General features: G+C 70.4%; 57 protein-coding genes and 2 pseudogenes. 30 read left to right on the forward strand and 29 right to left on the reverse strand.

Going from position 1 to position 54,545, the window contains the following annotated elements; all coding sequences use genetic code 11:
* Positions 1-147 precede the first annotated feature (147 nt).
* The 8 genes from V3T34_RS03185 to V3T34_RS03220 all read right to left on the reverse strand — a co-directional run bounded on the left by V3T34_RS03185 (position 148) and on the right by V3T34_RS03220 (position 4,808).
* Positions 148-552: a hypothetical protein gene (locus tag V3T34_RS03185; protein WP_305078807.1), complete on the reverse strand. Its 405-nt coding sequence runs from the start codon at positions 550-552 to the stop codon at positions 148-150.
* Positions 545-793 carry a hypothetical protein gene (locus V3T34_RS03190; protein ID WP_305078806.1) on the reverse strand — a complete coding sequence of 83 codons (249 nt, stop codon included), beginning with the start codon at positions 791-793 and terminating at the stop codon, positions 545-547. Before V3T34_RS03190 ends, V3T34_RS03185 begins: the two co-directional genes overlap by 8 nt.
* On the reverse strand, positions 793-1,689 hold the full coding sequence (locus V3T34_RS03195) for a hypothetical protein (RefSeq protein WP_305078805.1): 897 nt from the start codon (positions 1,687-1,689) through the stop codon (positions 793-795). The genes V3T34_RS03190 and V3T34_RS03195 overlap by 1 nt, the downstream gene beginning before the upstream one ends.
* A gap of 77 nt (positions 1,690-1,766) precedes the next feature.
* Positions 1,767-3,578 carry a ParB/RepB/Spo0J family partition protein gene (locus tag V3T34_RS03200; RefSeq protein WP_305078804.1) on the reverse strand — a complete coding sequence of 604 codons (1,812 nt, stop codon included), beginning with the start codon at positions 3,576-3,578 and terminating at the stop codon, positions 1,767-1,769.
* Positions 3,579-3,636: 58 nt separating this feature from the next.
* Positions 3,637-3,888 carry a hypothetical protein gene (locus tag V3T34_RS03205; RefSeq protein ID WP_305078803.1) on the reverse strand — a complete coding sequence of 84 codons (252 nt, stop codon included), beginning with the start codon at positions 3,886-3,888 and terminating at the stop codon, positions 3,637-3,639.
* Complete coding sequence (locus tag V3T34_RS03210) at positions 3,885-4,208, reverse strand: hypothetical protein (protein ID WP_305078802.1); 324 nt, start codon at positions 4,206-4,208, stop codon at positions 3,885-3,887. Before V3T34_RS03210 ends, V3T34_RS03205 begins: the two co-directional genes overlap by 4 nt.
* Positions 4,205-4,606 (reverse strand): hypothetical protein, encoded by a 402-nt coding sequence (locus V3T34_RS03215; RefSeq protein WP_305078801.1) that lies wholly within the window; start codon positions 4,604-4,606, stop codon positions 4,205-4,207. The genes V3T34_RS03210 and V3T34_RS03215 overlap by 4 nt, the downstream gene beginning before the upstream one ends.
* Positions 4,599-4,808 (reverse strand): helix-turn-helix domain-containing protein, encoded by a 210-nt coding sequence (locus V3T34_RS03220; protein WP_305078800.1) that lies wholly within the window; start codon positions 4,806-4,808, stop codon positions 4,599-4,601. The genes V3T34_RS03215 and V3T34_RS03220 overlap by 8 nt, the downstream gene beginning before the upstream one ends.
* Positions 4,809-4,993: 185 nt before the next feature.
* On the opposite strand from V3T34_RS03220, the gene V3T34_RS03225 reads away from it, so the two are divergent.
* Positions 4,994-5,497 (forward strand): hypothetical protein, encoded by a 504-nt coding sequence (locus tag V3T34_RS03225; protein WP_305078799.1) that lies wholly within the window; start codon positions 4,994-4,996, stop codon positions 5,495-5,497.
* Between the two features lie 69 nt (positions 5,498-5,566).
* The gene (locus V3T34_RS03230) at positions 5,567-6,115 is read left to right on the forward strand and encodes a hypothetical protein (RefSeq protein ID WP_305078798.1); all 549 of its coding nucleotides are present in this window, start codon (positions 5,567-5,569) and stop codon (positions 6,113-6,115) included.
* 171 nt (positions 6,116-6,286) lie between these two features.
* Here V3T34_RS03230 and V3T34_RS03235 read toward each other — a convergent pair whose 3' ends face one another.
* A complete protein-coding gene (locus V3T34_RS03235) occupies positions 6,287-6,562 on the reverse strand; it encodes a hypothetical protein (protein WP_305078797.1) in 276 nt (91 codons plus the stop codon).
* 895 nt (positions 6,563-7,457) lie between these two features.
* On the opposite strand from V3T34_RS03235, the gene nikR reads away from it, so the two are divergent.
* The 3 genes from nikR to V3T34_RS03250 all read left to right on the forward strand — a co-directional run bounded on the left by nikR (position 7,458) and on the right by V3T34_RS03250 (position 10,397).
* Entirely contained in the window at positions 7,458-7,907 is a 450-nt protein-coding gene (nikR, locus tag V3T34_RS03240) for a nickel-responsive transcriptional regulator NikR (RefSeq protein ID WP_305078796.1), read from the forward strand.
* A 201-nt stretch (positions 7,908-8,108) separates the two neighbouring features.
* Entirely contained in the window at positions 8,109-10,172 is a 2,064-nt protein-coding gene (locus V3T34_RS03245; RefSeq protein WP_407942662.1) for a TonB-dependent receptor, read from the forward strand.
* A gap of 33 nt (positions 10,173-10,205) precedes the next feature.
* Positions 10,206-10,397, forward strand: a complete 192-nt coding sequence (locus V3T34_RS03250) for a hypothetical protein (RefSeq protein WP_048427058.1) — start codon at positions 10,206-10,208, stop codon at positions 10,395-10,397.
* Between the two features lie 244 nt (positions 10,398-10,641).
* On the opposite strand, the gene V3T34_RS03255 is transcribed toward V3T34_RS03250, so the two are convergent.
* The gene (locus V3T34_RS03255) at positions 10,642-11,388 is read right to left on the reverse strand and encodes a glutaredoxin (RefSeq protein WP_305078795.1); all 747 of its coding nucleotides are present in this window, start codon (positions 11,386-11,388) and stop codon (positions 10,642-10,644) included.
* A 69-nt stretch (positions 11,389-11,457) separates the two neighbouring features.
* Positions 11,458-11,850, reverse strand: coding sequence for a CopM family metallochaperone (copM, locus tag V3T34_RS03260; protein WP_305078794.1), 393 nt, complete (start codon positions 11,848-11,850; stop codon positions 11,458-11,460).
* Between the two features lie 928 nt (positions 11,851-12,778).
* Between copM (V3T34_RS03260) and V3T34_RS03265 the strand changes: the two genes are divergently transcribed.
* The 4 genes from V3T34_RS03265 (at position 12,779) to V3T34_RS03280 (ending at position 16,797) form a co-directional block, all read left to right on the forward strand.
* The gene (locus V3T34_RS03265) at positions 12,779-13,861 is read left to right on the forward strand and encodes a YeiH family protein (RefSeq protein WP_305078793.1); all 1,083 of its coding nucleotides are present in this window, start codon (positions 12,779-12,781) and stop codon (positions 13,859-13,861) included.
* Positions 13,862-14,058: 197 nt separating this feature from the next.
* Positions 14,059-15,246 carry a molybdopterin-dependent oxidoreductase gene (locus tag V3T34_RS03270; RefSeq protein WP_305078811.1) on the forward strand — a complete coding sequence of 396 codons (1,188 nt, stop codon included), beginning with the start codon at positions 14,059-14,061 and terminating at the stop codon, positions 15,244-15,246.
* An 11-nt stretch (positions 15,247-15,257) separates the two neighbouring features.
* A complete protein-coding gene (locus V3T34_RS03275) occupies positions 15,258-15,611 on the forward strand; it encodes a c-type cytochrome (RefSeq protein ID WP_305078792.1) in 354 nt (117 codons plus the stop codon).
* A 106-nt stretch (positions 15,612-15,717) separates the two neighbouring features.
* Positions 15,718-16,797 (forward strand): molybdopterin-dependent oxidoreductase, encoded by a 1,080-nt coding sequence (locus V3T34_RS03280; protein ID WP_305078791.1) that lies wholly within the window; start codon positions 15,718-15,720, stop codon positions 16,795-16,797.
* 14 nt (positions 16,798-16,811) lie between these two features.
* Here V3T34_RS03280 and V3T34_RS03285 read toward each other — a convergent pair whose 3' ends face one another.
* The 5 genes from V3T34_RS03285 to V3T34_RS03305 form a co-directional block, all read right to left on the reverse strand.
* Complete coding sequence (locus tag V3T34_RS03285; protein WP_279360064.1) at positions 16,812-17,171, reverse strand: YidH family protein; 360 nt, start codon at positions 17,169-17,171, stop codon at positions 16,812-16,814.
* On the reverse strand, positions 17,168-18,055 hold the full coding sequence (locus V3T34_RS03290; protein ID WP_232388833.1) for a LysR family transcriptional regulator: 888 nt from the start codon (positions 18,053-18,055) through the stop codon (positions 17,168-17,170). The genes V3T34_RS03285 and V3T34_RS03290 overlap by 4 nt, the downstream gene beginning before the upstream one ends.
* Complete coding sequence (locus V3T34_RS03295) at positions 18,052-18,834, reverse strand: SGNH/GDSL hydrolase family protein (RefSeq protein ID WP_305078790.1); 783 nt, start codon at positions 18,832-18,834, stop codon at positions 18,052-18,054. The genes V3T34_RS03290 and V3T34_RS03295 overlap by 4 nt, the downstream gene beginning before the upstream one ends.
* A gap of 210 nt (positions 18,835-19,044) precedes the next feature.
* A complete protein-coding gene (locus tag V3T34_RS03300) occupies positions 19,045-19,842 on the reverse strand; it encodes an anti-sigma factor family protein (RefSeq protein ID WP_305078789.1) in 798 nt (265 codons plus the stop codon).
* Entirely contained in the window at positions 19,839-20,351 is a 513-nt protein-coding gene (locus V3T34_RS03305; protein ID WP_305078788.1) for a sigma-70 family RNA polymerase sigma factor, read from the reverse strand. Before V3T34_RS03305 ends, V3T34_RS03300 begins: the two co-directional genes overlap by 4 nt.
* Before the next feature lie 211 nt (positions 20,352-20,562).
* Between V3T34_RS03305 and copM (V3T34_RS03310) the strand changes: the two genes are divergently transcribed.
* The 3 genes from copM (V3T34_RS03310) to ltrA all read left to right on the forward strand — a co-directional run bounded on the left by copM (V3T34_RS03310) (position 20,563) and on the right by ltrA (position 24,229).
* Positions 20,563-20,964, forward strand: a complete 402-nt coding sequence (gene copM / locus V3T34_RS03310) for a CopM family metallochaperone (RefSeq protein WP_305078787.1) — start codon at positions 20,563-20,565, stop codon at positions 20,962-20,964.
* Between the two features lie 36 nt (positions 20,965-21,000).
* Positions 21,001-22,440 (forward strand): YncE family protein, encoded by a 1,440-nt coding sequence (locus V3T34_RS03315; RefSeq protein ID WP_305078786.1) that lies wholly within the window; start codon positions 21,001-21,003, stop codon positions 22,438-22,440.
* A 427-nt stretch (positions 22,441-22,867) separates the two neighbouring features.
* Entirely contained in the window at positions 22,868-24,229 is a 1,362-nt protein-coding gene (gene ltrA, locus V3T34_RS03320) for a group II intron reverse transcriptase/maturase (protein ID WP_305078810.1), read from the forward strand.
* Positions 24,230-24,330: 101 nt separating this feature from the next.
* Here ltrA and V3T34_RS03325 read toward each other — a convergent pair.
* Positions 24,331-24,432, reverse strand: a pseudogene (locus tag V3T34_RS03325) (EamA family transporter); the annotation flags it as partial.
* A 724-nt stretch (positions 24,433-25,156) separates the two neighbouring features.
* Here V3T34_RS03325 and V3T34_RS03330 point away from each other — a divergent pair.
* From V3T34_RS03330 to V3T34_RS03355, 6 genes and pseudogenes are all read left to right on the forward strand, one after another.
* The gene (locus tag V3T34_RS03330; RefSeq protein ID WP_305078785.1) at positions 25,157-25,966 is read left to right on the forward strand and encodes a Crp/Fnr family transcriptional regulator; all 810 of its coding nucleotides are present in this window, start codon (positions 25,157-25,159) and stop codon (positions 25,964-25,966) included.
* Positions 25,963-29,541 carry a PAS domain S-box protein gene (locus V3T34_RS03335; protein WP_407942660.1) on the forward strand — a complete coding sequence of 1,193 codons (3,579 nt, stop codon included), beginning with the start codon at positions 25,963-25,965 and terminating at the stop codon, positions 29,539-29,541. Before V3T34_RS03330 ends, V3T34_RS03335 begins: the two co-directional genes overlap by 4 nt.
* Complete coding sequence (locus V3T34_RS03340) at positions 29,538-29,969, forward strand: response regulator (protein ID WP_060846161.1); 432 nt, start codon at positions 29,538-29,540, stop codon at positions 29,967-29,969. The genes V3T34_RS03335 and V3T34_RS03340 overlap by 4 nt, the downstream gene beginning before the upstream one ends.
* 127 nt (positions 29,970-30,096) lie before the next feature.
* The gene (locus tag V3T34_RS03345) at positions 30,097-32,538 is read left to right on the forward strand and encodes a PAS domain S-box protein (protein WP_305078784.1); all 2,442 of its coding nucleotides are present in this window, start codon (positions 30,097-30,099) and stop codon (positions 32,536-32,538) included.
* A 623-nt stretch (positions 32,539-33,161) separates the two neighbouring features.
* A pseudogene (locus V3T34_RS03350) lies at positions 33,162-34,802 on the forward strand (PAS domain-containing protein); the annotation flags it as partial.
* Positions 34,803-34,874: 72 nt separating this feature from the next.
* A complete protein-coding gene (locus V3T34_RS03355) occupies positions 34,875-37,247 on the forward strand; it encodes a PAS domain-containing protein (RefSeq protein ID WP_331369098.1) in 2,373 nt (790 codons plus the stop codon).
* Between the two features lie 39 nt (positions 37,248-37,286).
* On the opposite strand, the gene V3T34_RS03360 is transcribed toward V3T34_RS03355, so the two are convergent.
* Positions 37,287-38,192 carry an SDR family oxidoreductase gene (locus V3T34_RS03360; RefSeq protein WP_305078783.1) on the reverse strand — a complete coding sequence of 302 codons (906 nt, stop codon included), beginning with the start codon at positions 38,190-38,192 and terminating at the stop codon, positions 37,287-37,289.
* 334 nt (positions 38,193-38,526) lie between these two features.
* Complete coding sequence (locus tag V3T34_RS03365) at positions 38,527-38,754, reverse strand: hypothetical protein (protein WP_305078782.1); 228 nt, start codon at positions 38,752-38,754, stop codon at positions 38,527-38,529.
* Positions 38,755-38,914: 160 nt separating this feature from the next.
* On the opposite strand from V3T34_RS03365, the gene V3T34_RS03370 reads away from it, so the two are divergent.
* On the forward strand, positions 38,915-39,160 hold the full coding sequence (locus V3T34_RS03370) for a hypothetical protein (protein WP_305078781.1): 246 nt from the start codon (positions 38,915-38,917) through the stop codon (positions 39,158-39,160).
* A 35-nt stretch (positions 39,161-39,195) separates the two neighbouring features.
* On the opposite strand, the gene V3T34_RS03375 is transcribed toward V3T34_RS03370, so the two are convergent.
* Positions 39,196-39,333, reverse strand: a complete 138-nt coding sequence (locus V3T34_RS03375; protein ID WP_244533468.1) for a hypothetical protein — start codon at positions 39,331-39,333, stop codon at positions 39,196-39,198.
* Between the two features lie 350 nt (positions 39,334-39,683).
* Positions 39,684-40,121, reverse strand: coding sequence for a hypothetical protein (locus V3T34_RS03380; RefSeq protein WP_305078780.1), 438 nt, complete (start codon positions 40,119-40,121; stop codon positions 39,684-39,686).
* A gap of 500 nt (positions 40,122-40,621) precedes the next feature.
* On the opposite strand from V3T34_RS03380, the gene V3T34_RS03385 reads away from it, so the two are divergent.
* The 5 genes from V3T34_RS03385 (at position 40,622) to V3T34_RS03405 (ending at position 44,047) form a co-directional block, all read left to right on the forward strand.
* The gene (locus tag V3T34_RS03385; protein ID WP_305078779.1) at positions 40,622-42,397 is read left to right on the forward strand and encodes a hypothetical protein; all 1,776 of its coding nucleotides are present in this window, start codon (positions 40,622-40,624) and stop codon (positions 42,395-42,397) included.
* A 320-nt stretch (positions 42,398-42,717) separates the two neighbouring features.
* Positions 42,718-42,888: a hypothetical protein gene (locus V3T34_RS03390; protein WP_305078778.1), complete on the forward strand. Its 171-nt coding sequence runs from the start codon at positions 42,718-42,720 to the stop codon at positions 42,886-42,888.
* Positions 42,889-43,076: 188 nt separating this feature from the next.
* Positions 43,077-43,376, forward strand: a complete 300-nt coding sequence (locus V3T34_RS03395; RefSeq protein ID WP_305078777.1) for a hypothetical protein — start codon at positions 43,077-43,079, stop codon at positions 43,374-43,376.
* The gene (locus tag V3T34_RS03400; protein ID WP_305078776.1) at positions 43,376-43,567 is read left to right on the forward strand and encodes a hypothetical protein; all 192 of its coding nucleotides are present in this window, start codon (positions 43,376-43,378) and stop codon (positions 43,565-43,567) included. The genes V3T34_RS03395 and V3T34_RS03400 overlap by 1 nt, the downstream gene beginning before the upstream one ends.
* A 117-nt stretch (positions 43,568-43,684) precedes the next feature.
* Positions 43,685-44,047, forward strand: a complete 363-nt coding sequence (locus tag V3T34_RS03405) for a dATP/dGTP diphosphohydrolase domain-containing protein (protein ID WP_305078775.1) — start codon at positions 43,685-43,687, stop codon at positions 44,045-44,047.
* 340 nt (positions 44,048-44,387) lie between these two features.
* On the opposite strand, the gene V3T34_RS03410 is transcribed toward V3T34_RS03405, so the two are convergent.
* The 6 genes from V3T34_RS03410 to V3T34_RS03435 form a co-directional block, all read right to left on the reverse strand.
* Positions 44,388-44,825, reverse strand: coding sequence for a hypothetical protein (locus V3T34_RS03410; protein WP_305078774.1), 438 nt, complete (start codon positions 44,823-44,825; stop codon positions 44,388-44,390).
* Positions 44,822-45,193, reverse strand: a complete 372-nt coding sequence (locus V3T34_RS03415) for a hypothetical protein (RefSeq protein WP_111473800.1) — start codon at positions 45,191-45,193, stop codon at positions 44,822-44,824. Before V3T34_RS03415 ends, V3T34_RS03410 begins: the two co-directional genes overlap by 4 nt.
* A 138-nt stretch (positions 45,194-45,331) precedes the next feature.
* Positions 45,332-45,754 carry a hypothetical protein gene (locus V3T34_RS03420; RefSeq protein WP_305078773.1) on the reverse strand — a complete coding sequence of 141 codons (423 nt, stop codon included), beginning with the start codon at positions 45,752-45,754 and terminating at the stop codon, positions 45,332-45,334.
* Positions 45,729-45,983 carry a hypothetical protein gene (locus V3T34_RS03425; RefSeq protein ID WP_305078772.1) on the reverse strand — a complete coding sequence of 85 codons (255 nt, stop codon included), beginning with the start codon at positions 45,981-45,983 and terminating at the stop codon, positions 45,729-45,731. The genes V3T34_RS03420 and V3T34_RS03425 overlap by 26 nt, the downstream gene beginning before the upstream one ends.
* 16 nt (positions 45,984-45,999) lie before the next feature.
* A complete protein-coding gene (locus V3T34_RS03430) occupies positions 46,000-47,643 on the reverse strand; it encodes an AAA family ATPase (protein ID WP_305078771.1) in 1,644 nt (547 codons plus the stop codon).
* Between the two features lie 98 nt (positions 47,644-47,741).
* Positions 47,742-48,260: a hypothetical protein gene (locus V3T34_RS03435; protein WP_305078770.1), complete on the reverse strand. Its 519-nt coding sequence runs from the start codon at positions 48,258-48,260 to the stop codon at positions 47,742-47,744.
* 103 nt (positions 48,261-48,363) lie between these two features.
* Here V3T34_RS03435 and V3T34_RS03440 point away from each other — a divergent pair, with 103 nt between their 5' ends.
* From V3T34_RS03440 to V3T34_RS03460, 5 genes are all read left to right on the forward strand, one after another.
* The gene (locus V3T34_RS03440; protein ID WP_305078769.1) at positions 48,364-48,933 is read left to right on the forward strand and encodes a hypothetical protein; all 570 of its coding nucleotides are present in this window, start codon (positions 48,364-48,366) and stop codon (positions 48,931-48,933) included.
* A gap of 2 nt (positions 48,934-48,935) precedes the next feature.
* A complete protein-coding gene (locus tag V3T34_RS03445) occupies positions 48,936-49,556 on the forward strand; it encodes a Thoeris anti-defense Tad2 family protein (RefSeq protein WP_305078768.1) in 621 nt (206 codons plus the stop codon).
* On the forward strand, positions 49,549-49,848 hold the full coding sequence (locus V3T34_RS03450; RefSeq protein ID WP_305078767.1) for a hypothetical protein: 300 nt from the start codon (positions 49,549-49,551) through the stop codon (positions 49,846-49,848). Before V3T34_RS03445 ends, V3T34_RS03450 begins: the two co-directional genes overlap by 8 nt.
* Positions 49,841-50,224, forward strand: a complete 384-nt coding sequence (locus V3T34_RS03455; RefSeq protein WP_305078766.1) for an adenine nucleotide alpha hydrolase family protein — start codon at positions 49,841-49,843, stop codon at positions 50,222-50,224. The genes V3T34_RS03450 and V3T34_RS03455 overlap by 8 nt, the downstream gene beginning before the upstream one ends.
* Before the next feature lie 200 nt (positions 50,225-50,424).
* Positions 50,425-51,489: a hypothetical protein gene (locus V3T34_RS03460; protein WP_305078765.1), complete on the forward strand. Its 1,065-nt coding sequence runs from the start codon at positions 50,425-50,427 to the stop codon at positions 51,487-51,489.
* Between the two features lie 236 nt (positions 51,490-51,725).
* On the opposite strand, the gene V3T34_RS03465 is transcribed toward V3T34_RS03460, so the two are convergent.
* A complete protein-coding gene (locus tag V3T34_RS03465) occupies positions 51,726-53,294 on the reverse strand; it encodes an integrase arm-type DNA-binding domain-containing protein (RefSeq protein ID WP_305078764.1) in 1,569 nt (522 codons plus the stop codon).
* Between the two features lie 478 nt (positions 53,295-53,772).
* Between V3T34_RS03465 and V3T34_RS03470 the strand changes: the two genes are divergently transcribed.
* The gene (locus tag V3T34_RS03470) at positions 53,773-54,303 is read left to right on the forward strand and encodes a hypothetical protein (RefSeq protein ID WP_305078763.1); all 531 of its coding nucleotides are present in this window, start codon (positions 53,773-53,775) and stop codon (positions 54,301-54,303) included.
* 95 nt (positions 54,304-54,398) lie between these two features.
* On the opposite strand, the gene V3T34_RS03475 is transcribed toward V3T34_RS03470, so the two are convergent.
* Positions 54,399-54,545 (reverse strand): ATP-binding protein (locus V3T34_RS03475; protein WP_331369099.1); only part of this gene is annotated, 147 nt, incomplete at its 5' end.

A 54,545-nucleotide genomic window follows, 5' to 3' on the forward strand; every position in this document is an offset into this window, starting at 1 on the left:
CGACCAACATCCTCCGCGAGCCTCCCGTTCCGAATGCGGGAGGCAGTCTGGATGAAGTATCCTGGGGGTCCCGTTTGGACGCCGATCACCCCGGAAACGGGGTCCTTATTCCACGCCTAATCACAGATCGTCGGCTGGTCGGTCGCGTCAGCCATGGGCGGCCTCCCCGGAACCGGCGCAGGCGGTGCACGTCATGGCGTCGTGCCAGCCGCAGCCCTCCTCGCAGGGGTCCTCCTGGCTGCAGCCACAGGTCAGGCAGACGCGGCCGACCAGGGAAGGGATGCGGATACGCGGCTTTCCGCCCACAACGTCGACCCATTTCCGGTCGATGCCGTCAGCGTTCAGCGCAGCGCTTTCCAGGGCTTTGAGCGCTAGACGCTGGGCCTCGGCGCCAGCCCGCTCGGCCGGTCCCGGGAGATACTCGGCGATGGCGCCTGCGACGGCGAGCTCCAGGGCCACCGCCCCGATGCGTGCCTGCTCCTCGGGAGAAAGCGTTGCCCAGACCGTCGCGCCGTCGAAGGGGGTGGGCGAGATGTTGCTGGCGTCAGCCATGGTCGGCCTCCTTGGGCGCCGGGGCGGCCGCCTCGCCGTCGGCGACGCCGGCGGCGTTCCCGACGATGCCGAGGACGGCCCAGACGAAGACGAAGCCGGAGGCAAACAGGCTGGCGTGCCACGCTGCGGCGAGGAGGTCCCAGCCATGCCCGGCCAGGACGAAGATGATGGCCACGATGGCGGCGGCCGAGACGGAGACCCTCCCGGGGCCTCCGGCGATGAGGGCGAGGACGGCGCGCATCAGGCGGCCGCCTTCGCCGGCTTGGCCGGCAGGTCGAGCGGAGTGTACTCGCAGCCGATGGTCGTGATGTAGTGGTTGAAGCGGACCTCTACCTCATAGGTCACCACGCCGTCCTCGGAATGAAGCCCCCGCACCCCCGGTGACACGCCGACGACGCCCCTCAAGGCGCGGATCATGTCGAGCCTACGTCCGAGGTCCTCTTCCTGCTCGCGGCTCGGCCTGCCCCGCACGGAAGCCGCCAGCACCATCCGCTTCGGAAGCAGGCGGACCTCGCACCACTCGACCGCATCCCCCAGGCTGCGGACCCACGTCGCGATCAGGAAGTCGGTATGGCTTGCGGCGGCAGGCGGGTTCCTGTCGAGGTCCTCGAACGCCATCCGGCCGCGGTCGCGCTTAAGCCGCGCCAGGGCATCCTTCGCGGCCGCGTCTACGCCCGCCTCGGCCTGGCGGGCGGAGCCGTCCTCCAGGACCTGCGCGATCAGCACCGACGCCCAGCGGGCGGCCTTCTCCGTCTCGGTGGGCTCCAGTCGGCCGGGTTCGAGGCGAACCGGATGACCGCGGTAAAGCCCCTCGACGGAAGCGGACCAGGCCTCCTTGTTCTCGGTCGTCAGCTCCTCGACGGTCCGGATGACGAATGCGCCCGGCACGAGCGACCGCGCCCAGGCCATGTAGTCCTTGTCGCTGACGCCGTCCCAGCAGCCGGTGCGGCGCGCGAACTCCACGCGATCATGGGCGGTCGAGCCCGGCAGGGGCTTCGGCACAATCTCGAAGCCACGTCCTGCGAGGCATTCGATGACCTCGACAGCGCGCTCAACGGGTGCCTTGTCCGAATGCAGTTCAGCGTCCCGGTCGAGGGCAATCGTGACGGCCGGGATTGTCTGGGGGTGCTGGCGCACGTTGGCGCTCCTGGGGAAACCGGGGTGGAGGGGGAGGAATCGGGTGCGCCACTGCCGCCTGGCGCGCGACGAAGCCGTCAGGCCGCGGCGGCGAGGGGCTGCTCCGCGGGTCGCGCCGATCCCGGGCCGTCGTAGCCGGGGTGCCGGAGCTCGACCGGGAGCCAGCCCGTCGGCAGGACCGAGGCGACCGCGTAGGCCACCAGGTCGCCCTTCTTCATGCCGGCGGCGCGCCGCCCCTCGGCCTCGCCGAGGACCTCGCCCACGATGGCGACCGCCACCGCCTTGGGCGCGCTCTTGAAGAAGGCCTCCCCGTCGAACCGCTCGCGAAGCTCGGCCTGGAGAACGGACGGGTCAGGCAGTCCCATCAGCGCCTGGACGGACGGACGCTCCGAGGGCGCGCGGGGCTTGGAGCCGTGCTCGCGGTAGAGCGTCTGGACGCCCCGGGCGGCGACGCCGGCCGCGACGACCAGAAGCTCGTCGACCGACATGGCCGCCAGGCGGGCGACCAGGGACGCGAAGGCCTCCTTGTCCCGCAGCGCGGCCTGCGCGCCGCCGACGCCTTCGAGGCGGAGCTTCATGGGCGCCGCGTAGGCGTCCGCCGTCAGGGCCCCGGCCAGAAGCGCGACGAGGCCGGCGGTCGGTGACGAGCCCAGCGTGGCCTGGACGGCCGCGGTCGCGGTATCGCACAGCCTTTCGACCAGGGCGTTGGGAAGGCCGCTGCCCTCGGGCTCGGCCGGCGCGGTCGGGGCGGCCGGCTCGGGCTTCGCCGGGGCGTCCTCGGGGCGGACGACGTACGGCTCGACGGCGACCTTGCCGTCGTAGCCCAGCGTCACGACGAACCCGGACCGGGCACGATCCTCCGCGCCGAGGGGGATGCGGGCGGCGGCCTCGATGGCGGCGACCTCGGCGTGCGCGGCCGCGATGGCCTCGTCCGTCGCGTCGTCGTCGTCGGCATCGAGATAGGCCTGGAGCTCGTCGTATCGGGCCTGCTCCTCAACCGAGAACGCGCGCTGGCCGTCCTTCAGGCGCGGCCAGCTCCAGCGCCATCCAGGATCGAGGTCGCTGCCCTTGGCGACCCAGCCCCAGCCCTCCTTGGCGCGGCGCTCGCACTCGGCGTCCAGACGCTCGTCGACGAGGCGCTGCAGCAGCGCGCGGTCGCTGACGACGTCGCTGCCGCCGAACAGATCCTCGACGACCGTCCCGCCCGCGGCCCTGTAGGCCTTGGCGCCGACGTACGAGAGCATGTGCGCGACGTGGCCGTCGAGGCCGAGGCGCTCCTTGATCTTCCACGCCGAGCCGTCCTTCAGGACCGATCCGAGAACGCGATCCTGGTCGGCGTGGGACGGGGCCAGCGTGAACGTACGGACGCTCTCGACGCTGATCTTGCCGGCGCGCCAGGCGTCGAGCACCGCAGGGCTGACGCCGCCCAGGGCCAGCAGCTTCCGGACCTGCGCAACCGGCTGGCCGAACCTCGCCGAGATCTCCTTCTCCTTCAGGCCGGCGCGCCGGAGCTCGGCGTAGGCCTCGACCTGGTCGGCCTCGTGCATCGGCGACTGGTTGACGTTGGCGGCGAGCCCGGCCTCCCGGGCGGTTTCGACGTCACGCGCGGTCACCGGCACCTCGCTATTCGGGGCGAGCTTCCCGGCGACCACGAGGCTCTCCAGGGCGGCGTGGCGGCGATTGCCGTCCACGACGTAATGGAACCCGTCGCCGCCCGGGACGACGACGAGGGGCTGGATCAGCCCCAAGGCGTCGATGGACGCCGCAAGGGCTTCGAGCCCGGCGTCGCGTCCGGTCTTGCGGACGTTGACGACGCCGGCCGGGGCGTCGGGATGATGGCCGGGACGGAGGGAGGACAGGGCGATCTGCACGGCGGGCACCTGCTGCATTGGAGGGATGGGACCGGGAGGGCTGCGCCACCGTCGCCTGGCGCGTCGACGGAGGCCCTCAGAACGGCATCTCGTCGGGGTCGTCCGAGGTGAAACGGGCCCTGACTTCGGGCACGGGCGTCTCGGCCGGCGGGCGACCGAGGAACTGCGCGAGCTCGGCATGCCACCGCTCCTCGCCGAGCCACCGCTGCAGGTCGGCGGCCTCGACGTAGGCGAAGTGGGGGCCGTCGACGGGGCTTCCGCCGCAGTCGTAAGTCCCGCGCTCGTAGCCGAGGCGGTAAGCCTCGCGGATGGCGTCGATGTCGCTCACGAATCCCTCCCAAGGGCGGCGGCGGCGAGGGCGACCGCCGCGGCCACGCCGGCCTCGCCGGAGGCCTGGACGGCGAGGAACTGGAAGCTGGAAGTCGGCGTGGCGTCGTCGCGGATGACGCCCGTGTGCGGGTCCCGGCGCAGGCCGAGGTAGGCCAGGACGGTGTGGTGGACGGGCCCCCGCCCGAGGAGGCTCCTGCTGACGGCGGTCTGGGCCGCCGATGCCTTGAGCGGCAGCGTGCTCGCGATGGCCTTCTGCGAGCCTGCCGCCTCGATGGCCTTGGCAAGCCGGGCGCGGGCTTGGCGTTCGGTGAGCGTCACGAGGGCCTCCCGGGCAGGACGCGGGGAAGGCGAGCGCCGCGGACCGGCAAGGTCGGGCGGGTCGACGCAGCCGGGGCGGGCTCCGGTTCCGCCGCGGGCAAGTCCTCGGCGGCCTTGGCGGCGGCGCGCTCCCTCGCCGCGGCGTAGGGGTCGTACGGCGGGGGCGCCGGCGGCGGGCCCGAGCGGAACTCGGCCAGCATCCCCGCGAGGCGCTCGATCTCCGACTTCACGACCTTGAGGATCGCGCGCTCGGTCTGCGAGGCCTGATCGCGCAGGCCCTGCCCCTGGTAGAACTCCAGGCCCTGGGACACGAACCGGCATTCGGCGAGGAGGTCGGCGAGGCGCTTGCGCGTCTGCACCGCGTCGAGGTCCTTAAGACCCGCGGTCCACTTATCCATGTGCCGCCTCCTTGAACCGGTAGGTCGCGTCCGCCTTCTCGACGCCGAGCGCCTCCAGGATCGCCGGACCCGGCCCGCGGCGCCCCGCCAGGGCATCCAGGACGTATGCCGTGCTGACGCCGTGGCGGCGCGACCACGCCAGCGCGCTCCCCTCCGTATCCACGCGCTGCCGTAGCAGCGCCCGCACTTCCTCGGCCGTCACCGGCGCCTCCGTTGGCTATTGACGCTTTATAGCGTTCCAGCTTCTATTTGAGTCGTCAAGGCCAATTCGGCATTGGGAACAATCTGCACGCACGATGCCCTTCTGCGTGCAAATCGTTCCCGGGGTAGATGCTTCGAGTTTCGAAGGATTACACCATGAATTCTTGGTGGCGATCGAAGGACGGAATGGCCAGTCCTTCAAGGACAGCGACGCCAGTCCTTGCCATCCCGGCCTGGGAGCAGGCCTACGAGGCCGTCCTGACCAAGGATTGCCTCGCGCTGGGTGCGCGCTTTTGTCCTGTGGAGAAGGCCGCCGGCGACGACCGGGCCCGCTACGAGCTGGCGCCCGGGACGGTCGTCGCCGTCGCGTCGGCGCGGTCCAGCAGCCCGAGCCGGGCCTACGTCGCGAGGGCGGACGGCAACGTCGAGGAGATCAGCGCCGCGGCGGCCGAGGACCGAATCGATCCCGCGGGGGCGGCCCGGCGCGCATGGCGGAGACGCTGCTCCCGCTGCGGGCTGACGGAGACGCCCTGCCGTTTCCCCGTCCCCGCCGGCCACGGCTACGAGGCCGACGTCGTCTACGACTGGGCCGGGGAGGAGCATGTGGCCGCCTGCGTGAGGGCGACCGCCAAGTGCGTCTGGCTCCGTGCCGTGACGTACGAGGAGGCCGTCGAGCTCGGTCTAGCGTGACGTACCGAGGGCGGCGCGTGTCGTATGCGTCGCCCCGCTGCAGGATGTTTGGGTCAGTCCACGGAGGGGATGATGAGGGGAATAGTTCTAGCCATCGCCAGGGCGCTCGCCGCTGCCGGGCGCCTCAGTTGGGTCACGGTCTGGGAGGGCGGCAAGCTCGTCTCCCGCCTCGTCCGCACGGCCCTGACGCCGCCCGATCCCGTCGGCGAGGCCGAGGCCGAGCTCGCTCACGAGCTGACGGCGCCGGTCGAACAGGAGCCGTCCCCGGCCGAGGCCTGGGGCCGCGCCGCGATGCATTATATGGCCGGCGAACCCGCCTCCGCCGGTGACCTCGACGACGCGGCGCGGGCCTATCTCGACGGCCTGACAGTCGATCAGCAAGTGGCGCTGTCGCAGAACGACCCCGCCGTGATCGGCAAGCACCTCCTCGGCGAGCGTCTGCTGCCCTCCCTGCCGCGGCCCCCGACGCCTGCGGAGTTCCGCGCCATCGAGGCTGCCCGCGCCGCCGCCGCGGCCGCCGAGGCGCACCAGCGTCTCGTGGGCGACGAGTTCAAGCTGTCTCACTTCCGCGAGGTTCTCGACGACTTGATCGACGAGTCGCTCCCCATGGCCGCCTGACCGCGCCATCGCCGGAACAACGAAGCCCGCCCCGGGCGACCAGGGCGGGCTTTTTCGTGCCTGAAATAAACCCGCGAGACTGTCGTCTTTCTTGCTTGAAGGCCTTGCTTCTTGCTGCGTGCGCACAAAAAAGCATGCCGTGCGCCCGCGATGGCATTTCGTGCGCCCTTCTCAGCCCCGCGTGCGCTTCGCCAGGATGGCCTTCCTGAGGATCGCGTCCCGGAGGCGGTCGTCACCAGCGCGGACCTCGGCGATGGCGACGGCGGCCGCGACCCGCCGGGCCCGAACGACCGCAGCCTGCCGACGGATGCTGGCGGCCTCGCGGTAGGCCGCGTCGCGGTCGAGCTTCTGCGAGATCAGGACCGACCCGAGGCCCAGGGCGCCCGTCGTCAGGACGTTGTCGAAGCTCTCGGCCACGTCGCGGGCGGAGGTATGGTAAGACGGCATCGGGGCGACCTCCTCGTTTCGGGCGCGTCCAGGAGATCGGGATCCCGGAATCGATGTCCAGAGCCCGCGTTCGGTCGTGGTTACCGAACCGCCTGGGCCCTGTGGATGGCTCCGTTTCCCCGCCGTGTTCGTACGCCCCCGAAGACAGCGCCTTTGGAGCCTAGCGTTCGTTCGCGTGGTCTAGGCCCCCGTTACCTCCGCACCGCGTAACGCCGAAGCGTCAGACTGTAACGGAAGATCAAACCGATTTTGGCCGTCCCGGCGAGATTTCCGGGACGGCGCGACCGCCCTCACTGGAGGGCGATGTAGCCGATCTGATCGGCCAGGGCGGCGTCCTACGTCGAGGGGGCCACGAGGGTGACGACGTCGCCCTGATTGACGAGGAAGGACTGCCCGCCGGTCGTCGTGAACGTGGTCACCGGCTTGCCGGCGCCGTAGACGACCGTGCCGACCGTCGACGGCCAGCGTCAGGACGGTCTGCGCGGCGACCTCGGTGCTCGCCTTGCCGGCCGAACCCAGGCGCGCCGAGAGACCGCCGGACTGGTTCAGGCCGAGGTAGCCAGCTGGGCTCCCTCTGCAATCGATGTACGAGCTTTTGACCCAAAGCGGCTCCTCGCAAGCTCTGTCGGGAATGTCCGGTCGCGAGTATTTACCAGACATTTGATTTCATGACACGGCTTCCTGACATTCGCTGCGTCGCCGGGCTCTCACGCCAACTGCGTCACCGCCGAAGGATTTTCTGGCTGTCAGGAACGGGTCGTTTTTCTTACATGCCAGTTCATGTGGTGGAATGATCGCTGGGGGGAATGAGCCGTACGAAGGCCCGCCATTCCCTTAGCTGTTCACGCGCTCACTATGCTCCTACCAAAGCCATCAAGCAGTTGACGGAGCGGGCATGCAGCGCATCACGATCACCATCGACGACGAACTGCTGGCGGCGGTGGATCGTCTCTGTACCGAACGCGGCTATGGTAGCCGCTCGGAGGCCGTGCGTGACCTCGTCCGCGATGCGGTCGCCCCATCCCAGGGCGATCAGGCGGGCGCTGCGTCCTACTACGGGACGCTGAGCTACGTCTACAATCATGGCACCCGCGACCTGGCGCGCCGTCTCACCGATGAAGGTCACCACCACGGGGTGTCCATCGCCAGCATGCATGTGCATCTGACCAGAGACGATTGCCTGGAAGTTGCAGTGCTGCATGGATCTGTGCCGGCCATGCAGGCTTACGCCGATCGCATCATCACTCAGCGGGGTGTGCGCTACGGCCACCTGCACCTCATTCCCGAGAACAGCGCCGAGCCGGCCAACCACCCGCACCCGCACGATGACAACGCTGGCTCCTGAGGACCGCCGGCCACAGCCTTCGGTGTGAACTTTGCGTAGATTTCTCATACGCGGGACGTGCGAGGGGCACGCCTCGATGCCGCTTTTGGAACGCCGTTGGTCCGCTCTACCTTGTCATCTGCCCTCGGGGTACGTCGATACAGCCTGTTCAGCTCCGCCAGCGTCCTGCTGGTCGCCTCCCACGCCTGGGCCGCGCCGGCGGTGACCGAGACCGCAGATACCATCGCGCTCTCCGAGATCACGGTCGCACCGGAAGCACCGGCCGCCACGTCATCGGGCACACCTAACGCCAGCGCCGGCTATGTCGGCGGCGTCACCGGCATCGGCGGCGCGCTTCGACCGTTTGATGCTGCAAGTGCCGGTATCATCACGGGGGCGCAGATCAACAGCCGCCCGGTGACCCGACCCGGCGAGGTGCTGGAGGAAGTGCCGGGCCTCATCATCACGCAGCACTCGGGTGAGGGCAAAGCCAACCAGTACTTCCTGCGTGGCTTCAACCTCGACCACGGCACCGACATCGCCATCAACGTCGACGGCATGCCGGTGAACATGCGCACCCATGCCCACGGCCAGGGCTACGCCGATCTCAACTTCCTGATCCCCGAGCTCGTCGGCGCGGTCGAGTTCCACAAGGGCCCGTACTTCGTGCGCGACGGTGACTTCGCCTCGGCCGGCTCGGTGCGGATCGACTATCTCGACAAGCTCAACCGCAACATCGCGCTGACGACGTTGGGCAGCTTCGGTCTTAAGCGAGCCCTCTCGGCCGCGTCGGCACCGCTCGGCGCGGGCAACCTGCTCGTGGCGGGCGAGGCGCAGACCTATGACGGCCCGTGGGTGGTGCCTGATACCCTCCGCAAGTTCAACGGCGTGGTGCGCTACAGCCAGGGTACGCCGCTCGACGGCTTTGCGGTCACCGGCATGGCCTACTGGGCCAAGTGGAATGCCACCAATCAGATTCCCGAGCGGGCGGTGGCGGAGGGGATCATCGGTCGCTACGGCACCCTCGACCCGAGCGATGGCGGCGATACCGGGCGCTTCTCGCTGTCGGGGCGCTGGAGCCAGTCGGATGACAGCGGCATCACGCGGGCCTCGGCCTACGTGATCCGATACCAGATGAACCTCTGGAACAACTTCACGTATTTCCTAAACGATCCGGTCAACGGCGACCAATTCCGCCAGCGCGACAGCCGCGTGCTCGGCGGCGGCGAAATCTCGCGCGTGTTCCAGGGCGACCTGTTCGGGCTCGCCATAGAGAACGAGTTCGGCGTGCAGACCCGCACCGACGACATCCGGGTCGGCCTGTTCAACACGACGGCGCGGCAGTATCGCTCGACGGTACTGGACGACCGGGTGCTGGAGGCCAGCGCCGCGTTCTACTATGAGAACCGGGTGCGCTGGACCGACTGGCTGCGCACCAGCGTCGGCTTCCGGGCCGACGGCTACTATGCCGATGTCCGCTCCGACACACCGGCGAATTCGGGTCGCGCCCGCGACGGCATCGTCAATCCGAAGCTCGGGGCGGTGTTCGGGCCGTGGCGCGACACCGAGCTGTACGTGAACTATGGCGGCGGCTTCCATTCGAACGATGCCCGCGGCGTCACGGCCACCGTCGATCCGGTCAGTCCGCTGTTCAACGTGTCCCGCTCGCCGTTCCTGGTCCCCTCGACCGGCTACGAAGTCGGGATCCGCAACCGCTCGATCACAGGGCTGGAAACCTCCCTGGCGCTGTTCCGGCTCGATTTCGCGTCCGAGAACCTGTTCCAGGGCGACACCGGCACCACCGAGCCGAGCCGGCCGACACGGCGGTTCGGTATCGAGTGGAGCAACCATTACGCCGTCACGCCCTGGCTGGCCCTGGAGGGCGACCTGACGATCACCAACGCCCGCTTCGCCGACCGCGACCCGGTCGGCCGGCGGGTGCCCGAGGCGCCGACCACGATCGCGTCGGCGGGCATCACCTTCGGCGAAGGCCAGGGCTGGTTCGGCTCCCTCCGCTTCCGCTATTTCGGGCCGCGCCCTCTGATCGAGGACAACTCGGTGCGCTCGAAGCCGACCGCGCTTCTCAACGGCCGGGTCGGGTACAACTTCGACAACGGGGTCAGCCTCTCCCTCGACGTGCTGAACTTGACCAATGCCAAGGCGGATCAGATCACCTACTACTACGTGTCACGCCTGCCGGGCGAAGACGCGGCCGGCGTCGCCGATCGCCACTTCCACCCGGTCGAGCCGACAGCCGTGCGGCTGACCCTCGCCGGCCGGTTCTGAGACCCGATTTCCCTACCTGATAAGGATTTTCGCATGCGCACCCTCGCTGTCTCGATCGGATTGCTGACGGCTCTTTGGATCGGCCCTGCCGCGGCGCATGGCTGCCATCATGGCTGGCAGCAGGCCCCCGCGGAGGGTTGGCACAGCCACGGCCTCAAGTGCGATGCCCGCAAGGGCCTCGGCGTGTCGCGCCGCGGCAAGGGGCACGCCCGCCGGGCGGCGTAGCATCGAGGTTCGAGGCGCGTGACCGTGCGGGCATCGGGTTCTCCGATGCCCGTCGGTCGTTTCTAGAGCCGAGCAGCTTCGCCGCTTCGAGAGCCGCTCGACGCGTCGAGCAAACAGTGCAACGGGCCCGGACCGGCACGGTCCCGGGGGTGCTTGGGCCTTGGACTCAAAGCAGATCTCTGCCCCGTCCGAACCCGGGCAGACTGGATGCCGCCTGATGTGCGACGTCGGCCGGCCGCGGCGCTCATGCGTGCATCGCCAGCATCCAGACCGCCATGGCGACCATCATCAGGTTCTCGGTCAGCGACACGAAGCCGAGCGGCACCTTGCTTGACCCGCCGACGCAGGCGCACTTGATCTCGCGCTTGTCGACATAGACCGCCTTGAACACCGAGACGGCCCCGATCGTCCCGATGAACAGGGCAACTGGGATCGACAGCCAGTTCAGGGCTCCCGCGACCATGAGGATGCCGGCGAGGCCTTCCAGGAACGGATAGGCGTAGGCGTAGCGGACCCAGCGTTGGCCGAGCAGGTCGTAGCCCAGAAACATCGACGAGAAGCTCTCGACGTCCTGCAGCTTGAGGAGGGCGAGCACACACATGCTGAAGGCGATGAACCACTCGGCCGCGCGCATCGTGAACGGCGTGCCGGTGACGGCGTAGCTGGCCGCCAGCGCCATTAGCGCCGTCATGGAGAACACCGCAACGACCGGCGTGTAGGTCGTCGCGTTCGGGTCGTTCGCCGTTGTGCCGAAGCGACGGCGCAGGTCGTCGTACCCCCCGACGCGCGCGCCGTCGATGAAGGTCTGGGGCGTCGACTTGACGTCGTGCTCGGCCTTGAAGCGGTCGGTCTCCTCGCGCGTGGTGAGCCAGTGATCCTCAACCGCGAAACCCTGGCGTTCGAGCAGGTCCTTGGCCTTCAGCCCATACGGGCAGAGGTGCTTCTCCATCACCATGCGGTAGAGGACGGCCTTCTTTGCGGTGGCTGGCATGCGAATTTCCTCAAGCAGTCTGTCGATATCGGGGGAAGCGGACCGGGATGAGCCCGGCCCGTGCGGTGCCTACCGGCCGTGCCGCTTCAGCCACGCCTCCATGTCGGCGATCTCCTTTTCCTGATCGTCGATGATCTTCTGCGCCATCGCCTGGGTCTCGGGGTCTTTGGCGTGCGTCAGCGCGACCTTCGCCATGGCGACAGCACCCCTGTGGTGCGGGATCATGTGCGTGCGGAAGTCGACGTCCGGGTCGCCCGTATACGCGACGTCCATCTCCTTCATCATCGCCGCGTCGGCGGCCTTGAACGCGACGGTAGAGACGGTGTCCTTCGGGTCCGGCTTCGTCTTGCCCATCCCGTGCCCGGGCATGGAGCGATGGTCGTGCGACGCCTGCGCGAGGGCGGGACCGGCTAGGCCGGCCGAGATGAGGACGATGGCGGCGAAGGTGCGAGGGGAGGTCATGGATCGGTCTCTGTTTCGAATGGGAATCAAATCGAACGGGCCGCCCGGGACGGCCCCGGGTGAGGCCGGGGCGTGCGCGGACTTCGCCTAGGAGGCGGGTCGGCCGCACCCAGGGCGGCGAGAGGCGGGATCGACAGCCACGAGATCTCCCCGTGCCGGTAGGGCCGGAGGTGCACCGTCGATGCGGGCACAACTCGGGCGTTGCGCGCCTTCAGGCGCGCCTCATCTCACGCGCGGGCTCGGGGAGGCCTGGGCAGGGCTTCGGGTCCGGCGCCGGTGCGAACGGGAGCATCGCGCGGGACCAGCCTGACGGCCCGGAACGGGATCGGCGCCAGGGCGGGCGGGCCGGGCAGAATGCCGGCGGCACAGCAGGCCATCGTTCCGCAGCAGCGCACCCGGCAGGGGCCGGGGCAGCAACTATCGTCCCGGACAGGCCCGACAGCAGTGATCCGGAGCGTGGTCTCCAGGTAGGCCGGAGGCTCGCCCCGGGCGACATGCCCGGCAGGGTTCACGGCCGGAACCGCTGCCACCGAGGCGGTCCGCATGTGCGTCGCGGGCCCGTTGCCGGCGTGCTGCGCGTGTCCCTCATGGGCCTGGCCTGCCGACGGTACGAGGGAGGCGAGGATCACGAGGATCACCGCCGCCAGCAGGCGCACGATCGGCCGATCGGGGATCATGAGGCTGGCTCGCACCTGCTCCGGTTGCATAATCATGCCCGTCTGCCGGGCGTGACCGTTCGCCAGGAAGTTTGGTCGTGGGCTCGGAGTTTCAAGAGCAGGCGAACCTATCCACCCGACGACCGGCATCGTCGTCGGCAACGGTCGCAATGATCGATAATGACGAACAAAATCATCGTAACGTTCTGTTGGATCGAATGCTCGTGGATCGGCACGGTGGGGACAGATCCAAGCGACCCCGCGAGACCGTCATGACCACCGCGACCCTCATCGTATCCCCCCTCGCCCCCCTGCGCCGCATCCTGCCCGGCCTCCTCCTGTGCCTCGCGGTGACCGGCGCCGCCCTCGCGCTCGAATCGGCCGAGGAGCACCTGTTCGGCCGCGCCTGGCTCGAGGCCCTGGTGCTCGCCATCGTGCTCGGCACGGCCCTGCGCACCGCGTGGAACCCGGGTGCGCGCTTCTTCCCCGGCATCGCCTTCGGCGCCAAGACGGTCCTCGAAGTCGCCGTCGTCCTGCTCGGCGCTTCGCTCAGCCTCGCAACCCTGCTGGCGGCCGGACCCGGCCTGCTCGTCGGCATCGCCGTGGTGGTGATGGCGGCGATCGCGGCGAGCTACGGCATCGGCCGCGCCCTGGGTCTGCACCCCCGGCTCGCGATCCTCGTCGCCTGCGGCAACTCGATCTGCGGCAACTCGGCGATCGCCGCGACCGCCCCGGTGATCGGTGCGGACGGCGAGGACGTCGCCTCCTCCATCGCCTTCACGGCGGTGCTCGGGGTGCTGGTCGTGCTCGGCCTGCCCTTGCTCGTGCCGCTCCTCGGCCTGTCGCCGATGCAGTACGGCGTGCTCGCCGGCCTCACCGTCTACGCCGTGCCGCAGGTGCTCGCCGCGACGGCGCCGGTGGCGGCGCTGAGCGTGCAGGTCGGCACCCTGGTCAAGCTGGTCCGCGTGCTGATGCTCGGCCCGGTGGTGCTGGCGCTCTCCCTCGGCGCGAGCCGGCTGCGCGAGGAGACGGACGAGCCGGCCCCGCACGTCACCGCGGGGGAGCGTCCGAAGCCCGGCCGCGTCGCGATCCACCGCCTCGTACCGTGGTTCATCCTGGCGTTCCTGGCGATGGCCGGCCTGCGCTCGGGCGGTCTGATCCCGCAGGCCGCCCTGCCGCCGATCGCCGCGACCGCCAACGTGCTCACCATCGTGTCGATGGCCGCGCTCGGGCTCGGGGTCGACGTGCGCAGCGTCGCCGGCGCGGGGCTGCGGGTCACGCTGGCGGTGGTCGCCTCCCTGATCGCCCTCACCGCGGTCAGCCTCTGCCTGATCCATATCCTCGGCATCGTCTGACCGAGCGTCCTCGGAGCGACCGTTCCCCAGCACGCCGGAGGGAAAACGATCTCTCCAATCGATCGGAACGAGCAGGACTTTCCATTGGAAACCCTGTCTCGTGGAAGATACTTTCCATCAGCCAAGGGAGAGCGCGAGACGCTCGGCCCGGACCCGGAGGAACACCCTTGAGCCATCCTGCCATTCCCCGCCGCGCGATGCTTGCCGGTCTCGGCCTCGGCGGCCTCGCGGCCGCGGTGCCGGCCTGGGCTGCGGGCACGGTCAAGCTCCCGCTGCCCGGCGGTCCCGACCTGCGCGACCTGACCACTGCCTTCCCCGGCAAGGGGCCGATGATCCTGCAGCGGACGCGCCCGCCGCTCCTGGAGACGCCGTTCGAGGTGTTCGAACAGGGCGTGTTCACCCCCAACGACCGCTTCTACGTGCGTTGGCACTGGGCCTCGATCCCCACTGAGGTCGACGCGAACGCCTACCGGCTGAAGGTGCACGGGCATGTCGACCGAGAGCTGTCGCTGTCGCTCGACGAGCTCGCCCGGCTGCCGCGCTTCGAGATCGCCGCCGTCAACCAGTGCTCGGGCAATTCCCGCGGCCTGTTCGAGCCGCGGGTGCCGGGCGCGCAGTGGGCCAACGGCTCGATGGGCAACGCGCGCTGGACGGGCGTGCGCCTGAAGGACGTGCTCGACCGCGCCGGGGTAAAGGGTGGAGCGGTGCAGGTCCGCTTCAGCGGCCTCGACGAACCGGTCGTGGACGACGCGCCCGACTTCAAGAAGTCGCTTGACCTCGACCATGCCCGCAACGGCGAGGTCATGCTGGCTTACGCGATGAACGGCGAGCAGCTGCCGCTGCTCAACGGCTTTCCGCTGCGCCTGGTGGTGCCGGGCTGGTACTCGACCTACTGGGTCAAGATGCTGTCCGACATCGAGGTGCTGGACAAGCCCGACGACCAGTACTGGATGAAGACCGCCTACCGCATCCCGGACGTGCCGGGGGCAAACATCAAGCCCGGTCAGACCGGGTTCAAGACGGTGCCGATCAACCGCATGGTCCCGCGCGCCTTCGTCACCAACCTGCGCGACGGCGCACGGGCGGCGGCCGGTTCGCCGGTGGCGGTTCGCGGCATCGCCTTCGGGGGCGATTGCGGGGTCAGGACGGTGGAGATCTCCGCCGACGGTGGCGCGACGTGGTCTCCGGCGAAGCTCGGAGCCGACGAGGGCACCTACAGCTTCCGGCGGTTCGAGGGCGACCTGCCGGCCTTCGCGGCCGGCACCCACGCGATCAAGGTCCGCTGCACCAACACGAACGGGCTGGCCCAGCCGATGGAGCGGGTCTGGAACGGGGCCGGGTTCATGCAGAACGGCGTCGAGACCGTGTCGCTTCACGTCGCCTGAGGGAGAGAGCCATGGTCACATCCCGCACCGCCGCATCCCGCACCGCGTTCCTGCTCGCCGCGCTCGCGCTGGCCTCCACCCCGACATTCGCCGCCGAGGCGACCGAGCCGATGCGCTTCACCTCGCAGCAGGTCGAGCTGCCCACCTCCGACCGCTTCTTCCCGGAGGGCCCCGGGGCGGAGGCCGCCAACAACAATTGCCTTGCCTGCCATTCGGCCGGAATGGTGCTGACCCAGCCCAAGTTGTCGAAGGCGCAGTGGACCGAGACCGTCAACAAGATGGTCCACGTCTACAAGGCACCGATCGACGAGGCCGACGTGAAGGCCATCGTCGACTACCTCGCGGCAATGAAGCCGCAGCCCTGACGGTGACGTGCCCGGCCCGCCGTCGCGACGGCGAAGCCGGGGAAGCACGCCGGGACCGATCCGGTCCCGGCACGTTGTCCCGCGATCCACCAGCCTGGAGACCCGCATGTCGAGCTTGGCCGAGCGCAGGGCGCGCCTGATCGTCCATGGGGAGGCGCCGTACAATGCCGAGCCGCCCCTCGCGCGGCTGCGCGCCTCCTATCGCACGGCAGCCGACGACTTCTACGTGCGCTCGCACGGCGACCTGCCGGAGATCGATGCGGACGGCTACCGCCTCCGCCTCGACGGCGCGATCCCGACAGCGCTGGAGCTGTCGCTGGAGAGCTTGCGGTCGCGCCATGCCGAGGCCACCGTCACGGCGACGATGCAGTGCGCGGGCAACCGCCGTGCGGACATGCGGGCGGTGGCGCCGGTCTCCGGCGACCCATGGGACGGCGGCGCGATCGGCACGGCCGACTGGACCGGTGTCCGCTTGGGCGACGTGCTGCGCGAGGCCGGGATCGCCGAGGGTGCGGACCTGCACGTCGCCTTCGAGAGCCACGACCTCGTCGAGGGCCGGCCCTACGGAGCCTCGATTCCGTTGGCCAAGGCGCTCGCGCCCGAGACCCTGCTGGCCTTCGCAATGAACGGCGCGCCGCTGCTGCCGGAGCATGGCTTCCCGCTGCGCGTCGTCGTGCCGGGCTTCGCCGGGGTGCGCAGCCCGAAATGGCTGAAGCGCATCACGGTGCAGGACCACCCATCGGACAACCCGATCCAGGCCGAGGACTACAAGCTGTTCCCGCCCGACGTAACGGCGGAGACGGCCGACCCCGCCCGGGGTCACACCATCAACACGATGCCGCTGAACGCGGCGATCTGCGAGCCGGCACGCGGGGCACGGCTGGCAGCCGGGGCAAACACCGTCCGCGGCTACGCGGTGTCGGGCGACCGCACCGTCGTACGCGTCGACGTCTCCGGCAATGGCGGGCGGACCTGGGCGCAGGCGGCGCTCGAGCACGATGCGCGGGCGCGCTTCGCCTGGACGTTCTGGACGATCGACCTCGATCTCCCCCCGGGCGAGCATGAGCTGGCGGTGCGCGCCTGGGACGAGGCCGGGCAGACCCAGCCTGCGCTGCCGGACGACACCTGGAACTACAAGGGCTACCTCAGCGCCGCGTGGCACCGCGTGCGCGTGACTGTGGCGTGAGGGCCGGGAGGTCCTCAGACCTGCCAAAGCGTCACGGCCGCGAGGCTCGCGACGGCGGAGAGCAGGAGCGCGATGCCGAGGGTCAGGGCGCGGGGCATCATCCGCATCGGTGCCGACGCGAGGGATCGCCTCACGGCGTGATCGCGCCAGGCCGCCGCACAAAAACATCCGAATGCGCAAGCGACGAGCGCCAGGGCCATGATCCGCAGCGGCCAGCCGGGCAGCACCTCCGACAGGAAGCGTTGCGCGGCCAAACCGACGCTCAGGAACGCGAGCCCGGTGCGCAGCCACGCGGCGTAGGTGCGTTCCGCGGCGAGCACCGTCCGGTCTTCTGCCAGCCGCACGCGCGGATCGTCGGGGTCGACGTTGCTCACGGCTCGGCCCCCCGGATCAGGTCGAGCAGCGCGTCCGCGGCCCGGCTGCGGTATCGCTCCTTGTGGCGTAGGACCCGGAAGGTGCGTGCCGGCAGACCGAGCGGCACGGCGACGAGTGTCCCGGTCCGCAGGGAGGGGGCGACCACCGCCTCCGACAGGACGCTCGCGCCGGCCCCCGCCGCGACGGCGGCGAGCACCGCCTCGTTCGAGGGCAGTTCCAGCGCCACGGTGAGCGCGTCGGGTGCGAGGCCGGCGGCCGCGACGGCGGATTCGAGGGCCGAGCGCGTCCCGGATCCGGGTTCGCGCAGCACCCAGGCGATTGCGGCGAGGTCCGAGGGGCCCGGCTGCGAGCAGCCGGCCAGTTCGTGCCCGGGGCGGACCACGAGGACGAGCCGATCCTCCGCGACCGGAAGGCTCGCGAGGCCGTCATCCTCGACGGCGCCCTCCACGAAGCCGAGCTCCGCCATTCCCGAGCGGACCGCTTCGGCTGCCTGCGCGGTATTGCCGATGCCGAGCCGCAGGATGATGTCCGGATAGGCCGCCCGGAACGCGACGAGGTGGCGAGGCAGCCAATGACCGGCGATGGTCTGGCTCGCGCGGATGGCGAGGGTGCCGCGGCGCAGGCCGCTCAGGTCGGCGAGCACCTGCTCGGCCGCCTCGGCGCGGGCGAGCACCGCGCGTGCCTCCGCGAGGAACAGGCGGCCGGCCTCGGTCAGCTCGATGCCCCGCCCGACCCGGTGGAACAGCTTGACGGCGTGCCGGCCCTCCAGGGCGGCGATGGCCGCGCTGACCGCCGACTGGACGAGGTTGAGCGCCTCGGCGGCCCGGGTGACGTGCTGGCGCTCGGCCACCGCCACGAAGATGCGCAGCTGGTCGAGGGTCACGGCTTGCCGGGCTCGCCGAGAGCCTTGGCGAACAGGTCGCCGATCACCCGGTAGCCCGCATCCGACGGGTGGAGGTCGCGGGCCGGCGTGCAGTACAGCGTCAGGTCACAGAGCCGTGCGCGAGCCTCGCCGGTGCGGTTGAAGGCTGGGAAGACGTCCACGAGACCGGCGCCCGCCTCCGTGACCGCTGCAGCGATCGTGCGGTTCAGGGCCTCGACGAAGCGGTCGGTGTCGGGATCGGTGACGGCGAGCCAGTTGTAGTAGGTGCCGACCAGAATACGCGCCTTGGGCGCCGCCGCGCGCAGGGCGGACAGGATGCGCCGCAGGTTGGTCGCTGTGCGCTCCAGGGCGGGCGGTAAGCCAGCTGCGACGCAGTCCTTGAACCCGTGCCCCTCCGGGCAGCCCACCTGCACGGCCCTGAGGTCGTTGATGCCGATATCGAGGGTGATCAAACCGACCGCGCCCGGATGGGCGGCGAGGTAGGCCGTCGCCGCCGAGAGCTGCGCGCCGGCATAGGGCACGTGCAGCGGCAGCGGCAGCGGCGTGGTGTCGAACGGCTTGCCGGTCGTCGCGAAACCGCACGGCCCGTCGACGAACGAGGTCGAAGATTCGCCGGGGCATCCGAGGTCGACCAGCGTCAGGTCATGGGCCCGCTCGCGCAGATACGAGGCCAGCACCATGGCGTAGCCGGTGTCGAAGCTCCCAGGCCGGACGGTGCCTGCCGCGATCTGCTCCTTGAGCTTGCCGACCTGTAGGCCGTAGGCGAGGGAGTCGCCCAACGCTAGGTAGGTTTTGCCAGCTGGCTCCGCCCGCGCCGCAGAGCCGAGGAACAGCGCGCAGGCGGCGGCTCCCAGAATCCGCAAGAGCCCGCTCTGCACCAGCCCGCTCTGTGTCCGTCGTTCACGCGCCACACCGTGCCTTAACGTCATGACCGTCTCACCCTTCGCTCTTATGCTCGACGTAGGATGCAGGACCTTCCGGGCCCGGCGTTACTGCAGCCCGCTTCCCCGTCCGCTCGCTTGAGCGTCGACCGCCTCGGCGACCCGCAGCAGCCGCGCTTCGTCCGTGCGCGCGGTCACCACGTAGGCCATCCCGGCATCGATCCACGAGAAGGCGGCGACGTCGCCCTCGCGGGCGTAGCGGAAGACGCCGCGTCCCCCGGCCGCGCCGGCGCGGCTGTAGAGCGTCAGGCGGGTGCCGCGGTCGTCGTCGTACATCAGCATCGCCGCCGGCTCGTCGCCGGCCGGCAGCAGGCGCCCGCCCATCAGGCGGAACCCTTGGGACTGCAAATCCGGCGCCCTGACCGGCCGGCCGACGCGCCGCGAGAGCCACTGCTCCAGATGCGGCGTCCCGTCGGCGCGGACCTCGACCGGGTGGACGGCCTCGACCACGTAGGTGCGGAAGGCCGAAACCGCCGCCTGCGTCATCGGCTCGACCGGCGCCGCCGCGGGCGGTACCGCCCCGCGCCCGACCCAACCCACCGCCCCGCCGAAGGCGAGGCAGACCATCGCCGCCGCGGCGCTCGGCAGCCAGCGGCTGCTTCGGGCGGGACGCGGGCGCGCCAGATGGGCGACCCGCAGCCGGGCCGGGATCGGCTCGTCGGCGATCGGGGCGAGGCGGGCGCGCAGGCGGGCGCGGGCCTGCCCGTCGGCGGCGACCCGGGCCGCCGCGTCCATGTGCTCGGCGAGCCAGGCCTCGACGGTGGCGCGGCGGCCGGGATCGAGCTGGCCGTCCACGAAGGCGTGAAGATCGTCCTCGCCGACGGGCCGGGGGTTGGACGCGGTCATTTCACCCTCCGCAGGTGTCCGGTGACGACGGTCGGTGCGAGGTCCAGGAAGGCGCGCATCCGGCCCCGCGCCCGGCTCAGGCGCGACATCACCGTGCCGATCGGCACGGCGAGCACCGCGGCGGCCTCGGCATAGGACATGTCCTCGACCGCGACGAGGAGCAGGACCGAGCGTTGATCCTCGGGCAGGCCGGCGAGCCCGTCGAGCACGTCCCGGACGCCGAGGGCGGCCCCGGGATCGGCGGAGGCGTCCGCGACGTCGTCGACCAGGTCCGGGCCGACCTCGACGCCGCGGCGGCCGCGCACGCCTTCGAGGTAGCGGTTGCGCAGGATCGCGAACAGCCAGGCGCGCAGGTCGCCGTCCCGGCGGCGCTGCGGCCAGGCCCGGATCGCGCGTTCGAGGGCGTCCTGGACGAGGTCGTCGGCCGCCTCGCGCTCGCGCAGGAGCGCGACGGCGTAGCGCCGCAACGCCGGGATCTGCGGCTCGATCAGGGCGGCGAGGTCGTCCAAGGCGTTCTCCACAATGGCGCTCTTCGGGGCGGGCGGTGGCGGATGGATGCCGCGGCCTGCAACGAAAGATGCCGGATGAGGCCGCGGTATTCCCCCGGCCGGTCGGAAAATCGCATCACGCAGCCGTGATCGGCGCGCCTCACGTGGTTGGGGAATATCCGGTGCTCCCCGGCATCTCTCCCGGCGTGACCTTCGAGAAACGGGAGAGACGATGCGCGGCGCACCGACGGCGATCCTGATCGCCACCCTGATGGCCGGCGGCCTGGCGGGCGGCGGCATGATGATGATGCGGACCGGGCACGCCGAGAGCGCGCCGGACGGCTTCGACGCGCTGATGGCCCAGTCGATGACCCGGATGCACGCCGACATGGCGGTACCGCCCTCCGGCGATCCGGACCGGGACTTCACCGCCATGATGATCCCGCACCACCAGGGCGCGATCGACATGGCGAAGGCCGAGCTCGCCTACGGTCGCGACCCCGTCCTGCGCCGGCTCGCGCAGGGAATCATCGTCGAGCAGGCCCAGGAGATCGAGGTCATGCGGCGCGCGCTCGCCGAGCGCCCGCCCGCCGTTCCCGCCACGCCGAAAGCTCCGGCCCCGCACCATCACTGAGCCGGCCGGCCCACACACCCAGCGAGACGACATCCGATGCGACACCTCATTCCGGCGACCCTTGTGCTCGCCCTTCTCGGCGGAACCGCGCTCGCGGGCCAGGCGCCTGGCCCCGCCTCGGCACCCGACGTGCCGGTCGGGCCCCGCGACCGCTTCTATACCTCGGACCAGTTCTCCAATACGGTCTCGGTGATCGACCCCGCCGCCAATACTCTCCTCGGCGTCATCCGCCTCGGCGACACCACGCCCGCGAACCTGAGCCCGCTCTATCGCGGCCAGCTCCTCGTCCACGGCATGGGTTTCTCGCCCGACCGCAAGACCCTGCTGGCGGTCTCGATCGGCTCGAACTCGGTCAGCTTCATCGACACCGCCACCAATACCGTGCGGCACACGACCTATGTCGGCCGCTCGCCGCACGAGGCGTTCTTCACGCCGGACGGGCGCGAGGTCTGGGTCAGCGTGCGCGGCGAGGATTACGTGGCGATCCTCGACGCCGAGACGGGCAAGGAGACGGGCCGGATTACAGTGCCGAACGGGCCCGGCATGACGATCTTCTCGCCCGACGGCCGGTACGGCTACGTCTGCTCCAGCTTCAGCCCCGAGACTGTCGCTATCGAGGTCGGGACCCGGCAGATCGTCGGGCGGATCAAGCAGGAGAGCCCGTTCTGCCCCGACATCGCGGCGACGCCCGACGGCCGCCAGGTCTGGTTCACCCTGAAGGATGTCGGCCGGGTCCAGGTCTTCGAGGCCGCGCCGCCGTTCAAGGCGCTCAAGACCATCGAGACGGGGCCGATCACTAACCACGTTAACATCGCCCGCACCAGGGCCGGCCAGTTCGCCTACGTGACGGTCGGCGGGCTCAACCAGGTCAAGGTGTTCCGCACCGACGACTTCTCGCAGGTCGCGACGATCCCGACCGGCGCGCTCCCGCACGGCCTCTGGCCCTCGGGCGACGGATCGCGGGTCTATGTCGGCCTGGAGAATGCCGATGCGGTCGCGGTGATCGACACCGGCACCAACGCCGTCACCGCAACGATCCCGATCGGCCAGGGCCCGCAAGGCGTGGCCTACCTGCCCGCGGCGGTCCCGGAGAGCGCGGGCGCCCCGAACCTGCAGCCCCTCGGCGCGGCCGGCCAGTCGAGCCGGCTGACCCTCGACGGGCCGGACGGCAAGCCGGCGACGCAGGTGACGCTGTTCGACCAGGGCGTGCTGCAGACGCTGCAGGCCGCGGTCACCGGGCTGACGCCGAAGAGCCCCTACCTGCTCGCTCTCTCCGCAGACCCGAAGGGCGCCGGGCCGCTGGAGCCGCTCGCCGCCTTCATGACGAACCCTGCGGGCGCCGCCATCGTCAACGCGGTCGGACCGATCCGCCAGGTGACGCAGAACCCGAACGCCGCGGCGCGGCGCATCCTCGTGATCGTCGAGGGCAAGCCCGGCGAGACCGGCGCGACGGTCCAGGTCCAGGCCGTGCAGTAACGGTGCCGAGGGGGCGGTCGTCGGATCGCCCCCTTCCGTTTGTGCGCCCAGCATGGGCGCGTTCTTGAGGGTGGAAGTCCCTCCGTGAGCTGGTCACGGCGAGCGAAGTGAAGCGCAACTGCGGAAGGGCGACCGACCGTGGAGAGGAAGCGTGGAGCGCACCTGTGGGCCGATGAACAAGAACCGGATAGAAGGCGACGCTGAGCAGGGCGAGCGGGCAAACAGCCGCGAAGCTCTCGTGATCAAGGCGAGGCGGCGTAGATCCGGCGGTCGTGCAGGGACGGAACGCGGTCTTACCTGGGGAGATCTCGCCTCATGCCTGAAAGGGTGACGGCGTCGAGCCGGAGCGAGAAGTCAGCCGAGGTCGTAGTAGGGGGCGATCTGCTCCCGAAGGACCGAACGAGGAGGAGTGGCCGCGGCCGTGACGATGCAGTCGGCAAGGCGTCAGATGCCCGCGCGAGCGGGGCGGTCGGAGCCGGTGCGGGGTGAAGCCTCGCGCCTGCCCGGCAGCGACGAAGCTGGCGGCCCGCGTCATGCACCGGGTGCCATGGGGCCGGGGCTGCTGGACGCGGCCCTGGCGCGCGAGAACGTTCAGCGTGCCTGGAGGCGTGTGAAGGCCAACAAGGGCGCGGCGGGGGTCGACGGTCTGGACATCGCCCAGACGGCGGCTCTCCTGCGCACGGCGTGGCCCGAGATCCGCGACCAGGTGCTGTCGGGGACGTACCGGCCCCAGCCGGTGCGTTGTGTGGCGATCCCCAAGCCGGGGGGCGGCGAGCGCGAGCTCGGCATCCCGACGGTGACGGATCGGCTGATCCAGCAGGCGCTGCTGCAGGTGCTGCAGCCGCTTCTGGACCCCCACTTCAGCGAGCACTCCTACGGCTACCGTCCGGGCCGCGGCGCACAGGATGCGGTCCTGGCCGCGCAAGCCTGCGTGCAGGCGGGCCGGCGGGTGGTGGTGGACGTGGACCTGGCGCAGTTCTTCGACCGGGTGAACCACGACATCCTGATCGACCGGTTGCAGAAGCGGATCGGGGATGCCGGGGTAATCCGGCTGATCCGGGCGTACCTGACGAGCGGGATCATGAAGGGGGGCGTGGTGCGGGAACGCGGCTCGGGGACGCCGCAGGGTGGACCTCTGTCGCCGCTCCTGGCCAACGTGCTGCTGGACGAGGTGGACCGGGAGTTGGAGCAACGCGGCCATCACTTCGTGCGCTATACGGACGACGTGACCGTCTACGTGCGCAGCCGCAAGGCGGGGGCGCGGGTGATGGATGTGCTGCGGGGTCTGTTGGGCCGGCTGAAGCTGTCGCTGAACGAGGCCAAGAGCGCGGTGCGCAGTGCGTTCGGCTGCGTGGTCCTGGGCTTCACCTTCTGGGTGGCCCCGGGCGGCGTCGTCAAGCGGCGGGTCGCATCGGCGTCGCTGGGCCGGTTCAAGCGGCGGGTGCGGGACCTGACGCGTCGCTCGGGCGGGCGCAGCCTGCCGGCGGTGGTGGGTCGGCTGCGGACCTACCTGCTGGGCTGGAAGGGCTACTACCGGTTGGCGCAGACACCCAAGGTCTGGCGCGAACTGGATGGGTGGGTGCGTCATCGGGTGCGAGCGATCCAGCTCAAGCAGTGGAAGCGCGGCCCGACCATCTACCGGGCCTTGCTGGCGCTGGGCGCCAAACCCGAGGTCGCTCTGCCGGTGGCGGCCAACAGCCGCCGCTGGTGGCGCAACAGCGGCATGGCGCTCAACGGCGTGCTGACCCTGGCCTGGATGGACAAGCTCGGCCTGCCCCGTCTCGCCTGACCTCAACTCCTCGAACCGCCCGGTGCGGACCCGCATGCCGGGTGGTGTGGGAGGGGAGCGATCCGTAAGGAACGCCCCCTATCCCGATCGGGGGGCCATCCTCACGCCCGGTAGGCGACCAGCACGGCGCCGGCGGCGATGAGCGCGATGCCGAGCCAGTTCGGGGCGGCCAGCCGCTCGCCCAGGAACAGCCCAAAATATACCCCCTAATACGCTCGGGCACCTGCTAAGCAATCACGGCCCTCTGAAGTCCGCTGTCGGACGGCGAGCGACCATTCGAACAGCCAATGGCGAAGGTCTGGAAATGGCGCACAACCGAACGAACCAAGGTGTGACTTCGATATCATGCGGGCGGTTAGGTCGACGCCTTCGAAGAGCTGAGCCGGATCTAGGCTCCTGCTCCGCCGCGACATCGTCACGACCCTGCGTGTGGCGGCCGGATACCGGCTGGGGCAGGGAGGGGACCGATGACGACGAGAGTGTCCGGCAGACAGTGACCCTTTGCAGACATTAAAGTCTGCGGGCTGAAATGGCCGCTTGGTAGGAAGAAGCGGATCTTGTTACTGCGGTTACGTTGTCAGCAGCTTGCAGCACATAGGCGCTTGCTCGAGGGAGTGCTGGCCATGTCAGACGTATGTCGACAGGTGAAGCCTACGGCGCCAGGATGGGCGCCAACCACGGCCACGGTCTGGGCATGAAAGGCGGTGGTCCACGAGGCGACCCCAAGAGGGCAGCGGCATACGCATAAGACCGTGTGTTAGGGCAGAAGCCCGTTGTCAGATGTAGCACTGAGACATGCGCCTGGACGGCGCAAACCAGCGGGGGCGGGTCGCCTTCGAATTTTGCGCAACTTGTCAGGTATTGGACATCTTCGCACCAAAAAGTCCGCTACTGGACAAGCCGACCTCCGCGCCTCGACCGCACCCCGTGAACAAGCACGCTCCCCTCTCCCTCGACGGCAACCTGCTGCTCGAAGCCCTCGATCCCGGTGACCGGGCGCTGCTCGAACCGTACGCCGAACGTCGCGACGTCCGGCGCAGTGACGTACTGTTCCGTGCCGGCGACGACGTCAGCCATGTCACCTTCCCCGCGCACCGCTGCGTCGTCACGCTGATCGTGCCGCTCCTGGACGGGAAGTCGGTCGAGACGGCGACGATAGGCCGGGAGGGTGCTATGGGCGGGGTCGTCAGCCACGGTTACCTGCCGGCCTTCGGCCAGGCGGTGGTGCAGGTCGGCGGGCCGGTCATCAGGATCGATGCCGCCCGCCTGTCCGAGGCCAAGCAGGCCTCGAAGGGCGTCCGCGACCTGTTCGTGCGCTACGCCGACTGCCTGCTCGCGCAGGTGCTGCAGTCGGTCGCCTGCAACGCCGCCCACACCATCGAGCGGCGCTGCCTGCGCTGGCTCCTGACACTGCAGGACCGGATCGGCACGCCCGAACTGCCGGTCACCCACGAGCTCCTCGCCGACATGCTCGGGGTGCGCCGCGCCTACCTGACCGAGGTGCTCGGACGCATGCAGCGAGACGGCCTGATCGGCATCGGTCACGGGCGCATCACGCTGCCGGACCGGGCGCGCGCCGAGGCAGGTTCGTGCGAGTGCCACGCCGCCGTGCGGAGGCACTTCGAGGAGGTGATGGGTGCGATCTACGCCCCCGGCGGTCGCATCGTCGCCGTCGACGTGGCCGAGCCCGAGCGGCTCAGGGCCCCGTCCGCGCTCGTGAAGGACGGCAGCCTGTGAACAAGGTCATGCAGCCCGACTTGGTCGCGGAGGATGCGCGGCTGACCGCGCTCGCCGCGTTCGACATCCTCGACACGCCTCCCGAGCGCGGCTTCGACGACATCGTCAACCTCGCGCGCCGCCTCTGCGCCGCACCCGTCGCCCTGGTCAGCCTGGTCGACCGCGACCGTCAGTGGTTCAAGGCGCGCGCCGGCCTCCCGCCCTGCGAGACCGACCTCGCCCGTTCGGTGTGCAAGTTCGTGCTCGCGGAGCCGGGCGTCCTGCAGATCGCGGACCTGACGTGCGACCCCCGTACCCGGGAAAACCCGCTGGTGACCGGCGAGCCGCACCTGCGCTTCTACGCCGGCGCGCCGCTGCGCACGGCCGAGGGCCAGGTGCTCGGCAGCCTGTGCGTGATCGACCACGTCCCGCGCCCGGGTGGCCTCGACCCCGAGCAGATCGAGGATCTGGAGGCGCTCGCCCGGCAGGTCATGGACCAGCTCGTGTTGCGCCGGTCGCTCGCTGACCGCGACCGCGCAGGGCGCCAGGGCGAGGCGGTCTCGGCGACCCTGGCCGAGGTCGCGGCGGCCGGTGGCGACCTCGATGCGAGCTTCCGGGCCGTGCTCGCCGGCGCGATGCGCGCCGTCCCCGCCGCCGAGGCCGGCACGGTCGAGATCCGCGAGGGGGCTTCCCTGGTCTACCGCGCCGTAACGGACGGCCTTGCACCGCATCTCGGCCTGCGCCTCCCGATCCAGGGGAGCCTCGCGGGTGCCTGCTACGTAGAAAATGCTCCGATTGGCGTTCGCGACGTGCTGCAGGATCCGAGGGTCAAGCGGGATCTCGTGGAAAGCTTGCGCCTGCGCTCGTGCCTGCTGGTGCCGGTGCGCCGCGGAGGCGCCGTCGTCGGCGTGCTCAAGCTGCAATCGAGCCGCCCGGACGCCTTCGCCGAGGATGACCTGCAGGTGCTCGGCGTCCTCGCCGGCTCCGCCGCCTCCGGGCTCGCCGAGGCGGGCGAGCTCGCCGCGACGAGGGCGGCCGCTCGGACGGAGTACCGGCGCCGCGCCGTGTTCGACAGCGCTCACGACTACGCCATCGTCCTGCTCGACCTCGCCGGCATCGTGACGGACTGGAACGCCGGGGCGACCAAGATCCTCGGTTGGCGCCCGGAGGAGATGTGCGGAAAGCCAGCCGACGCGTTCTTCACGCCCGAGGACCGGCGCGACGGCATCCCGGCCATGGAGATGCGGTCCGCGCTGGAGGAGGGTCGGGGCATCGACGAGCGCTGGCACCTGCGCAAGGACGGCAGCCGCTTCTGGGCCAACGGCGAGATGATGGTGCTGCGTGACGAGGCCGGCGCCGCCATCGGCTTCGTGAAGATCCTGCGCGACCGGACGGAGCAGAAGCAAAGCGCCGCCCGCCTGCAGGAGAGCCAGGACCGCTACCGGCTTGCGGCCCGGGCGACCAACGACGCAATCTGGGACTGGAACCTTCCCGCCGACCACGTGCTCTGGAACGAGGCCCTCACCGAGGCCTACGGCCATGCCCCAGAGATCGTGGAGCCGACCGGCGACTGGTGGATCGCGCAGATCCACCCCGACGACCGGGCACGGGTCGACGCCTCGATCCACGCGGTCATCGACGGCGCAGGCACGGCGTGGTCGGACGAGTACCGCTTCCGACGTGCGGACGGCTCCTACGCGCACGTGCTCGACCGGGGCTACGTCCTGCGCGACGAGGCAGGCCGGGCCGTCCGGATGATCGGTGCCATGCTCGACCTGACCGGCCGCAAGCAGGCCGAGGACGCCCTGCGCGAGAGCGAGCGGCGGTTCGGGCTTGAGCGCGGCCTGCTGGAGGCGATCTTCCGGCAGGCGCCGGTCGGCATCTCCATCGCCGGGGCCGAGGCCGGCATGCCATCGTCGCTCAACGCCAAGGCCGAGGAGATCCTCGGCCACGGGCTCGGGACGGAGGGCGACGCCCGCTACGTCTCCTACGGTGCCATGCACCCGGACGGTCGCCGCTACGAACCCGCGGAATACCCGACCCTGCGCGCCCTGCGGAAGGGCGAGACGGTCCGGGGCGAGGAGATGCGCTATCGCAACCCCGTGACGGGGGAGATGCGCCTCCTGGAGGTATCGAGCGGTCCCGTGCGCGACGCCGAGGGCGCGATCCAGGCCGCGGTGACCGTGCTGGTCGATGTCGGAGACCAGCGCCGGGCGGATGCGGAGACGCGCCGCCTCGCCGCCCTGGTCGAGCAGAGCCAGGACTTCATCGGCCTGGCGGCCCCCGACGGGAGCGTCGACTTCGTCAACGAGGCCGGCCGGCGCCTCATCGGCCTTGCCGACCCCGCCGCGGCCCGGGCCATGCCGATCGTGGACTACTTCGTGCCGGAGGAGCGCGCGCGTGTCCTCGACGAGGTGCTTCCAGCGGTCGAGCGGAACGGCTTCTGGGAGGGCGAGCTGAACTTCCGGCACGTGGTCACCGGGGCGGCGGTGCCGGTCCTCTACAACCTCTTTCCCGTTCGCGGCGCCGACGGGCGCAGGCTCGGCTACGGCACCGTCACGCGCGATCTCACGGAACAGAAGCTGGCGCGCCAGGCGCTTCAAGCCAGCGAGGCGACGCTGAGGGCCGTTCTTGACACGGTGCCGGTCGGCATCCTGTTCGCGGAGGCGCCCTCCGGCCGCATCGTCGGCGGCAACCGGCGGTTGGAAGAGATCCTCCGCCATCCCGTCCTGCCCTCACCCAACGCCGACAGCTACGGCGAGTGGGTCGCCTTCCACGAGGACGGGCGCCGGGTCGAGCCGCACGAGTATCCGCTCAGCCGGATCGTTCGCGAGGGTGCGGAGCACGCCGCGCTCGAATGCCACTACCAGCGTGGCGACGGCACCCGGGTCTGGATCGAGATCGTGGGCGTGCCGATGCGGGACGTCAAGGGCGAGCTGACCGGGGGTGTCGTCGCGGTCGCGGATGTGGACGACCGGCGGAAGGCGGAGGCCCAACAGGAACTCCTCAACCACGAACTCTCCCACCGGATGAAGAACCTGCTGGCGATGGTGCAGGCCATCGCCGCCTCGACGCTGCGCGGTGCCACCGACATGGATGCGGCACGCGAGGTTCTGGGCAGCCGGCTGGTCGCGCTCGGTAAGGCGCATGACATGCTCCTCGGCGGCGCCGCGGAGAGCGCCCCCCTGTCGGCCGTGGTCCGGGAGGGCGTCGGCGTCCAGGAAGAGGCCGGCCGGCGCGTCACGTTCACGGGGCCGGACGTCGAGATTGGCGGCAAGGCCGCATTGTCCCTGGCGCTGACCCTGCACGAGCTGACGACGAATGCGGTCAAGTACGGCTCGCTGTCGGTGCCGGACGGCGAGGTCGCGGTCAACGCCTCCCTGGTCGGGAACGAGGACGCGCCGCGGCTGCGTATCGCCTGGACCGAGCGCGGCGGCCCGCCGGTGGTGCCGCCCTCCCGAAAAGGGTTCGGATCGCGCCTGATCGAGCGTGGCCTGACGGCGCAGGTCAACGCCAGCCTCGCCCTCGATTACCGGCCCGAGGGGGTGAGTTGTGTCGTCGAGGCCTCGTTGGCCGATTTCCAGGCGGTCGCATGAAGGTCGTGCGCAACGAAGGCGCGGGCGGCCCGTTGCCGCTTGCCATGACGGATGACGCGAACCCGATGACGGCCCTAGTGGTCGAGGACGAGATGCTCTGCCGCCTGGAGATCCGCGATCTCCTGGAGGCCGACGGCTACGCCGTGGTCGAGGCCGGAAGCGCCGCCCAGGCGCTCGACAGGCTCGACGGATCGGTCGTGCTGGTGGTCACCGACGTCCGCATGCCGGGACCGATGGACGGGCTGGCCCTCGCGCGCGAGGTGATGCGCCGCCGCCCGGACATGGCCGTCGTGGTCGTCTCGGCGCTGGTGGCCCCGCGGCCCGGGGATCTGCCCGAAGGCGTTCCCTTCGTCGCCCGCCCCTACTTGGAGAGTCGTCTGCACCAGGCCATCGGCCAAGCGTTGGCGGCCAGGGACGCGCACGAATGACGTCGGCGGTCCCCTCATCCGCGGTGCGGCGCAACGGCATGGCCGGACCAAGGGCCGCAACCGATCTTCGTCCCGGCGCGCCGGAAGACGTTGGTCCCCGCACTCGCGCCGGGTAGGGACCAGCGCCATGAGCATCAAGGATCTTCGAGAGGAGGTCGAACGGCTCCGCCGGCGCGAACGCGCGCTTGTGGAGGAGAACGCCCGCCTGCGCGCCGGTCGGGACATGGGGGGGCCCGCCGCCGCCGCCGGGGTCGGCGTCGGGACCGCGCGCGCCGACCTGCTGTTCACTGCCGCCGACAAGACCCGGATGGCGATGATCGTCACCGACCCCAACCTGCCGGACAACCCCATCGTCTTCGCCAACCGCGCCTTCCTGGAGCTCTCCGGCTACGCGGCCGAGGAGCTCGTCGGGCGCAACTGCCGCTTCCTCCAGGGTCCCGGGACCGACCCGGCCCACGTCGCCCGCATCCGCGACGCCATCGCCGCACGGCGTGACGTGGTGGTGGAGTTGCTGAACTACCGGCGCGACGGCAGCACCTTCGTCAACGAGCTCTACGTGAGCCCCGTCTTCGGCCCGCACGGGGAGCTCCTGTTCTTCTTCGGCAGCCAGCTCGACCTCACGCGCTTCCGCGAGCCGGAGAGGCGGGCCGCCCGGCGGAGCGCCTCGTTCCACAGCTTGCTGGAGGATGGCGAGGCTGGTTTCTGCATCGTCGAGGTTCGCTTCGACGCGGAGGGCCGGGCCGAGGACTGCCGCTTCGTCGAGGTCAACGCCGCCTTCGAGCGCCAGTCCGGCCTACCGGCCGCGGCGGGACGCTGGATGAGCGACCTTGAGCCGGGGCACGGGCGACACTGGGTCGAGGCCTTCGGCGACGTTGTCATGACGGGGCGCGACGCGCGGTTCAGGGGCGCGACGTCGGAGTTCGGACGCGTGTTCGACATGCATGCGGTCCGTATCGGCGACCAGGCGCAGAACCGCGTTGCGGTGCTGTTCGAGGACGCTGTCGCCCGCCAGGAGGGCGAGGAGCGTCGGGAGGCGCGGGACCGCGACCGGATGGTCGAGCGTGACCTGGTCTGGCGGACGAGCCGGGACCTCCTCGTCGTCTGCGGCCTCGACGGCACCTGCCGGGCGGTCAACCCGGCCTGGACGGCGACCCTCGGCTGGCCGGCCGGCAGCCTGGTCGGCACCCGCATCGTCGAGCTGCTGCACCCAGACGACCGCGTGGCCGCGTCGCGGGCCTTCGAGAGGCTACGGACCGGCCGGCCCCTCGCCGACCTCGACGTCAGGTTCAGGACCGCCGATGGCGGCCATCGATGGATCTCGTGGAACGCCATCCCGCAGGGTGACCGCTTCCACGCTACAGGCCGGGACGTGACCGAGCGCCGGGCGCTTGAGGAGCAGTTGCGCCAGTCGCAGAAGATGGAGGCGGTCGGGCAGCTCACCGGCGGCGTCGCGCATGATTTCAACAACCTGCTGACCGTCATCAAGTCGTCGACCGACCTGCTGAAGCGACCGAGCCTGAGCGAGGAGCGCAAGGTGCGCTACGTCGACGCCATCTCGGACACAGTCGACCGCGCCGCCCGGCTCACCAGCCAGCTCCTGGCGTTCGCGCGCCGGCAGGCCCTGCGTCCGGCCGTGTTCGACGCCGCGCAGTCGGTGGCCGCCATCGCCGACATGGTCCGCACGCTGACCGGCGCGCGGATTCGCGTCGAGACCGACACGGACGCCGGCACGGACGCGGGCGGCCGCGGGCTGCCCTGCCACGTCGACGCCGATCCAAGCCAGTTCGACACGGCGCTCGTGAACCTGGTCGTGAACGCCCGCGACGCCATGCAGGGGGAGGGACGCCTGCGCATCTCGGTCAGACGGGCTGACCGTATCCCAGCCCTGCGCGCCCATCCGGCGGTCCCGGGCGACTTCGTCGCCGTGTCGGTGTCGGACACGGGTTCGGGCATCGAGGCGGACGTGCTCGACCGCATCTTCGAGCCGTTCTTCACGACGAAAGGTGTCGGGCACGGCACGGGGCTCGGCCTCAGCCAGGTGTTCGGCTTCGCCAAGCAGTCCGGCGGCGACGTCGCGGTCGACAGCGAGGTCGGCGTCGGGACCACGTTCACGTTGTTCCTGCCGCGCTCGACCCATGCGGAAACCCGGGACGTGGCCGAGGAAGGTCCGGAGCCGTTCGCCGACGGACACGGTACGCCGGTCCTCGTCGTCGAGGACAACGTGGAGGTCGGCGCCTTCGCGACCCAGGCCCTGATGGAACTCGGGTACCATGCCGCCTGGGTGAAGGACGCGAAGTCCGCCCTGGCCGAGATCGAGGCGTCGGGCCAGCGTTTCGAGGTGGTGTTCTCGGACGTGGTGATGCCGGGCATGAACGGGGTCGACCTCGCGAGGGAGATCCGGCGGCGGTGGCCCTACCTCCCGGTCGTGCTGACCTCCGGCTACAGCCACGTCCTGGCGTCGGAAGGGACCGACGGTTTCCCGCTCCTGGGCAAGCCCTACTCGGTCGCGGACCTCAGCCGAGCCCTGCGCAAAGCCCTGCGGGAGCGGTCCTCGCTGACTTTCGGATGATGTCATCCGCGTCGTTCCGTGCCGTGACCTTCGGGCAGCCCGCGCGTTGACGGCCGGTTCCCGCTAGGAAAATGGAGGGGAGACATACGATGTCCGACACGCCGCGCCCCGGTGACGACCCGTTGCCGCCCATCGGCGACCCGCCGCCCGACACTGGCCCGCCGGAGGGCGACCCGCCGGGCGAGCCGCCGGCGCCGCAACCGCCCGGCCCCATCAACGGCCGCTAGGTCCGTTCCCCGCCATCCCCGCCATTGGCGCCCCTCGGACCGGGGCGGCGTCACAGACGCCCGGCCAATCTCGTGCTTGCGTAGGCCGGGCGTCTCGACCACGAGGGACCCGTTCGGGGCCGCAATACCCGGTTCGAGGCGACCGTCGCCGGCGACTTCGTTCGCTGCAAGAGCCGACGGCAGGACGATGCCACCCGGTCGGACCGGGGTGGTACCCTGGCCTCCGGGCGACCGGGGGCACGATTGCGTAAGGGAGGGGTGCGGCCGGTGCAGACGACGCGGCCGCACCCCTCCCGTAGTATTCAGCCGACCGATTCCCCCCCTCCGCCCCTTCCTTCGGTTACCCAGTTTGATCACTTCCGCCTTCGTCAGTCCTCCGCGCTGCCGCCAGAACCCATGCCTTCCTCGCCAGGCGGCTCGCCCATTCCTCGCTCCGTCGACCAGGGAAGCGCGTCGGTGAGCGAGCTTGAGATCGAGTGGCTCCGGCGGCGCGAGCGCGAACTGGAGGCGGAGGTGGCGCGGCTGCGCGAGGAGCGCGCCGCACTCCAGGCGGGACACTACCGGGAGATCTTCGACAGCGCCGTCGCCTTCGCCATCATCACCAGCGACCGCGAGGGGCGGATCACCGCCTGGAACCCGGGTGCAGAGCGCATTCTGGGCTGGTCGGCCGGGGAAATGCTCGGTCGGCCAGCCGCGACCTTCTTCACGCCTGAGGACCGGGCGGCCGACCGTCCCGCCACCGAGATGCGGTGCGCCGCCGAGACCGGGCGCGCGTCCGACGAGCGCTGGCACTTGCGCAAGGACGGGTCCCAGTTCTGGGCCAGTGGCGAGATGATGCCCCTCCGCTCCTCTGAAGGTGTCGCGATGGGCTTCCTCAAGATCCTGCGCGACCGGACCGAGGCGACGGCGGCGGAAGGCGAGACCTGGCGCGTCCGGGACGAGCTTCAGGTCGTCACCGACGCCCTGCCGGTGCTGATCTCGTTCATCGACCGGGACCATGTCTACCGCTTCGTGAACCGGTGCTACGAGAACTGGTTCGGGCGGCCGGCGAACGAGATCCTCGGGCGTCGGGTGGAGGATGTCGTCGGTGCGAAGACGTACGCGGACCGGCTCCCGTTCATGGCCCGTGCGCTCGCCGGCGAGGACCTCATCTTCGACGCCGAGATGCCGTTCCGGGGAAGCGAGTGGCGGCAGTCGGAGATCCGCTACATCCCGCGCCGGACCGCCGGCGGGGCGGTGGACGGCTTCTTCGTCATGGTCACCGACATCGCCGAGCGCGAGAGCGCCCAGGCCGCCCTGCGCGAGGCCGAGGACCGCCTCAGGCTGGCGCTGGAGAGTTCCGGGACCGGCATCTACGACTACGACCTCATCACCGGCGCGTTGACCTGGGACGCACGCACCCGGGCGCTCTTCGGCCTGTTCCCGGACGACCCGGTCTCCTACGAGGGCGCCTTCCTGCCGGGCCTGCACCCGGACGACCGTGAGCGGACGGACCGTACGGTCCAGGCCGCCATCGGCGCGGTCGAAGGCTTCGACACCGAGTACCGCGTGGTCGGGCTGCGCGACGGCGTCGAGCGGGTGCTCGCCGCCAAGGGCAACACCGTCTTCCGGGACGGCGAGCCCGTACGCTTCGTCGGCACCGTGCGCGACATCACCGAGGCCCGCGCGGCGGAGGCGCGGGCGCGGCGCCTCGCGGCGCTCGTGGAGCAATCGAACGACTTCATCGGCATCGCCGACGCGGCGGGCATGCCCGAGTTCGTCAACGAGGCCGGCCGCCGGCTGGTCGGGCTGGCGAGCCTCGACGAGGCCTGCGCCCACAACCTCGTGGACTACTTCGACCCGGAGGATCGGGCGACCGTTCTGGAACAGGCGCTCCCGGCCGTGCGGGAGACCGACTTCTGGGGTGGGGACCTCGCGTTCCGCCATTTCGGCACCGGGGCGGCGGTCCCGGTCCACTACACCATCTTCCCGATCCGCGACGCGCAGGGGGCGCTCGCCGGCTACGGGACGGTGACGCGCGACCTGACCGAGCGCCGGCGCCAGGAGGCGTTCCGTACCGCCCTGATCGAGCTCGGCGACAGCTTCCAGGCTTGCGGCGACACCGCCGGGATGGCCTACGCCGCCGCCGAGGTCATGGCCCGCACCCTCGGCCTCGACCGGGCCGGGTACGGCTCCATCGACGAGACCCTGGACACCGTCGAGATTGAGCGGGACTGGACGGCGCCTGGCGTCGTCAGCGTCGCGGGCCGCCACCGCCTCAGCGACTACGGTGAGGTCAGAACCGGCCTCACGGAGGGTCGTGAGGTGGTGATCGCGGACGTGACCGTCGACCGGCGGACCGCGGGCGCACCAGAGCTTCTCCTGAGCATCGGCGTGCGGGCGCTGATCAACGTGCCGGTGATGGAGCGCGGCCGCGTGGTGGCGCTGTTCTTCCTGCATGACCGCCAAGCGCGGGACTGGCGGCCGGACAAGCTCGCCTTCGTGCGCGACGTCGCCGAGCGCACCCGGGCCGCCATCGAGCGCCTGCGCGCCGAGACGAGCCGGCGCGAGAGCGAGGCGCAGTTCCGCGCCTTCGCCCAGGCGATGCCGAACCACGTCTGGGCCGCGGCCGCGGACGGGCAGCTCTACTGGCTCAACGCCCAGCTCTACGCCTATACCGGCGCCCAACCAGGCGAACTCGTTGGCACGGCCTGGACGACCGTCGTCCATCCCGATGACGCCGAAGCGGCCGGACGCGCCTGGGCCGACTCGCTCGCGACCGGCACTAGCTACGAGACCGAATTCCGCATCCGCAGGGCCGACGGGGCCTACCGGTGGTTCCTGGTGCGCGCGGAGCCGATCCACGCGGACGACGGCACCGTCGTCCGCTGGGTCGGCGCGAACGCCGACATCGAGGACCGGAAGCGTGCGGCGGCGCAGCTCCAGACCCTCAACGAGACCCTTGAGCAGCAGGTCGAGGAGCGCACCCGCGACCGCGACCGGATGTGGCGCCTGTCGACCGACGTGATGCTGGTGGCGCGCTTCGACGCGACCATCGTGGCGGTCAACCCGGCCTGGACGACCCTGTTCGGCTGGTCCGAGGGCGAGCTCGTCGGGCGCTCGTTCATGGACCTCGTGCATCCTGAAGACGCCGCCTCGACCGCGGCGGCGGCGGGCGACCTCTCGGCCGGCTCGGTGATCCCGCGCTTCGAGAACCGCTACCGGCACAAGGACGGCAGCTACCGCTGGCTGTCTTGGACGGCGGTGCCGGACGAGAGCTTCATTCACGCGGTGGGCCGCGATTTCACCGCCGAGAAGGAGGCCGCGGAAGCCCTCGCGAAGACCGAGGATGCCCTGCGGCAATCGCAGAAGATGGAGGCGGTCGGGCAGCTCACCGGCGGGCTCGCGCACGATTTCAACAACCTGCTCGCCGGCATCTCGGGCTCGCTGGAACTGATGCAGACCCGCATGTCGCAGGGGCGGATAAGCGACCTCGACCGCTACATGACCGTGGCGCAGGGTGCGGCCAAGCGTGCCGCGGCCCTGACGCACCGCCTGCTGGCCTTCTCGCGGCGTCAGACCCTCGATCCGAAGCCCACCAACGTGAACCGCCTGGTCCATGACATGGAGGAACTGGTCCGGCGCACGGTCGGACCCGGCATCCACCTGGAGGTCGTCGGCCTCGCAGGAGTCTGGCCGGCCCTGATCGACCCCGGCCAGCTTGAGAACGCGCTGCTGAACCTCTGCATCAACGCCCGCGACGCCATGCCGGACGGCGGCCGCATCACCATCGAGACCGCCAACAAGTGGATCGACGACGCCGGCTCGCGCCGGCATGACCTGCCGCCGGGCCAGTACCTCAGCGTCTGCGTGACCGACACCGGCACCGGCATGACGCCGGACATCATCGACAAGGTGTTCGAGCCGTTCTTCACGACCAAGCCCACGGGCCAGGGGACGGGCCTCGGCCTGTCGATGGTCTACGGTTTCGCGCGCCAGTCCGGCGGCCAGGTGCGGATCTACTCCGAGGTCGGCCAGGGTACCACGGTCTGCCTCTACCTGCCGCGTCACTACGGCGAGGCGGACGAGGACGACGTCGCGCGCAAGCTCGCGGAGGCCGGGCGTGCAGGCCAGGGTGAGACCGTGCTCATCGTCGACGACGAGCCCTCGGTGCGCATGCTGGTGACCGAGGTGCTGGAGGATCTCGGCTACACCGCCATCGAGGCGGCCGACAGCGTGGCCGGCCTGAAGGTGCTGCAATCGGACGTGCGCATCGACCTGCTGGTGACCGACGTCGGTCTGCCCGGGGGCATGAACGGCCGGCAGATGGCGGATGCTGGGCGCGAGCGCCGGCCTGACCTGAAGGTGCTGTTCATCACCGGCTACGCCGAGAACGCGGTGCTCGGGAACGGGCACCTGCACCCAGGCATGCAGGTCCTGACGAAGCCGTTCGTGCTGGAGACGCTCGCGACTCGCATCAAGGACCTGATCGCCGGGAACTGACCACCGGCGGGAAGCGGTCTTCCCGCCGGCCCGACGGTCCTACGCCGTGCCGTTGCCGCCGGTCGCGCCGTAGACCTCGCCCGTCACGTAGCTCGCCTCCTGGCTTGCCAGGAACACATAGACCGGCGCGAGTTCCACCGGCTGGCCGGGTCGCCCCAGCGGCACCTCCGAGCCGAACTTCTCGACGTTCTCCTGCGGCTGGCCGCCCGACGGCTGCAACGCCGTCCAGAACGGGCCTGGTGCCACCGCGTTCACCCGGATGCCCTTGGCGACCTGTTGCTTGGCCAGCGCCTTCGAGAAGGCGACGATCCCAGCCTTCGTGGTCGCGTAGTCGACCAGGATCTGGGGAGGGTTGTAGGCCACGACCGAGGCGGTGTTGATGATGGAGGCACCCGCCGGCATATGCGGCAGGGCCGCCTTGGTGATCCAGAACATGGCGTAGAGGTTGGTCTTCAGTGTACGGTCGAACTGTTCGTCCGTGATGTCGCCGATGTCTTTCTGGTTCGTCTGCTTGCCGGCGTTGTTGACCAAAATATCGAGGCCGCCGAGATCGGCCACTGCCTTCCGGACGAGCGTCTCGCAGAACGCCTTGTCGGTGATGTCGCCCGGCAGGAGCATCGCCTTGCGGCCCTCGGCCTCGATCAGCTTGGCGACCTCCTGCGCGTCCGGCATCTCCTCCTCGACGAAGCTGAGCGCCACGTCGGCACCCTCGCGCGCGAAGGCGATGGCGACCGCCCGCCCGATGCCGGAATCTGCGCCCGTCACCAAGGCCTTCCGACCGGCCAAACGCCCGTACCCCTTGTAGCTGGCCTCGCCGTGGTCCGGCTTCGGATCCATCGCTCGCGCCAAGCCCGGGGCCTCCTGCGGCTGCCGCTTGAACGGCGGCTGCGGGTACTGCGTGCGAGGGTCCTGCATCATGAGGCGGCGGTCGTGTGCATCGGTCATCAGGCTGTCCCGTGGCGTTGCCGGAGATCGGGGTGGGGCGCGGCAATCCAGACCGGCGCACCGCTCCCAGCCTCCGGCAAGCTGCCGCCGGTCCCGCGGGTTCCGAGGTCTCCGTTCACGCTCCCGGCACGGAGCTAACCCCGTTGCTCGCACGCCGACGACCGGCCCTCCCGGGTGGAAAGGTCGGAAGGCCTGGCTGTTGGGTCGGGAACGCCGGGCGCGGCCGCGTCCGGCCCACGCCATCAGCACTACCGGATGAGCGAATGGGTCGGCCGAGATGATGACGTCAGCTGACTGATGCGTGACCGAGCCGCTTCACGCCACCGAACGGGGGCTACGCGGCGGCGTCCGTGAAGGCGTAGGTTCGCATGACCTCGATGGCGTGCTCCCGAGCACGAAGGAGGGCGAGCCCGTCCAGGACGCGGTACATCTCCCGCTCCGCTTCGCCGCCGTCGCGGCCGGTCCCGAGCAGGGACTTCACCGTCACGGCCAGGTCGTTGGCGCGGAGCTGTTCCGAGGTGGTCTCGGCGCGGATGGCACGCAGCATCGTGTCCAGGGGCATCGCATGGTCGTCCGGCAGGCGCCCACGAACTCGGGCGTGCGTCAACGCGCACTAACGGCCAAGGTTGCTCGGGCGTAGCCTGGGCGCGTCATGACGACCTGCCGCGGGATACCTCGCGGGGGCATGGGGGTTGTCGACGACACCGTCTCGCGGAGCCTCCATGTTGAACCCCTTCCTCCCCGCGCTCCTGCTCGCCTTCGAGGCCCAGAAGGTCATCGAGTTGCGGCTAGTGCGGATCGCCTGGGGCGGGGCCGAGGCCCAGGCCGAGGTGGTGTCGATGGTCGGCGAGAAGGTCGTGGCCGCGATGGAGGCTGCCAACACGCTGATGACGGGCGGTAGCCACGGTGAGGTCGTCGCGCGCTACCGGGAACTGGTCGCGGACAACACGCGGCGCCTCTCGGCCTGAAACGGAAGCGCCAAGGCCGTCCGGGCCTCCTGCCCTCAGCCGACCCGGCGGGCGTAGCGGCCCTCGTCGCAGGATTTGAAGTAGCGCCCGAACGCGACCCGGACGTCCATCTTCTTCTTGAGCGTGCCCGGCGTCAGAGGCTCCTTGTGCAGGGCGGCGCCCCGGAGCGTCACCCTCCTGAGTTCCGGCAGGATCTCGGTCGGCGTTAGGGGCCCGCGTCGGTCGAGGATCTTGAATACCCAAACCTTAGTATATTGTATCCGCCGGACCCAACATTCACATCCCAACGGTAGCTGTCGGGCTCTAAGCGGTCATTCCATTGGTCTCGGCAAAAGGTCCGCTAATGGCGCATACCCGACCAGGTGGCATGCAAACATCCGCCCCGAATGCTGCACTTTCCCCTTCCCGACGAACGACGCGGTCAGCCGATGATGGCCGACCTCGGCAGGACGACGGCGCCGAAAACGGCGGCGGCTCCTTCGGGAACCCGAGCATTCTGCGCCACCCTCCATTGGCGATGTCTTTAGGCCTCGCCTGGGGGCGGGAGGAACTGCTGGAGGCGCTCTAGGACGCGGCGCCGGGCTGCGTCGTAGGCTACCTGCCCCGCGGACCGGCCGCCGCAGCGGATGTATGCGGCGACGGCGATGACGTCGGCGGTGGCGACCTGAGCATGGGCGATAGAGAGCGGGCCGGCAGCGGACCGGCGCAGCCCAGCCATCTTGACGACGGCCCGCGCCAAGTCCTCGTCAATGCCTGAGACGGCACTAGCGTGCCCGAGGGCGGCCAGCAGTCGGTCGCGCTCGGCCCGTAGGGAGGCGACCTCGGCCTTCGAGGCGACGAGCTCTGCGACACGGGCAGCTTCGGTCTCACGCTGGCGCTCGCGCCATTCACGTGCACGGTCGGCGGCGGCGACGCGACGGCGGGCGGCGGACGTCTCACGGGAACGGACGATGTCGGTCATGGCGGAAGAGTGTCAGTCCGGCCAGCAAGCCACCAGGGGTGGTTCGAGGATCGGATGGCCTTTCCGGCGCGCAACCGGTCCTCGCGGTTCGCAGAGGGAAACGCGCCCATTTCACACAATTCGTAACGGACAACGCCCCCCCCGGCCCCGCAGGGGCCATAGAGGGAGGTCGCGGTCGGCCAGCCCCGGGTTGGCGGCGAAACCCGACATGGGCCTGGAAGGCACAGCGGAGCCCGCCGGGCAGGGGTGTTCGCGATGACCCTGTAGGACACGGGAGCTCTCCGGGGCGGCGTGTAGCCCCCGTTTCCGTGCCACCTTCGGGCAAGTATTGGTTCCCGGCTCTGCCGTTAATGATGGACGCTGGAAGCCCGTTGACCTTCTCGTGGTCGAGGTCAATCCTTGTCGTGCCCGTAGTCGGGCTGTCCCTCCTGAACATCCCAAAACCCGGTCCTTGTCGGTGCAGAGGTGCCCCCGGCGAGGTCCCCCAACCGGAGACCACCGTGACCACCCTGAACGAGATCCGGGGCAATGCCGTGCCCCCAGAGGCATGGGCTAGGCGCGCCCTGCCGGTAGAGACGCGCGACTTCACCGCCCTCGACTACCTCCGCTTCATCCATCCGGTCGGCAGCCACGGCGTCGTTCGCATCGGGGCGCGGGTGAACATCGGCACCGGTCGGCAGAAGCGGTACGTGTTCCGCGAGCGCCGGTTCAGCGTGAAGCGCATCCGCGACGGGCACGCCTCGGTCGTGAGCGCCCTGACGGAACTGGCGTTCCACACGTTCTGCACGTTCCCCTACCCGAAGCCGGGCGAGGCCGTCCCGGAGGCGTCTGACGCCAACCTTACCTCGATCTGCGCCAACTGGATCGACCTCGACTACTACGGCGTCCAGGGCCTCGCGGGGCTGTCCAAGGGCGACGTGCTCGATATCGTCCTCCGCCGCTGCGAGGAGAAGCGCTGGCCGGCTCCGAGCTACGTCATGTCGTCCGGAAGGGGTATGCTCATCGTCTGGCTCTACGAGGTGGCGCCCCGGGAGGTCCTGCCCCGGTGGCGCGCCGTCCAGCGAACTTTGAACCGCGCGTTCGAGGACCTCGGGCACGATGCCACCGGCCTGTCGCCGACGCACCTCTACCGGTACTCGGGCAGCTACAACCCCAACGCCAAGTCCAAGGCGTACATGCTTTGGCCGTTCTACACCGCCGACGTCCGCCGGGGGACGTTCGACGAGCTCGCCGCCGCGGTCATGCCGGTCTCGCGCCGCAAGGCGAAGCTGTTCGTCGCCGAGAAGCTCGACGGCATCGCCAAGCGGGCTGCCAAGCGGGCCGGGCGTGACCGGGCTCGGCGGGAGGAGGAGGTGGCCTCGACGACCGCCCCTGCTGCGCCGGAACCCAAGAAGCGCCGCGAGCGGGTGGGCGGGCACCTGACCGGCCGTTCGTACTGGCAGGCCATCGCCGCCGACATCGAGCGCCTGCGCGCCCACCGGTTCGGCGGGAAGCGGATGGCCGAGGAGACCGGCCGCTCGACGATGGCCTTCGCGGCGACGATGGTGCAGGCCTGGGTCATGCCGGCGTGCGACCTCGACGGGTGGGTCCGGGACCAGGCGCATGCCTGGGGGCTCGACGAGGAGGAGGCCCTGTCCTGCACTAGCGGCATCCGCAAGGCCGCTCGGGACGCGGCCAACGGAGGGCGGAAGTTCTGGCTGGGGAAGGAGGTCGACCCCCGCTACCGGCCGGGCCCGAAGCGGCTGATCGAGCTCCTCAAAGTCCAGCCACACGAGATGGGGGACGCCGACATGCGCATCCTGGTGAACGCCGAGCGGCGCAAGAGCGTCGTCGCCTCCCGCCAGGCCACCCTGCGCCGAACCCGCGGGGCAAAGGCCCGGACGGACCAGCAGAGCGCCCGGCTCGCCGTCGGGGCCGAGGCCCTGCGCCTTCGCCGCGACGAGGGGCTCGACCGCCCCGCCATCGCCGCCCGGCTCGGCGTCACCACCCGCTACCTCGACACCGCCCTGCGCGACGCCAAGGCCATCGAGGCCATCGGCACGGTTACCGCCCCGGACACGCCGATCAAGCCGCGCCGTTCACACGGTTCGTCACGGGGTACTTCACGCGCGAAGGTCGGAAATACTTCCGTCGAGGCACCTGTCGCGCTTGTGGCGCCCGAGGGGGAGGCCTATACTGGCGTCGTCACGGTGAAGGGCACCTACCTCCCAGACGACGCCCGCTGCGCGCCTCACGGCCCGGCGGGCGTTTCCGTTCCCGAGGAGGTGTCGGCATGACCCGCCCCATCGTCATCGACTAGCCGCACCCGAAGGTTGTCCGCGCGGGCGAGCTCAAGGCGCTGCGGACCCGCGCCCTAGACGCCTGGTACGGCGGCGCCCGTCCGGTCAGCCCGCACGGTCGCCGGCAGTACCGCTACGGGCGCGTCGTCTACCTCACGGAGAACCACGCGCCGCTCCCGGCCCCGCCCGCCGCGGCCGCCGGCCAGGCCGCTCTGCGCGCGATCCTACAGGGATGGCGGACGGGCGAGTACGCGCTCCTGGGGGCGGACGACGCCGAGCGGGGCGGCGCCGTCCGGCGGGCCCTCGTCGCGGCCGGAATGCTCCTCGCCGGCGACCCCGACGACGACGCCCGGGAGCGGGCGGACTGGCTCGTGATACTCGCGTTGGGCCCGCGGACCCAGGACCTCGACGGGGCGCGCGAGCGGCTTCTGGCCCTGCCGGCGCCGGCCCCGTGGTCGTGGGAGGCCGCGGCCCGCGTCTGGGGCTGACGTCCCCGGGGACGGGCTGCCAAGGTTAGCCCGTCCCGTCCTTGCCATGACTGCATGGTTTCGACCGCGCAAAGCGACGCGGTTGCGCGCGTTCCGGTTGCACTCCCCTATGCGAATCCGGGTCGCGCACGCAGCGTTCCTGCATGGAACAAACCGCTGCCCTTGGCGCTAGATAGCCCCCCAGCCGGTTGGACGACCCGCGCAAGCGCCGGTCCCCGTCGAGCCTGCTGGCGCGCTCCGCGATGGTCAACGCCATCGCCCCGGTCGTCAGCCGCATGACGACCGAGCAGGTCCGCCAGGCCCTCGGCGACAGCCAGGGCAACGTCGGCCAGCTCCGCCGGGACCTCTCGGACATCAAGAGCCGCTGCCCGGACCGCCTGCGCCGGCTGGGCTTCGAGCGCCTGTTCTGGATGTGCGACCGCCTCGGGCTGAACCCGATCCTCGCCATGCAGGGCCCGGTCGTCCCCAAGGTCGAGGCGGTGCACTGATGGGCGCGCCCCGGGCTCCCCACCGCGACGCCGTGCTCGACGCCTGGTCGTCCCGGCCCGACGCGTCCGTCACCGCCATCGGCGCCGTTCTCGGCCTCTCGCGGAAGGCGGTCTACTGCTGCGTCTCCACCGCCTGCGCCGAGGGCGACCACCGCGCCGTCGTCCGCGGCAAGGGCTACCAAGCCTCCTAGCCTCCGCGGGGAGATGCCTGATGCGCCCCGCTTCCCGCCTCGACTACAGCCTCGTCCGGATCGACCCCGAAGTTTGTCGGGTCGTCCCCGGCGGGCACGAGCTGATGGCGTCGGCCTATGCGGAAGCTCCCCCTGGAGCTCATCCCCCGCGTCGCCCTGGTGCAGGAGGCGGCGGTGCTCGGCCTTGGCGCCGATTGCCCGGCCAAGGCGTACGGGCGCTGGAACTGGCGGGACGACCCGGTCGACGCCGAGACCTACGTCGGCGCCATCGAGCGGCACCTGACGCTATGGGCCGCGGGGGAGGACCTCGACGAGCAATCCGGCGTCTCCCACCTGGCGCACATCCGCGCCTGCTGCGCGATCCTGCTCGATGCCATCGACGTCGGCGCCTTCCTCGACGGGCGCAAGGCGAGCGCCGAGACCATCCGCATCCTCAAGGCCTACGACGCGAGCTCGATGCCGGTCGTGCCGGCCGCTTAGCGAACCCCCAACGGCGGACGCCATTTCAACAACGCCTTCGCCACCACCCTGTTGGTGAAATGGTTGGGGGTGGGTGCGTCAGCGCGCCGCTGCCCGGGTGACGAAGAAAGTGACGCTGGGGTCGCTTTCGGGGTTGTGCCGTGCGGGCTGCACCCGCGGGAGCATCACTGCATGCTGCGTGATGCTAACCCCGACACGCGGCGTGCGCACGGCGGCCCACGTCGTCACCGCCAGCCCCAGGGCGCACAGGGCCCATGTCGTCGCGCACGTCCGGTCCATGACGAGGTCCTCCGCCCGGCATGATCGCGGATCCCGGGCATACCGCCAGCGCACGAGGGCCTCAGTCGCCCGACGAGACGTCGCCCGCGCCGGAGGGGCACGGCCCGGACATGGCGACCTCGACGTCGAGGCCGCCCTGGCGCGTGACGGACCAGACGCGCATCTGCCCCCCGGACAGGGGCGTCCACGTGCCGGTGAACGAGGTCCGGTCGCGGTAGGCGTTCCCGGGGGCCTGGAGCAAGATCTTCTCGCGGCCGCGCTGGTCGATGGTCCCGCACGTCACGGTGGTCGTCCAGCCGTCCCGGCCGACGGGCGTGGCGTAGACCCTCGCGAATCCCGCGCGGCCGCCCTCGGTCGGGCCGCGGACGCTAAGGAGGAAGCGGTCGCCGTGCTGGGGGAACGGCGGCTCCTTCGGCGGGCTGGTGGCGACGTAGCCCGCGGCCAGGGTGGGGATCAGGACGGTGCGGACGAGGACGTGGTCGAGGAAGGCGCTGATCACGACAGGGTCTCCATGGAAGGGATGGGGGATGCCGCCCAGGCGGTGCCGTCGGGCTCGAACCAGACGGCGGCGGCAGCGGTGACGACGGCGCCGGTGTCGCGGCGCCGGAAGCCCTGCTCGGTCGGCCTGTACCCGATGCGGACGGCGTCGGCCGGCCGGGCGCCGTCGGCGAGGATGCCTTCGATGGTCGCCACGACTTCGCGGCGCGCAGCGGCCAGGCACCGGAGGCGACCCGCCTCGCTCGCGCGCATGATGCACCCGGTGAGGACCAGTGAGGGCGCGTGTCCGATGAGGCGGCGCTTGCGAAGGATCGACCACATCTTAAGACGGCGGTGAAAATGCACGTGGACGGGGGGCTGCTCGGTCATGGAGGGCGTTCCGGGAGGATGACGACGGCGGCGCGAGGGGACGCGCCGGGACGGGGCATGCCGGGCTGGCCGGGTCGGGGCGCGCACGAACGCGCGCCCGGGATCGGCCGCCGTATTCGGGCGGCCGCGGCGGAGGCGTCAGGCATTGCGGGCCTCCCTGGCCTTCCTGACGGCGGCCCAATCCTCGGGCGTGTCGTGGAGGTCCATGGGCAGGATCACCGGCGGGTTGGGGTCGTAGGGGAGGACGACGGGATCGCCAGGCTCCCACTCTTCGCCCGACGACGCCGTGGCGGTCGCGACCGACAGGGAGGCGTCCTGGGCCGCCATCTCGGCGCGCAGGATCTCCAGCGCCGCGTCGGCCGGGCAGAGCAGCCCCGCCTGGCAGCGGCGGAGCGCTCCGAAGACGTGCGCCCGGGCCTCCAGACCGGCCTCGCGGGAGATCCGGCCGTTGGCGACGTCGTCCGCGAGCCTCGGGAAGGCCGCCCGGGCGGCGCGGTTGATCAGGTCGACGTCGGGGTCGTGCTGCGCGTCGGGCTCAGAGGAAGGACGAGTTGCGTACATCGCGGTTCTCCTGGCGGGGGCGGTAAGGGGTGGAAAGGGCGGCGCCGAGCAGGACGCCGGCGTCGCGGATGACGTCGTCCTCGCGGGCCCGGCCGGCGCGGACGTCGGCCTGCATGCGCTGGATCTCGATGCCGACGGCGGAGATCACGAGGAGGGAGGCGCGGCGCTCGCGCGCAGCCGTGCGGAGGCGGTCCTGGACATGGTCCAGGCCGGGTGTCGTCGTCGACATGGTGGTCTCCGGAGGGCTAGTGGCGCGAGATGCCGGGGGCGAGGTCCCTCGCCTGGAGGATCGTGCGGCAGAGCTTCTGCAGCGTCCGCAGAGAGCCCCCCTGGCCCCATGCCTCCTCCAGGGCCCGGTACTCGACGTCGTCGAGCACGCCCCACGCCTCGTCGAGGCCCAGGTCCCGGCAGGCCGCGCGGGCGAACTGAGGGGCGAGGATCGGCAGGTGTTCGGGCAGCGGCGTGCCGACCGGGATGATCCTGCACCTGTCCTGAAGGACGTGGGGCACCCGATTGATGTCGTTCACCGTGATGATGAACTGCACCGGCGTCAGGTCGATGGGAGCCTGGACATAGCTGTCGTACCAGGCCGAGGCCGTGCTCCTCTCCAGCATCGAGGTTAACGCGTCGGTAAGCTTCCCCGTGTTGCTGTCCCTGGACCCGCCGGCCTTATCGAGCTCGTCGACGTGGCAGATGATGCTCGCGACCGACGAGCGCAGCAGGCTCGCCAAGACGTAGGACGGGTGAGCGGTGCTGTAGCGCGATGACGTCGAGCCGAAGCTGGCGTCCTGGGCCGCGTCGGCGTTGAAGCGGAAAACCGGCCGCCCGGTCTCCTGCCCGAGCACGCGGACGTACTCGGTCTTGGCCGTGCCCGGGTCCCCCCACAGGATCACGGGGTCCCAGCCCCAGTGCCCCCTCGCGGCATACGTGACCATAGCCTTCGCCGCGACGTGCATGTGCGGCAGGCGCGCCAGGATGCGCTCGACGATGGGTCGCCTGTCGTCGGGCACCGCGACGAGCGGCAGGTCCTTGTTCAGGATGGGTTCGACCGTGCGCTCGACGTCGCGGCGCATGTCCGACCGGCCGACCTCGCCGACCCTCCGCAGGACGATGACGTGGCCGGGCTTGGCCGCGCGGTCCGGATCGGCCGCGGCGGCCTTGGCGACCGGCTCGGCCCTGGGGCGCGGCCGCGGCAGGGGAGCCTGGCGCCAGCGCACGATGCCGGCACGGTCCTCCTCCAGGTCGAGCCGCTCCTCCTCGTCGAGGGGCGCGACCGCCGTCTTCGCGGCCGGCACGATCCCGGGCAGGTGCTCCAGCCCGAGCGCGAGCGCGTGGCTCATGGCGAGGCACGGGCCGCGCCGCGGGCCGCGCCGTGAGAGCTCAGAGGCCAGGAAACAGGGGTGCTGCGGCGTCAGCAGGCTCAGGCCGTGCGCGACGTAGTGCAGCGCGTCGCCGGGCTCGGCGTGCCGGGCCTGCTCGATGGCGTAGTCCTGGGCGTACGGGAGCGCCTCGCGCCGGCCGAGCGCGAGAGCGTAGAAGGCGAGGCGCCCGAGGATTTCCGGCAGGAGGGGCCGGTCGAATCCGTCCTCGTCGCACAGGACCTGCTCGCCCACGTAGAGGGCGGTGACGAGCTGGTCGCCGAGGCGCCCGCGGGCCTCCGCCGTATCGCCGGCGCGGACGCAGTCGCGGTGCGACCGCTCCAGCCCCGTCACGTATTCGAACTCGACGCGGTCGGGCGACGTCGCTCCGGCCGCGATGACGATCTCGGCGACGAGCATGTGGCGGAACCACGCGGCTCCGTCCTGGGCGACGCTGTCGTTGATGAGGGATGCGGTGCAGGCGTACAGCTCGCGCGTCGGCGCGAAAGCCGCCCTGGGGGGCTTCTTCATATTGGTACACTCCAATGCGCCTGGGAGACATACGCCGCCCTTGGCCGTCTTCGGTGTAGCCGCGACCTCTTAACGGAGTCTAACCGCTCGAAGGAATCTCACTCCAATCCTTCGCGGTGCTTGAACGTCGGGCTCCGGCGGACCTGTCGGAGCAGGAAGAGGGCTTCTTTCGCGGCCCGTTCGGCATCGTCCAGTGAGACGTTCTTGTCGCCCCGGCCATGCTCGTCGGCGTAGCGGGCCAGGGCGGTCAGAACGTAGCCCATGCCTTCCGCGTCGTCCCCGTACGCGGCGGTTCCGAGCGTCGCCAGTACCTGGGGATGGACGCCGTTCCTCTCGATGCGGTCGCGGGCCAAGGTGCGCCGGTTGATGCCGAACGCTAGCGGCAGCGCGTGGGACCACCCGCCCGGCCAGAGGCGCGTCCCGGCGCGGTCGACGGCGTCCACCAGCGCGGCGTTGACCGCGACCGGATCGAGCGGCTGCGGCTCGCCATCGCCGACGAGGTAGGGCTGCCGCTCGGGGTCGAAGGCGAGCGCCAGGCGCCCGACGAGCCCGACGGCGATCCACCCGTCGGGGCGCGGCCACGTCTCGGCCGACACGTATTGAAGCACGATATCCATGGGCTCGGGATAGCACGGCCCGGGCGGCGCGCCAGCGGCTCGGGCGCGTCCCTATACGAATCGAGGGATCCCCGTACCCTCCCTGATGGGAAGGGACCGGGACATGCTGACGGACACTGAACTGGACGAGCTCGCGCGCGCCGTCGCCGCGCTCGGGGACGAGGATGCCGGGCGCCTCGACGAGGCGGTCCGGGAGCGCCGCCGGGCCGAGGCGCCCGGCGTCATGATGGTCGAGACGACAACCAGCGCCGACGGCACGGTGCAGACCCGGACCGCGGTGTCGCGGCGGGTGAGATACCTGCAGCCCCAGGTCGCCACGGTCCCGCTGAGGCTCGACGCCAGGCTGTCGAGAGCACGCCCCGGTTCGGACCCGCTCGATGACCGCGGCCCGTTCATGGTGGCCACGGCATCCAGGCTGGAGGACCAAGGACGCCTGGAGGTGCTGGTCTACGCCTACCAGCGCGACGTCGCCCTGATGGATCTCTCGTTCCTCCACCTCGCTGGCGGTCCTTGCGAGGTTGGGCCCTGGAAGCGCTGGGATGGCCGCGATGGCATCAACGGCCCGATCATACGGCCCGAGTTCGCCCTGGTCCCGGGACCGCACGGCTACGAGGTCGAGCTCAACCGCTTCATGCCGGTGGTCGCCGAGCGCACCGTCACGAGGGTGGCCTGACCATGGCCGATCCGCACGTCACGCCCTCGGGCATCGTCGTCGAGTTCCGGCAGCACGACTTCATCCCGGGCTTCGCGGCCTACCTGCACGAGGAGGGCAAGCCGTTCCCGGACGGGAAGGCGTTCTGCGCCTTCAACCTGTCCGCCTTCCTCCAGGCGCACGTCGAGCTCGGCGAGACGCCGGCCGCGCTCGCCGAGAGCCTCGCCGACACGATGGTCCACGAGGTGGTGCACGTCATCGAGGCGTGGGCCGGCGTCGAGTTCAGCGAGGCCCGGGTCGAGCGCCTGATCGCGGACTACCGGGGCCACGCCGCGACGGGCTACGGGGACGAGGACGCCGGGATGGACTTCTCGTCGGCCCTCTACCTGGCGCGCCACGAGGGGCGGCGCATCCGCCGGAAGGGGTGGGAGTCGTGGATCGAGGTGATCCCGCGCAGCGAGGGCGGCGCCCCCATCGTGGCCTGGTTCAGCCCCGGCCGTCCCGGCTGGCTCGCCTACCACATGAACTCGGACGACATGCTCGCCGAGGACTGGGAGGTCGTGCCCGTCGAGGCCGAGACCCCGGCGCCGCCGTGGCGCGCCCGGGGCGCCGACCTTCCGCAGGTGGGGACCTTTCATGCTTGAGCCCTACGCCCGCCTCGGCGACGACGTCGTGGTCTGCGACTTCGACTGGGACAACCCGTCGATCGGTTGGCCGGGCACCTGGCTGTTCCACGACGTCAAGCGCGGCCGCCACCTGTTTCAAGCCCGCAAGCGCGACATCGGCGATGACCCGCCCGTCGAGGTCCTCGTCGCCCTGCTGCTGGCGTTCGCGGCGGGCGAGCGCGCGGGCCGGGAGGACGGCCGGGCGGAGGGGCGCGCCGCGCTCGCCGGCGAGATGCGGAAGCTGATGGGGGTGGAGGAGAGCCATGCCTGACGCGACCTACGAGGGCTTCGTGCGGGCACAGCTCGCGAACCTCGTCTCGATCATGGACCAGCCCTACGAGGAGGCCGCCGAGGACCTGCGGCGGGGGGAGTCCCTCTACGCCCGCTTCATAGATGCGGAGCGGGAGCGCCACAGGCGCGAGATGGATGCCTGGCGCACCGAGTTCCTCCGCCCGGTCCGGAACGCATGGGTCGACGTGCTGGTCGACATGGAGGCGGCGAAGGCGTCCCGGCCGGCAATCGGCAAGCCCCTGTCCCGCCGGGCCCGGCGCCGGAACCGGGGGCGCGTCAGCGCGGCGAGGGTCGCGTTGGCGAGGGTGTACCACGAGCCGGTCACGTGGGCGTGGCCTTCCCCCGGAGAGAGGTAGGCAACGGCCTACTGAAGTAGGCATGCAACGGGGAGGCACGGAGGCAATTCTTGCCTGGTAACTAGTGCGCCATCGCGTCAAATCTGACGCGCCATCCCCAAGACAGGGTGTGCATTACTGACGAATCCCGCTTCGAGGCCCTAGCGAATACCCGCCGTTCACGCTATGTTGCACCTTCGCTGAAACTGGAGTGTGCGTACTTGGCGTATCTGCCCCCGCCCTCGAAATCCTCGGCCGGCACTTACTGGAGCACCAAAACCGACGACGAACTTCTCTCCACGCAACTGACGACCGACGACCCGGAAAGCCTCGAAGACCTTTCCGAAGATCAGCCTCCAGTTGAGGAGGCACTAGTTGAAATGGCGTACAACGTTTCCGGCCGCGAGCGCGGTATGGTTCGATGCGTATTCTGTAAGCATCCAAACCACTTCAACGGCGTTGTCATGCGCTACAAGTCCGGCACTAGGCGCTTGGTTGGCCGGGACTGCGCTGGAAAGCATTACGGCGTCACCTTTGATCTCCTAGCCCGCGACTTCGATGCCGCCAGGGACCGCCGGGATTACGTCGAGCAGCAACGGCTCGTCATGGCCCGTGACCGCGACATCCTCGGCATGATGGCCGCCATGCGCGCTGACCCGTCCGTCGCGGAATTCGGGGAGGTGCGTCGGCGGTTGCGCGAGTTCGTCGGCGAGAAGCTTTGGCCCAAGCTCGTCCGCATCGCCGACGGTGACGGACGTCTCGTCGTCGAACGACGCGTCGTCAACTACGCTGCAATGGAAACCGGGCGCGGCCGTCAGTCCATCTTCGCGCTAGTGGGCGATAGATACCTGCGCGGCGCCGAGCTTGTCCGCTCTGGCCCTACGGTCGCAGAACGCCTTCAAGACATTGAGGAGCGTCTAACGGGTGTAGTCGCCACACTGCGTCGCAAGGACGCCAGTACGACTACCTTGCGACAGAACATCGTGATGCTGTCCGACTTGTTGCGTGAGGTCGAACGTGAACGAGTGAGGATGCGAGCAGTCAACACGTTCTTCGACGGGAGCAACGGGGGAGGCCTTTGCGACTTCGCTTCCTGGTTGTTTAATAACGGCAAGCAAGGCGTATCTGTCCTTTCGCTTCCCTATCGGCTCTACGACCAGGGTCGGTCGAACGGGCACCTGGAACTCTGTCCGTCCCCTCATTATCGGATACCAGGTGCCGACCTGATCGAGGTGATGCGCGACACCACGGCCCGACCTGCGAAGCGGCGCAAGGCGTCCCGGTAAGCCGGCCGAGGGAGGCTACCAGCTTCCCTAGCGCCACCCCGGTGGGCGTGCCTTGCTGGGCGCGGGAACCGGGGGACGACATGGGCTGGCGGGCGGCGGACGAATACGACCGGGAGGAGCGCGAGCGGCTCCGGAGGCTGCCCCTCCGGGAGCGGTACGCATGGGTCAGGCTCGCCGTCGTCGGCGGCGGCCTGGCGGTCGCCGTGGCGTGGTTCTGGTGGCGGCACGGATGAGGCCTACGCCGCCACCGCCTCGCCCCCGGCCGCGGCCAGGGCGGCCGCCTCGGCCTTAACCTTCTGCGCCTCTTCTTCCGCCGCCTTCCGCGCGGCGGTCTTGAGCTTGCCCTCTGCCTCGCGCTCCCGGCGCCGGCGCGCGATCTCGGCGCGCAGTTCCGAGAGGGGAGGCAGCGCGGCCGCCGCGGCCTGCCCGTCGACCCAGGCGACGTAGCGCTCCATCAGCGGCGCCTTCAAATCGAGCCGGTCGTCGTCCGTGTAGTGCCCCTCCAGGACGTCGTCCGAGCGGATGCCCTCGTTGTGGTCGGTGACGAGCTTCACGTCGGACCGCGCAATCCGGAGCTTCGTCTGGCAGATGTTCGTCAGGCAGCGCCGGATGTCGTGGGGGCTCGCGCGCAGGTCCATGTCGAACAGGCGATGGTTGATGTTCGCCGCGTTCATGTGGCCGTCGACCTTCCCGCCCTTCCTCGCGGCCTTGTACTGCGGGAACAGGTAAGGCGACTTCGCCGCCTTGGCCCGCTCCATCTGGGCCTGGACGCGCCGCCAGAGGGCCGGGGGGAGCGGGACGCAGTGCCGGTGCCGATCCTCGCGCCTGTCCGCCGTCTTCCGGTGCGCCGGCCCCATCGACCACACGCCCCAGCCGGGCGTCTCGACCCAGGGGACGAAATCCTCGACCAGGGCCGACGAGATCGGGCGCCGGCGCTGCCCGGTCATGACGAGGAGCTCCATCGCGACCGCCAGGCCGCCCTCGATGGCGCCGGCGCGCGACGCGGCGACGAGGAATCCCACCTCGGCCCCGGTCGCGATGTAGGTCCCCGGGATCTTGCCGTTCGCCCGCGGCTTGACGCCGGCCGAGCGCTCCGGGGCCCGCAGGCCCGCCATCGTCTGCTTCTCGTCGAGGCCAGACCTCGGCCGGACGTGGTCCTGGCACAGGTAGTTCCACATCGGGCGCAGGACCGACGCCAGGTGCTCGGCGTGCCGTTCCCGGCCGCTCTCGTGGATCTCCGCGACGATGACGGAGAGCTCGCTCCGGACGATGCGCCGGACCTTCCGCCCGCCCAGGGGGGCGAGCTCCTTGACGTGCAGCATGGCCCGGTAGTCGTTCCAGGTGTCCGGCCGCTTCGTCCGCTTGACCTCGGCGAGGTAGGCTGTGCGCGCCTCATCCCAGTACCAGTAGTTCATGTCCTCCAGCGCCCGCTCGAAGGCCGCGACTTTGTCCGGGTGGCGCTCCGGCGGCGGGGGCGTCGGCTCGGCCAGGCCGAGCGCGATGAACTCCTTGTGGAGCCATGCGTCGCCATCGAAGACGGCGACCCGGTTCTCGACGTCGCGACGGGCGGCCGCCGCCATCGTGCGGGCCTGGGCCAGGGAGAGCATCGCCGGGGTGCCAAGCTTGATCCGCCGCTCCTCGCCGCCGCGGACCATCTTGAACGACCACGTCGCTCCACGGGGCCGCAGGCGCAGCGCCAGGCCGACGCAGCCGCGGTCGACGACGTCCCTCGGCTTCTTCATGCCGGGCAAGCATTCGGCCGAGAGCTTGGTGACGAGTTCCGGGGTAAGGAGGAGGGAAGGCACGACGAGAACAATCCATGCACTGGGTCGGTTCTGGGTCGGCACCCTGGGTCGGCGGCCCTAGAGGGGGCAAGCGGAACGACGGTCCATGATTAACGTCCGCAGAGGGGAAACGGGGTTCCGGAAGGCCTCCAAACTGGGTCGGCAAGTCCGACACTCGGAATCATAATCCTTGTGTCGGGGGTTCAAATCCCTCCTCCGCTACCAAAGTTTTTCAACCCCGCTAAGCACTTAGCGGGGTTTTTCATTGCCTTGCCCTTGCGCCAGAACGGCAATATTCCCTAGCGCAGTGCTAGCGCAGCCCAAAAAATTGCCCTGCTCCCGTAACGGTTTGCTGGGGGGTCAGACAGCACTCTAGCGCACTTCTAGCGCAGTCATCTGCACCGCAGTAACCAGACAGGGCCGCCCCTTGAGACCCCCTGGCAACGTCCCCGACGAGCGCTTCCAGCTGTTCCAGCGCAAGGGCAGCGCCAAGTGGCAAATGCGCTTCAGCATCCGCGGGCAGGGGCAGCTCAAACGCTCCCTCGACACCGACGATCTCCGAGAGGCACAGCGCCGGGCCGAGGCCATCTGGTACGAAGCGACGTATCGGGCCCAGCAGGGCCTCACCGCCCGCGCCCATACGTTCGAGAGCGTGGCCGAGGAGTACATCGGGCAGATCCTGCGCGAGGTGGAGCGCGGCGAACGCCGGGCGGACCAGGGCAAGAGCGAGCCTGCGGTGATCCGCCGATACTTCGTGGGCTACTTCGGTCAGAAGCCCGTGGATGCGGTCAGTGAGGCCGATCTGGAGCGCTATGCGGAGTGGCGGCGCACCTACTGGACCGAGGGCCCTGGCAAGCTCATCACGCACATCGAGTACGAGAGGGGAGGCCACCGGCTACGCCGGCCCGTACGCCGCTCAGCGCCCTCTCTGAGCCGCCAGCGGGGCGAGCTGGTGGTGCTGCGGCAGCTGCTTGTCAAACGGCATCGGAACGGGACCCCTGATCGGCGTCCAATCGGGCCCCCTTGTTGAGCATGCGCGACGCCCCTGCTCAGCCCGGCGAAGCGGGTCGGGGTGGCGCAGCCGGGCTGAGCAGGGGGCCAGGATGAGCCGCGCACAGGCCGCCCTCACGCCCGGTTCTTGAAGCGCCAGCTCTCGTTGCCGGTCTCGACGATCTCGCAGTGGTGGGTCAGCCGATCGAGCAGTGCCGTCGTCATCTTGGCGTCGCCGGCAAACACGCTCGGCCACTCCCCGAACGCCAGGTTGGTCGTCAC

Origin of the sequence: Methylobacterium ajmalii (assembly GCF_036448855.1) — a bacterium.
Lineage (GTDB): Bacteria > Pseudomonadota > Alphaproteobacteria > Rhizobiales > Beijerinckiaceae > Methylobacterium > Methylobacterium ajmalii.

Coding starts and splice junctions, on each gene's coding strand:
- copM (WP_305078787.1), top strand. CDS start 20,563: ATGCGCGGCGCACCGACGGCGATCCTGATCGCCACCCTGATGGCCGGC.
- V3T34_RS03340 (WP_060846161.1), top strand. CDS start 29,538: ATGAAGGTCGTGCGCAACGAAGGCGCGGGCGGCCCGTTGCCGCTTGCC.
- V3T34_RS03365 (WP_305078782.1), bottom strand. CDS start 38,754: ATGCCCCTGGACACGATGCTGCGTGCCATCCGCGCCGAGACCACCTCG.
- V3T34_RS03370 (WP_305078781.1), top strand. CDS start 38,915: ATGTTGAACCCCTTCCTCCCCGCGCTCCTGCTCGCCTTCGAGGCCCAG.
- V3T34_RS03190 (WP_305078806.1), bottom strand. CDS start 793: ATGCGCGCCGTCCTCGCCCTCATCGCCGGAGGCCCCGGGAGGGTCTCC.
- V3T34_RS03440 (WP_305078769.1), top strand. CDS start 48,364: ATGCTGACGGACACTGAACTGGACGAGCTCGCGCGCGCCGTCGCCGCG.
- V3T34_RS03255 (WP_305078795.1), bottom strand. CDS start 11,388: ATGCCAGCCACCGCAAAGAAGGCCGTCCTCTACCGCATGGTGATGGAG.
- V3T34_RS03360 (WP_305078783.1), bottom strand. CDS start 38,192: ATGACCGATGCACACGACCGCCGCCTCATGATGCAGGACCCTCGCACG.
- ltrA (WP_305078810.1), top strand. CDS start 22,868: ATGCAGTCGGCAAGGCGTCAGATGCCCGCGCGAGCGGGGCGGTCGGAG.
- V3T34_RS03280 (WP_305078791.1), top strand. CDS start 15,718: ATGTCGAGCTTGGCCGAGCGCAGGGCGCGCCTGATCGTCCATGGGGAG.
- V3T34_RS03470 (WP_305078763.1), top strand. CDS start 53,773: ATGCGCTTCAGCATCCGCGGGCAGGGGCAGCTCAAACGCTCCCTCGAC.
- V3T34_RS03390 (WP_305078778.1), top strand. CDS start 42,718: ATGCTCCTCGCCGGCGACCCCGACGACGACGCCCGGGAGCGGGCGGAC.
- V3T34_RS03230 (WP_305078798.1), top strand. CDS start 5,567: ATGATGAGGGGAATAGTTCTAGCCATCGCCAGGGCGCTCGCCGCTGCC.
- V3T34_RS03250 (WP_048427058.1), top strand. CDS start 10,206: ATGCGCACCCTCGCTGTCTCGATCGGATTGCTGACGGCTCTTTGGATC.
- V3T34_RS03225 (WP_305078799.1), top strand. CDS start 4,994: ATGGCCAGTCCTTCAAGGACAGCGACGCCAGTCCTTGCCATCCCGGCC.
- V3T34_RS03420 (WP_305078773.1), bottom strand. CDS start 45,754: ATGTACGCAACTCGTCCTTCCTCTGAGCCCGACGCGCAGCACGACCCC.
- V3T34_RS03315 (WP_305078786.1), top strand. CDS start 21,001: ATGCGACACCTCATTCCGGCGACCCTTGTGCTCGCCCTTCTCGGCGGA.
- V3T34_RS03435 (WP_305078770.1), bottom strand. CDS start 48,260: ATGGATATCGTGCTTCAATACGTGTCGGCCGAGACGTGGCCGCGCCCC.
- V3T34_RS03415 (WP_111473800.1), bottom strand. CDS start 45,193: ATGACCGAGCAGCCCCCCGTCCACGTGCATTTTCACCGCCGTCTTAAG.
- V3T34_RS03270 (WP_305078811.1), top strand. CDS start 14,059: ATGCTTGCCGGTCTCGGCCTCGGCGGCCTCGCGGCCGCGGTGCCGGCC.
- V3T34_RS03265 (WP_305078793.1), top strand. CDS start 12,779: ATGACCACCGCGACCCTCATCGTATCCCCCCTCGCCCCCCTGCGCCGC.
- copM (WP_305078794.1), bottom strand. CDS start 11,850: ATGACCTCCCCTCGCACCTTCGCCGCCATCGTCCTCATCTCGGCCGGC.
- V3T34_RS03430 (WP_305078771.1), bottom strand. CDS start 47,643: ATGAAGAAGCCCCCCAGGGCGGCTTTCGCGCCGACGCGCGAGCTGTAC.
- V3T34_RS03300 (WP_305078789.1), bottom strand. CDS start 19,842: ATGACCGCGTCCAACCCCCGGCCCGTCGGCGAGGACGATCTTCACGCC.
- V3T34_RS03400 (WP_305078776.1), top strand. CDS start 43,376: ATGGGCGCGCCCCGGGCTCCCCACCGCGACGCCGTGCTCGACGCCTGG.
- V3T34_RS03450 (WP_305078767.1), top strand. CDS start 49,549: ATGCTTGAGCCCTACGCCCGCCTCGGCGACGACGTCGTGGTCTGCGAC.
- V3T34_RS03445 (WP_305078768.1), top strand. CDS start 48,936: ATGGCCGATCCGCACGTCACGCCCTCGGGCATCGTCGTCGAGTTCCGG.
- V3T34_RS03380 (WP_305078780.1), bottom strand. CDS start 40,121: ATGACCGACATCGTCCGTTCCCGTGAGACGTCCGCCGCCCGCCGTCGC.
- nikR (WP_305078796.1), top strand. CDS start 7,458: ATGCAGCGCATCACGATCACCATCGACGACGAACTGCTGGCGGCGGTG.
- V3T34_RS03235 (WP_305078797.1), bottom strand. CDS start 6,562: ATGCCGTCTTACCATACCTCCGCCCGCGACGTGGCCGAGAGCTTCGAC.
- V3T34_RS03215 (WP_305078801.1), bottom strand. CDS start 4,606: ATGGATAAGTGGACCGCGGGTCTTAAGGACCTCGACGCGGTGCAGACG.
- V3T34_RS03185 (WP_305078807.1), bottom strand. CDS start 552: ATGGCTGACGCCAGCAACATCTCGCCCACCCCCTTCGACGGCGCGACG.
- V3T34_RS03405 (WP_305078775.1), top strand. CDS start 43,685: ATGCGGAAGCTCCCCCTGGAGCTCATCCCCCGCGTCGCCCTGGTGCAG.
- V3T34_RS03275 (WP_305078792.1), top strand. CDS start 15,258: ATGGTCACATCCCGCACCGCCGCATCCCGCACCGCGTTCCTGCTCGCC.
- V3T34_RS03345 (WP_305078784.1), top strand. CDS start 30,097: ATGAGCATCAAGGATCTTCGAGAGGAGGTCGAACGGCTCCGCCGGCGC.
- V3T34_RS03355 (WP_331369098.1), top strand. CDS start 34,875: ATGGCCTACGCCGCCGCCGAGGTCATGGCCCGCACCCTCGGCCTCGAC.
- V3T34_RS03425 (WP_305078772.1), bottom strand. CDS start 45,983: ATGTCGACGACGACACCCGGCCTGGACCATGTCCAGGACCGCCTCCGC.
- V3T34_RS03200 (WP_305078804.1), bottom strand. CDS start 3,578: ATGCAGCAGGTGCCCGCCGTGCAGATCGCCCTGTCCTCCCTCCGTCCC.
- V3T34_RS03455 (WP_305078766.1), top strand. CDS start 49,841: ATGCCTGACGCGACCTACGAGGGCTTCGTGCGGGCACAGCTCGCGAAC.